This window comes from Shewanella sp. 10B, from assembly GCF_023475885.1.
In the GTDB taxonomy this organism is placed as follows: domain Bacteria; phylum Pseudomonadota; class Gammaproteobacteria; order Enterobacterales; family Shewanellaceae; genus Shewanella; species Shewanella mangrovisoli.
On sequence record NZ_JAMDJO010000006.1, the window covers coordinates 57,369 to 115,039 of the forward strand.

Annotated in this window: 51 protein-coding genes (2 of these 51 cut by a window edge); 22 read left to right on the plus strand and 29 right to left on the minus strand. The window is 49.2% G+C overall.

All coding sequences use genetic code 11. From position 1 onward, the window contains the following. The 3 genes from M0415_RS17330 to M0415_RS17340 form a co-directional block, all read left to right on the plus strand. On the plus strand, positions 1-851 hold the 3' portion of the coding sequence (locus tag M0415_RS17330) for a serine/threonine protein kinase (protein WP_249556389.1). It extends 187 nt beyond the left edge of the window; the window shows 851 of its 1,038 coding nt (coding positions 188-1,038); its start codon lies beyond the left edge, outside the window; it ends in the stop codon at positions 849-851. A 127-nt stretch (positions 852-978) separates the two neighbouring features. After that, the gene (locus M0415_RS17335; RefSeq protein WP_133179225.1) at positions 979-1,590 is read left to right on the plus strand and encodes a thiol:disulfide interchange protein DsbA/DsbL; all 612 of its coding nucleotides are present in this window, start codon (positions 979-981) and stop codon (positions 1,588-1,590) included. 462 nt (positions 1,591-2,052) lie between these two features. After that, complete coding sequence (locus M0415_RS17340) at positions 2,053-2,265, plus strand: DUF1107 domain-containing protein (RefSeq protein ID WP_011624366.1); 213 nt, start codon at positions 2,053-2,055, stop codon at positions 2,263-2,265. Here M0415_RS17340 and M0415_RS17345 read toward each other — a convergent pair. Beyond that, on the minus strand, positions 2,262-2,483 hold the full coding sequence (locus M0415_RS17345; protein WP_086903028.1) for a cell division protein ZapB: 222 nt from the start codon (positions 2,481-2,483) through the stop codon (positions 2,262-2,264). The genes M0415_RS17340 and M0415_RS17345 overlap by 4 nt on opposite strands. 179 nt (positions 2,484-2,662) lie before the next feature. On the opposite strand from M0415_RS17345, the gene M0415_RS17350 reads away from it, so the two are divergent. Then, on the plus strand, positions 2,663-4,168 hold the full coding sequence (locus M0415_RS17350) for a Na+/H+ antiporter NhaC family protein (RefSeq protein WP_249556388.1): 1,506 nt from the start codon (positions 2,663-2,665) through the stop codon (positions 4,166-4,168). Positions 4,169-4,224: 56 nt separating this feature from the next. After that, positions 4,225-4,581: a RidA family protein gene (locus tag M0415_RS17355; protein WP_037413739.1), complete on the plus strand. Its 357-nt coding sequence runs from the start codon at positions 4,225-4,227 to the stop codon at positions 4,579-4,581. Between the two features lie 159 nt (positions 4,582-4,740). Here M0415_RS17355 and M0415_RS17360 read toward each other — a convergent pair whose 3' ends face one another. Both M0415_RS17360 and M0415_RS17365 read right to left on the minus strand, forming a co-directional pair. After that, a complete protein-coding gene (locus M0415_RS17360; protein WP_249556387.1) occupies positions 4,741-5,076 on the minus strand; it encodes a hypothetical protein in 336 nt (111 codons plus the stop codon). Positions 5,077-5,093: 17 nt separating this feature from the next. Continuing rightward, positions 5,094-5,360, minus strand: a complete 267-nt coding sequence (locus M0415_RS17365) for a Rho-binding antiterminator (RefSeq protein ID WP_249556386.1) — start codon at positions 5,358-5,360, stop codon at positions 5,094-5,096. Between the two features lie 70 nt (positions 5,361-5,430). Here M0415_RS17365 and M0415_RS17370 point away from each other — a divergent pair, with 70 nt between their 5' ends. Then, entirely contained in the window at positions 5,431-6,246 is an 816-nt protein-coding gene (locus M0415_RS17370) for a DUF1223 domain-containing protein (protein ID WP_249556385.1), read from the plus strand. Between the two features lie 156 nt (positions 6,247-6,402). Then, positions 6,403-7,494, plus strand: coding sequence for a branched-chain amino acid aminotransferase (locus M0415_RS17375; protein ID WP_088212265.1), 1,092 nt, complete (start codon positions 6,403-6,405; stop codon positions 7,492-7,494). A gap of 58 nt (positions 7,495-7,552) precedes the next feature. Here M0415_RS17375 and M0415_RS17380 read toward each other — a convergent pair whose 3' ends face one another. The 6 genes from M0415_RS17380 to M0415_RS17405 all read right to left on the minus strand — a co-directional run bounded on the left by M0415_RS17380 (position 7,553) and on the right by M0415_RS17405 (position 19,453). Then, positions 7,553-12,070, minus strand: a complete 4,518-nt coding sequence (locus M0415_RS17380) for an EAL domain-containing protein (protein WP_249556384.1) — start codon at positions 12,068-12,070, stop codon at positions 7,553-7,555. Between the two features lie 278 nt (positions 12,071-12,348). Further along, positions 12,349-13,542, minus strand: a complete 1,194-nt coding sequence (prpF, locus tag M0415_RS17385; protein ID WP_249556383.1) for a 2-methylaconitate cis-trans isomerase PrpF — start codon at positions 13,540-13,542, stop codon at positions 12,349-12,351. Between the two features lie 86 nt (positions 13,543-13,628). Further along, positions 13,629-16,232, minus strand: a complete 2,604-nt coding sequence (gene acnD / locus M0415_RS17390) for a Fe/S-dependent 2-methylisocitrate dehydratase AcnD (protein ID WP_249556382.1) — start codon at positions 16,230-16,232, stop codon at positions 13,629-13,631. Between the two features lie 126 nt (positions 16,233-16,358). Beyond that, positions 16,359-17,486 carry a bifunctional 2-methylcitrate synthase/citrate synthase gene (prpC, locus tag M0415_RS17395; RefSeq protein WP_249556381.1) on the minus strand — a complete coding sequence of 376 codons (1,128 nt, stop codon included), beginning with the start codon at positions 17,484-17,486 and terminating at the stop codon, positions 16,359-16,361. Between the two features lie 233 nt (positions 17,487-17,719). Further along, complete coding sequence (gene prpB / locus M0415_RS17400) at positions 17,720-18,598, minus strand: methylisocitrate lyase (RefSeq protein WP_249556380.1); 879 nt, start codon at positions 18,596-18,598, stop codon at positions 17,720-17,722. A 66-nt stretch (positions 18,599-18,664) separates the two neighbouring features. Continuing rightward, positions 18,665-19,453, minus strand: coding sequence for a GntR family transcriptional regulator (locus tag M0415_RS17405; RefSeq protein WP_249556379.1), 789 nt, complete (start codon positions 19,451-19,453; stop codon positions 18,665-18,667). A 348-nt stretch (positions 19,454-19,801) separates the two neighbouring features. Here M0415_RS17405 and M0415_RS17410 point away from each other — a divergent pair, with 348 nt between their 5' ends. Then, positions 19,802-20,275 (plus strand): 2-thiouracil desulfurase family protein, encoded by a 474-nt coding sequence (locus M0415_RS17410; RefSeq protein WP_249556378.1) that lies wholly within the window; start codon positions 19,802-19,804, stop codon positions 20,273-20,275. A gap of 59 nt (positions 20,276-20,334) precedes the next feature. Here the strand turns inward: M0415_RS17410 and yihG (M0415_RS17415) are convergent, their stop codons facing one another. The 3 genes from yihG (M0415_RS17415) to M0415_RS17425 form a co-directional block, all read right to left on the minus strand. Further along, a complete protein-coding gene (gene yihG, locus M0415_RS17415; RefSeq protein WP_011718561.1) occupies positions 20,335-21,276 on the minus strand; it encodes a 1-acylglycerol-3-phosphate O-acyltransferase, YihG family in 942 nt (313 codons plus the stop codon). A gap of 7 nt (positions 21,277-21,283) precedes the next feature. Continuing rightward, complete coding sequence (yihG, locus tag M0415_RS17420) at positions 21,284-22,186, minus strand: 1-acylglycerol-3-phosphate O-acyltransferase, YihG family (protein ID WP_249556377.1); 903 nt, start codon at positions 22,184-22,186, stop codon at positions 21,284-21,286. Positions 22,187-22,286: 100 nt separating this feature from the next. Then, on the minus strand, positions 22,287-23,813 hold the full coding sequence (locus M0415_RS17425; RefSeq protein ID WP_249556376.1) for a YifB family Mg chelatase-like AAA ATPase: 1,527 nt from the start codon (positions 23,811-23,813) through the stop codon (positions 22,287-22,289). 216 nt (positions 23,814-24,029) lie between these two features. On the opposite strand from M0415_RS17425, the gene M0415_RS17430 reads away from it, so the two are divergent. Beyond that, positions 24,030-25,148, plus strand: coding sequence for a DUF1963 domain-containing protein (locus tag M0415_RS17430; protein WP_249556375.1), 1,119 nt, complete (start codon positions 24,030-24,032; stop codon positions 25,146-25,148). A gap of 5 nt (positions 25,149-25,153) precedes the next feature. Here the strand turns inward: M0415_RS17430 and M0415_RS17435 are convergent, their stop codons facing one another. The 9 genes from M0415_RS17435 to gmk all read right to left on the minus strand — a co-directional run bounded on the left by M0415_RS17435 (position 25,154) and on the right by gmk (position 34,324). Further along, the gene (locus tag M0415_RS17435; RefSeq protein WP_088212277.1) at positions 25,154-25,750 is read right to left on the minus strand and encodes a response regulator transcription factor; all 597 of its coding nucleotides are present in this window, start codon (positions 25,748-25,750) and stop codon (positions 25,154-25,156) included. Further along, the gene (locus M0415_RS17440; RefSeq protein ID WP_088212278.1) at positions 25,750-26,829 is read right to left on the minus strand and encodes a sensor histidine kinase; all 1,080 of its coding nucleotides are present in this window, start codon (positions 26,827-26,829) and stop codon (positions 25,750-25,752) included. The genes M0415_RS17435 and M0415_RS17440 overlap by 1 nt, the downstream gene beginning before the upstream one ends. An 83-nt stretch (positions 26,830-26,912) precedes the next feature. Next, entirely contained in the window at positions 26,913-27,617 is a 705-nt protein-coding gene (locus tag M0415_RS17445; RefSeq protein ID WP_249556374.1) for a tetratricopeptide repeat protein, read from the minus strand. Between the two features lie 176 nt (positions 27,618-27,793). Further along, entirely contained in the window at positions 27,794-28,744 is a 951-nt protein-coding gene (locus M0415_RS17450) for a calcium/sodium antiporter (RefSeq protein WP_249556373.1), read from the minus strand. Between the two features lie 170 nt (positions 28,745-28,914). Further along, positions 28,915-30,579, minus strand: a complete 1,665-nt coding sequence (locus M0415_RS17455) for an AMP-binding protein (RefSeq protein WP_249556372.1) — start codon at positions 30,577-30,579, stop codon at positions 28,915-28,917. Positions 30,580-30,812: 233 nt separating this feature from the next. Next, complete coding sequence (gene ridA, locus M0415_RS17460) at positions 30,813-31,196, minus strand: deaminase RidA (protein ID WP_011624341.1); 384 nt, start codon at positions 31,194-31,196, stop codon at positions 30,813-30,815. 21 nt (positions 31,197-31,217) lie between these two features. Further along, the gene (gene spoT, locus M0415_RS17465; RefSeq protein WP_011624879.1) at positions 31,218-33,320 is read right to left on the minus strand and encodes a bifunctional GTP diphosphokinase/guanosine-3',5'-bis pyrophosphate 3'-pyrophosphohydrolase; all 2,103 of its coding nucleotides are present in this window, start codon (positions 33,318-33,320) and stop codon (positions 31,218-31,220) included. 43 nt (positions 33,321-33,363) lie between these two features. After that, positions 33,364-33,642, minus strand: coding sequence for a DNA-directed RNA polymerase subunit omega (gene rpoZ, locus M0415_RS17470; protein ID WP_011624339.1), 279 nt, complete (start codon positions 33,640-33,642; stop codon positions 33,364-33,366). A 58-nt stretch (positions 33,643-33,700) separates the two neighbouring features. Then, positions 33,701-34,324, minus strand: coding sequence for a guanylate kinase (gene gmk / locus M0415_RS17475; RefSeq protein ID WP_220056718.1), 624 nt, complete (start codon positions 34,322-34,324; stop codon positions 33,701-33,703). Positions 34,325-34,698: 374 nt separating this feature from the next. Between gmk and M0415_RS17480 the strand changes: the two genes are divergently transcribed. From M0415_RS17480 to M0415_RS17495, 4 genes are all read left to right on the plus strand, one after another. Then, on the plus strand, positions 34,699-36,195 hold the full coding sequence (locus M0415_RS17480) for a hypothetical protein (protein WP_249556371.1): 1,497 nt from the start codon (positions 34,699-34,701) through the stop codon (positions 36,193-36,195). A gap of 145 nt (positions 36,196-36,340) precedes the next feature. Beyond that, positions 36,341-37,213 (plus strand): nucleotidyltransferase family protein, encoded by an 873-nt coding sequence (locus tag M0415_RS17485; RefSeq protein WP_249556370.1) that lies wholly within the window; start codon positions 36,341-36,343, stop codon positions 37,211-37,213. Further along, entirely contained in the window at positions 37,206-38,270 is a 1,065-nt protein-coding gene (locus M0415_RS17490) for a phosphotransferase enzyme family protein (protein ID WP_249556369.1), read from the plus strand. The genes M0415_RS17485 and M0415_RS17490 overlap by 8 nt, the downstream gene beginning before the upstream one ends. A 116-nt stretch (positions 38,271-38,386) precedes the next feature. After that, positions 38,387-39,811, plus strand: a complete 1,425-nt coding sequence (locus M0415_RS17495) for an MFS transporter (RefSeq protein ID WP_249556368.1) — start codon at positions 38,387-38,389, stop codon at positions 39,809-39,811. Positions 39,812-39,831: 20 nt separating this feature from the next. Here M0415_RS17495 and M0415_RS17500 read toward each other — a convergent pair whose 3' ends face one another. Continuing rightward, the gene (locus M0415_RS17500; protein WP_249556367.1) at positions 39,832-40,650 is read right to left on the minus strand and encodes a sulfotransferase family protein; all 819 of its coding nucleotides are present in this window, start codon (positions 40,648-40,650) and stop codon (positions 39,832-39,834) included. A gap of 303 nt (positions 40,651-40,953) precedes the next feature. Between M0415_RS17500 and M0415_RS17505 the strand changes: the two genes are divergently transcribed. Continuing rightward, a complete protein-coding gene (locus M0415_RS17505) occupies positions 40,954-42,069 on the plus strand; it encodes a Fic family protein (protein ID WP_249556366.1) in 1,116 nt (371 codons plus the stop codon). A gap of 218 nt (positions 42,070-42,287) precedes the next feature. Then, positions 42,288-45,455, plus strand: a complete 3,168-nt coding sequence (locus M0415_RS17510; protein ID WP_249556365.1) for a DUF3427 domain-containing protein — start codon at positions 42,288-42,290, stop codon at positions 45,453-45,455. Between the two features lie 10 nt (positions 45,456-45,465). On the opposite strand, the gene M0415_RS17515 is transcribed toward M0415_RS17510, so the two are convergent. After that, complete coding sequence (locus M0415_RS17515) at positions 45,466-46,353, minus strand: LysR family transcriptional regulator (RefSeq protein WP_249556364.1); 888 nt, start codon at positions 46,351-46,353, stop codon at positions 45,466-45,468. Between the two features lie 247 nt (positions 46,354-46,600). Between M0415_RS17515 and M0415_RS17520 the strand changes: the two genes are divergently transcribed. From M0415_RS17520 to yjjG, 3 genes are all read left to right on the plus strand, one after another. Beyond that, positions 46,601-47,092, plus strand: a complete 492-nt coding sequence (locus M0415_RS17520) for a DMT family transporter (protein ID WP_249556363.1) — start codon at positions 46,601-46,603, stop codon at positions 47,090-47,092. 22 nt (positions 47,093-47,114) lie between these two features. Beyond that, entirely contained in the window at positions 47,115-47,576 is a 462-nt protein-coding gene (locus tag M0415_RS17525) for a DMT family transporter (RefSeq protein ID WP_249556362.1), read from the plus strand. 176 nt (positions 47,577-47,752) lie between these two features. Then, the gene (gene yjjG / locus M0415_RS17530) at positions 47,753-48,469 is read left to right on the plus strand and encodes a pyrimidine 5'-nucleotidase (RefSeq protein WP_249556361.1); all 717 of its coding nucleotides are present in this window, start codon (positions 47,753-47,755) and stop codon (positions 48,467-48,469) included. A gap of 59 nt (positions 48,470-48,528) precedes the next feature. Here yjjG and M0415_RS17535 read toward each other — a convergent pair whose 3' ends face one another. Then, entirely contained in the window at positions 48,529-49,392 is an 864-nt protein-coding gene (locus M0415_RS17535; protein ID WP_011718520.1) for a YicC/YloC family endoribonuclease, read from the minus strand. Positions 49,393-49,606: 214 nt separating this feature from the next. Between M0415_RS17535 and rph the strand changes: the two genes are divergently transcribed. Together rph and pyrE are read left to right on the plus strand one after the other, a co-directional pair. After that, positions 49,607-50,320 (plus strand): ribonuclease PH, encoded by a 714-nt coding sequence (rph, locus tag M0415_RS17540; RefSeq protein WP_011624329.1) that lies wholly within the window; start codon positions 49,607-49,609, stop codon positions 50,318-50,320. A 96-nt stretch (positions 50,321-50,416) separates the two neighbouring features. After that, positions 50,417-51,064: an orotate phosphoribosyltransferase gene (gene pyrE / locus M0415_RS17545; protein WP_011624328.1), complete on the plus strand. Its 648-nt coding sequence runs from the start codon at positions 50,417-50,419 to the stop codon at positions 51,062-51,064. Between the two features lie 95 nt (positions 51,065-51,159). On the opposite strand, the gene folE is transcribed toward pyrE, so the two are convergent. The 5 genes from folE to coaBC form a co-directional block, all read right to left on the minus strand. Continuing rightward, the gene (gene folE / locus M0415_RS17550) at positions 51,160-51,810 is read right to left on the minus strand and encodes a GTP cyclohydrolase I FolE (protein ID WP_011624327.1); all 651 of its coding nucleotides are present in this window, start codon (positions 51,808-51,810) and stop codon (positions 51,160-51,162) included. A 267-nt stretch (positions 51,811-52,077) separates the two neighbouring features. Further along, positions 52,078-54,066, minus strand: coding sequence for an alpha/beta hydrolase family protein (locus M0415_RS17555; protein WP_249556360.1), 1,989 nt, complete (start codon positions 54,064-54,066; stop codon positions 52,078-52,080). Between the two features lie 135 nt (positions 54,067-54,201). Next, complete coding sequence (gene slmA / locus M0415_RS17560) at positions 54,202-54,795, minus strand: nucleoid occlusion factor SlmA (protein WP_011624325.1); 594 nt, start codon at positions 54,793-54,795, stop codon at positions 54,202-54,204. 30 nt (positions 54,796-54,825) lie between these two features. After that, positions 54,826-55,284: a dUTP diphosphatase gene (gene dut, locus M0415_RS17565; protein ID WP_011624324.1), complete on the minus strand. Its 459-nt coding sequence runs from the start codon at positions 55,282-55,284 to the stop codon at positions 54,826-54,828. Continuing rightward, complete coding sequence (coaBC, locus tag M0415_RS17570) at positions 55,285-56,514, minus strand: bifunctional phosphopantothenoylcysteine decarboxylase/phosphopantothenate--cysteine ligase CoaBC (protein WP_088212311.1); 1,230 nt, start codon at positions 56,512-56,514, stop codon at positions 55,285-55,287. A 121-nt stretch (positions 56,515-56,635) separates the two neighbouring features. Between coaBC and radC the strand changes: the two genes are divergently transcribed. Both radC and rpmB read left to right on the plus strand, forming a co-directional pair. Further along, entirely contained in the window at positions 56,636-57,313 is a 678-nt protein-coding gene (gene radC, locus M0415_RS17575; protein WP_011624904.1) for a RadC family protein, read from the plus strand. 122 nt (positions 57,314-57,435) lie between these two features. Continuing rightward, positions 57,436-57,671, plus strand: partial view of a 50S ribosomal protein L28 gene (gene rpmB / locus M0415_RS17580; protein WP_006079870.1) — the 5' portion only. 1 nt of this gene lie beyond the right edge of the window; 236 of the gene's 237 nt are visible here — the first part of the coding sequence; the start codon lies at positions 57,436-57,438; its stop codon straddles the right edge of the window (only 2 of its three bases are visible, at positions 57,670-57,671).

A 57,671-nucleotide genomic window follows, 5' to 3' on the forward strand; every position in this document is an offset into this window, starting at 1 on the left:
ATGAAGGGCAACGCTATGTGGTGAAGTTTTATCGCCCCGATCGTTGGACCGATGCGCAGATCCAAGAAGAACACGACTATGCCATCGCGCTTGCCGAGCAGGAAATCCCAATGGCGGTGCCCGCAGCTGTGCAAGGGCAGACCTTACATCATTTCCATGGCTTTCGGTTTGCACTGTTTCCCTCCATCGGCGGTCGTCCCTTTGAGGTGGATAATTTAGAGCAGTTGGAATTTGTTGGGCGTTTTATCGGTCGTATACACCAGTACGGCGCGCAGTCGACGTTTAAGGCCCGTGAGCCACTAAATCCCCAGATCTTAGGCGATGAACCTTTAGCCTGGTTAAAGCAGTCAGATTTAGTGCCAAACACACTGCGCCCCGCGTTTTTTACCGTGGTGGAGCAAGTGTTGGCGAAGGTGAATCGCATGTGGGCGCAACAATCTTTTACGCCCATTCGTCTGCATGGGGATTTACACCCGGGGAATATTCTTTGGACACCCGATGGGCCTGGGTTTGTGGATTTAGACGATGCCCGCATGGGACCGGCTATTCAAGATTTATGGATGATGCTGACGGGCGATAGAGCGCAGCAGCAACTGCAACTCGAGGTATTACTCGAGGCCTATGAAGAGTTTTGTGAGTTCGATACTCAGCAGTTGGCGTTGATTGAACCCCTACGCGCATTACGGATGGTGCACTATAACGCTTGGATTGGCAGGCGTTGGCAGGATCCTGCTTTCCCTATGCATTTCCCCTGGTTTGGGGATGAAAAGTATTGGGAACAGCAGATCTTGGCTTTTAAGGAGCAACTCGCGGCACTCGATGAACCGCCGCTGAGCCTGATCCCCTACTAAATGTGTGAACAGGGTGGAATTACGCACCTCTTAGCCCAAACCGATTGAACTCTCGGCTTGAGTTACACTCAAAAAATGAAATATGTTAGGCTCCAGCTAGTTTTGAAAATTGATTTAAGGAAAATTCATGAAAAAAGCATTACTTATGGTGGTAGCGCTGTTATTGGCTCCATTAACTGTATCGGCAGTTGAGTACAAAGAAGGCGTACACTACACAGTGATTAACGACGGCCCAGCGACAGCTAAGCCTGAAATCACCGAGTTTTTCTCTTTCTATTGCCCACATTGCTTCAACTTCTCTAAAACTGTGGTGCCTAAAATTTTGGCTGAGAAGCCAGAAGGTGTGGCATTTAACCAAGCCCACGTTGACTTTATCGGTAAGGAAATGGGCGTAGAAATGTCACGCGCCTTTGCCGTAGCACACCAATTGAATGTGGACGAGAAAATGGATGCGGCTTTATTTTCTGCCATCCATGAGAAGAAACAACACTTCACTAACCGTGATGACGTGCGCGCCTTGTTCGTGGCTAACGGCGTAGACGGCAAGGCCTTCGATGCGGCGGCTGACTCTTTTATGGTGAAAGCGCAAATGGCGAAGATGAAGCGTGATACTGAAAACGCGAAGATTTCAGGTGTGCCAGCCTTAGTGGTGAATGGCAAGTACCGTGTCGAAACTGGTGCCATCAAGTCTTACGATGAACTGTTAGATATCGCTTACTACTTAGCCAAGAAACAGTAATGATCACCGGATTGCCGTCGTTTTATCATCATTTTGTAATCTAACTGATTGATACTGCGAGCATAAAACTAAAGGAGCCTAGCGCTCCTTTTTTATTGGCTGAAGCTCGGTCCCTTGGCCGTGACAGTTAAACTCGCCGCTTGCGGACTTAGGTGTTTGGCAAAAAAAGAGTAAAAAAAACCGTACTTCCGATAATCGGAAAGTACGGACTTGAGCCAGAGGGCTCATTTTTACCCTGAGTAACCTGGCTAATTTAACGATGCGTCAAAATAATGTCAATAGTCAATTTTTTGACGTTTGTTTATTGTAAAATAAACTGAACTGATTATTTAATTAAATCATTTGGTTAAGCTGTTTGAATTGTAAATCTTGAAAAAAATCTATCAGAGATGAAACTCAATAGGTAATGCTTCTGTCAAACAACTGTAATCAATAACAACAAGAATGCATGTAGGGGGTTGTATGAGAGTTTTCCCTGTATACGCACCGAAGCTTATTGCAAAGCATGCGCGTATTTTTCTCACTGGCGTGATATGGGTTAAAGACTTAGGTCGATTAGAATTTGAAAAAGGGCGTTTTTTATTGCCAAGAAAAAGCCTGCCAAAAGTGAAGCAGGCTATCTTAGAGCTGAACGAACTGATTGAATCGCAGAATCATCAAACTAAAACAGCTTAGATTTCACTGTTGAGCAGGCCAACAAGTCCAGTGACTTTGTCGTTCCAAGAAGCGAGTTCTTGTTGCAGTTGTTGGTTCTGCTCAGATAATTGTTGATTTTGCTCATTCAAGGTCGACGTCTTTTGCTTCTCTTCCTCTAGCTCCATTTTTAGAAGCTCGATGGTTTCGAGTGTAGCCTGGATCTTGGTTTCCAGTTTGGACAGTAATTCAAGGCTCATCTGGAGAGTCCTATAGTTTCTGGATGGGACTGTGATTCTAGCAGTGCCAAGAGCATAAGGAATAGCAGTCTTTTTCGTTTGGTCAAAAAATGCCCGATAACCGCGTGCGAATTTAAGTTTTTTTGCATTTGTTACTAACTCGTTAGTATTCTTGGGTTTATTTATTATCGGAAAGGCCCATGTCGCCGAATCTGCTTGCGATACTTCCCCTGTTATTAACCCTAGTGTTAGCCCTTTGGCTGCGGCGCACCTTAGTGGCGCTAGGTGTCGGTATCCTCTCGGGCGCCTTAATCATTGCCCACTTCGATATAGTGCAAAGCTTGGGCTATCTACTGGATATTGCCGCTAAGCAGTTTTACAGCCAAGACGCTTGGCAGTGGTGGCATTTAAACGTACTGATGGCCATGTTACTGCTGGGCAGCATGACACAGCTTCTCGCCAGAAGCGGTGCGGTCGAGCAATTTGGTGATTGGCTATATCGACGTATTCGCACGGGGCGACAGGCGCGTATTGGTGTGGTGCTGCTGGGCTGGTTGGTCTTTATCGACGGTATTTTTAGTTGCCTCGCTGTGGGGCATGTGTGCCAACCTTTGAGCCAGCGTTATGGTATCCGGCAGACGCAGCTGGCCTATTTAGTCGATTCTAATGCGTCGCCGCTCTGCTCACTCTTGCCTTTTTCGAGCTGGGGGCCCTATGTGATGGCGCTGCTGGCGGGACTCAGCTTTTTACCCGTTTCCGCCCTTGAAGCCTTTATCGACGTCGCCTTATCCAATTTTTATGCGATAACCACCTTAGGCTTGTCGCTGATTGTGGCTTGGTTTGGGATGGGGTTTCGCCCCATCGAGAAGGCGCTATTGGCGGCAGAGCCCGTTGAGCCAAGTTTATCGCCTTCAAAGGGGAATCCTTGGCTGCTTGCTATCCCTATGCTGACCTTGCTGGGCGCCTCAGTCGGTTTAACGCTTTGGTCTGGCGCGCAGCAGGTGCCATCATGGGATATTTCGGTTTGGTTAGCCAAGGCCGATATTGGCGCTGCGATGCGCGATGCCTGTCTGTTATCGACCTTAGTGACGCTAGTGTTGTTGATGTTGTCGGGCCGAAGCATAGGGAAACTGCTGGGCGACTTGGCGCATGGGGTGCGGATGATTGCCTTTGCCATCGCGATTTTACTCTGTACTTGGATGATAGGCGCGGTGATCCAAGATCTGGGTGTGGCGAGCTTATTGGCGGCTTGGGCTAAATTGTATTTATCCCTGAGTTTGCTGGTGGCGGGGATGTTTCTGCTCTGCGCTATCATGGCCTTTGCTACTGGCTCAAGCTGGGGCACCTTCGCGATTATGATCCCCATCGGCGGGGAAATTGCCCATAACATGGATGCTAGCTTGCTGTTGCCTGTATTGAGTGCAGTGATGGCGGGTTCGGTGTTTGGCGATCATTGCTCACCGATTTCCGATACTAGCGTGTTGAGCGCAACGAGCTCAGGCTGCTTACCCCATGACCATGTGGTGACTCAACTACCCTTTGCGTTAATCGGGGCGGGTGCGGCATTAGTGGGATTTCAGTTAGTTAACTTATCCGTTGCAACCCTATTCGTGTGGTGTGGGGTCATAGGCACTGCGCTAGGGTTATTGGCCTTATTGACACGCTTTTATCCACCTTGGCTGAGCGCTCGTTCGCAGACAAACTGAGCCTTTCGGGTTAGAATGCCCGCAGAATTAACCATTTGATTTAAGAGATTATCCCTATGAGCATTACCCGTTTAGATGTTGGTACACGTATGAGCAGCATAGTGATCCACCAAGGCACTGTGTACTTATGTGGCCAAGTGGCAAAGGATAAGTATCAAAACATCACCGAACAAACGACGACTATGCTAGAGGAAGTCGACACTCTGTTAGCGCAGGCGGGCAGTTCTCGGGAGCACTTGTTGTCAGCCACTATCTATTTAAAAGATATGAATGACTACGATGCCATGAATGCGGTTTGGGATGCTTGGGTGCCACAGGGACATGCGCCAGCCCGTGCCTGTGTACAGGCGGCGATTGCCGAGCCTGAATATCTGGTTGAAGTCTCTGTTATTGCTGCGGTGGCCAAGGCATAACTCGCTATCTTATCTCAGTAAGTAGTAAAGCTAAGTTGAACTTGGCTTTACTCGCCCTCAACCATGTAGCCTCAAATGATGCTGCACATCTATCGTGACAAGGTTACGCAACGCGACCTTTCATTAGAGCGCGATCTTTAACTAGCACAAGATCTTCAGTTAGAAATAGTGGGCTAAGTTCGCCGGAATATGTGGGCTGTGTGATGCATACTGCGCCAGCAAGCCTTGGGAAAGGGCCTCAATATCCAGCGTTGGTAAACCTTGCTCTATGATGCTCACGGCCCAAGGTGCGTGAAGTTTGAGTTGATGATAATCCTCGGTTTCGACAAACCGTGCCAACGAATAACGGCTACCGCCTAATCCATGTCCCCAACCTTTGCTAACGTCAAAGGGGGAATCGAGACGCTCGCTATCAAACTCCACCAAGTAGGGGGATTGGCCGTGGTGACCGCCAGTCCAATCACCTAAGTCCAATAACAGAATCATCCTTGCCATTGATTTTTGCTCCTTTGCTACTGGCTGGCAATCATAACACGGCCAAAACTGGCATGGGGATCCGTGGGGGTGATGGCGATAATGCTATCTAGCCGCAGTGCTTGCTGGCCCGCTTGATGTTCGACGACCAGCCATTCGGTCTTATCGGCGTGGGTTTGGGTTGTGATTGCTCGTGCTTGGCACAGGCTACCGTCCTGTAGCTCAATGTCAAGGCGATAGCCGTGCATACAAGCCAGCTCAAGGTAGTCGTAGTGGGCACAGGGGATCATTTTGTAGTCAGACATCATCTTTCCTCTGGTGTGAATGATTTGGATGTGATTCAAGGTCTTCTTCTCTATTAAGGGAGGATAAATAATGAAACGCATCCTATTAGTGATTATTTTGTTCTGGCCGCTGTTGCAACCCGTGCTTGCTCAGTCGTTGGCGCCTTTTGAAGCGCAGAGTGCCGTGACCCGCCCTTATATTATCGAACTTTATACGTCACAGGGTTGCAGTAGTTGCCCGCCCGCCGAAGCTTGGTTAGCTGAACAGTTTAATAAGACCGACCTATGGCAGAAATATTTTCCATTAGCCTTTCATGTGACTTATTGGGATTACCTAGGATGGAAGGATATTTTTGGCCAAAGGGCTTTCAGTGAGCGCCAATATCAGCATTTAAACCAAAAGCATACGCGGCAAGTGTATACGCCGCAGTTTGTGATTAATGCTAAGGAGTCGCGTGGTTGGTTCTCGGGTGAGTTAAGCGGGCTCTTTACAGAGGCTCAGCCTGAGGTCGGTGTGCTTAAGGTGCGCATCGCCAATCAGCAACTTGAGGCGAGTTTTGTGCCTCAGCCCATTTGGGCGCAGGATAAAGACTTACATCGAGCGCGTTTGCACTTGGCCTTGGTCGGATCGGGTTTTACGACAGAGATCAAACGCGGCGAAAATCGCCATAAACAATTACCCCATGATTTTGTGGTGCTGAGTTTGCAATCTTTGCCCGCAAGTACTGTGCTTACGGGTGTCACAGACCCCGCGCTGCAGTTTACCCAATCCCTCGATGCCATTCCCGCATCAGCGCTTAACGCACCCCGCTTGGCGTGGGTGGCCTGGTTAACGCTAAATGAAGAACCCATACAAGCCGTGGGCGGCTGGCTTGAGGCGCCGCAGGGCGAAATCCAAAGTCAATAAGCGAGTATGAATGAGGCGATTTGCCCTAACGGCAAGTTGTTAAGACATCTTTTTAACAGCTTATTTTATCGGCTAAGACTTTTAGATGAATCTCACCTATTGACTTTATTCCTGCCGCTACCTAGTCTGCTTGTTCAGTAATCAAGGTGGTATGCGATGGAAATAAAATACGATTTAAAACCTGCGTCCGAACGCCGTACTGAGCAATTCAAGCCCGAAGGAAATGTGGGCTTCGGTAGCCTCAGAACCGATCATATGTTTTTAATGGATTATCGCGATGGTGAATGGCGCGATCCACGTATTGTGCCCTACGGTCCGTTTGAAATGGCGCCGGGTGCGATGGCCCTGCATTATGGTCAGTCAATCTTCGAAGGCGCCAAGGCCTTTATGCATGAAGATGGCGAAATTTACACTTTCCGTATCAACAAAAACGCCGAGCGTATGAATCGCTCTGCGGATATTGTCTGTATTCCTAATATCGATGAGCAGATGCAAATCGATGCGATCAACGCCTTGATCGACGTAGACCGTCTCTGGTTCCCGATGCAAGAAGGTGCCTGTTTATACATTCGCCCCTTTATTTTTGCGACTGAAGATCGTCTGTCTGTGAGTCCAAGTACGCGCTACACATTCTGCGTGGTGTTAAGCCCAAGTGGTGCTTACTACGCGGCGGGTGTGAATAAAGGCATTCGTCTGCTGATCAGCAAGACTTACCATCGCGCCGTGTCGGGTGGTACTGGCGCTTCTAAAGCGGCGGGTAACTATGCTGCCTCATTACGTGCCGGTAAAGCTGCCGCGCAGTTTGGTGCTTCGCAGGTGCTGTATTTAGATGCAAACAATCAACAGATTGAAGAAGCGGGCGCCATGAACCACTTCCACATTCTGAAAGACGGCACAGTGATTATCCCAACCTTCACCGATACCATCTTAAAATCCATTACCTCGCAATCCATTATGGAGCTGGGTGAGTTACTCGGCTGCGAAGTGCGCCAAGAGACTGTTATGCTGGATAAGTTTATCGCCGATATCGAGTCCGGTGAGATTATCGAAGCAGGTGGTTTTGGTACGGCCGCCGTAGTGTCTGCTGTCGGTTCCTATATTTTTGAAGATGGCCGAGTGGTGACCGTGGGCAACGGTGAAGTGGGTGAGCATATTCAGCGCATCTACAAGCTGTATACTGATATCCAGAAGGGCCATGTTCAAGGCCCGGATGGCTGGGTGAAACGTGTTGAGCGTGTCGCACCTTAATAGTCAGATTAATCAATAAAATAAGGCTCCTCTAGGGAGCCTTATTTTTTATCTGGTTTTATTTTATCCGTTGTTGCAACAGCGCTAAGCAATCCTGGGCACTGAGCGGCTTGCTGAGCAGGAAGCCCTGTACCTGATCGCAACCTTGCAGCGCTAAGAAGTTCAGCTGCTCTTGGGTTTCTACCCCTTCCGCCACCACATTTAACTCTAGGCTGTGGGCGAGGGCGATAATCGCACTGGTAATGGCTGCATCATCTGGGTCGTTGGTAATGTCGCGCACAAACTCACGGTCGATCTTTAAGGTATCGATGGGAAAACGTTTTAGATAACTCAAGCTTGAGTAACCGGTACCGAAATCATCCACGGCGATGGTCAAACCTAACGCCTTGAGTTTAGAGAGGATATTCACCGACTCCTGCGGATTACCCATGATCATCGACTCGGTTAATTCCAGCTCGAGCGCCTTGGCGGGCAGGCCCGATACCGCAAGGGCGACTTCGATGGTTGAGATAATATCGGCCTTCAATTGCCGCGCTGACAGGTTCACTGCCATGCTGATATCGCCAAAGCCTAACTCACTCCACTCGGCAAGCTGTTGGCAGGCGTGGTTGATCACCCAATGGCCAATCTGGTTAATAATGCCGGTTTCCTCCGCCAGCGGAATAAATTCGGCGGGTGAGATGGGGCCTAATTCGGAATGGTGCCAACGCAGTAACGCCTCGAGTCCGGTCAGAGAACCTTTGCGCAGACAGAATTTGGGCTGATACACCAAGCTTAACTCATTGCGAGAAATAGCCTGCTTAAGCCCCGCCTCGAGTTGCACATGGCGTGTTGCCATCTCATTGAGTTTATTAGTGTAAAACTGGAAGTTATTCCGCCCGAGTGCCTTAGCGTGGTACATGGCAGTGTCGGCAAACTTAATCAGCGAATCCACATCTTCTGCATCGTTGGGATAGAGGCTGATACCAATCGAGGTCGAAATGGTTAGGGACTTATCATCGAGTAAGAAGGGGGCCTGAAAGGCCTTGAGCACTTTTTCGGAGATCAGCGTCGCCGCTTTGGTTTTCGCCACGCCTTCTAAAATAATAGTAAATTCATCGCCACCTAAGCGGGCCACAGTGTCCCCTTCGCGAACGGCATTTTGCAGTCTGTGGGCCACGGCTTTGAGGAGTAGATCGCCAATATGGTGCCCCATGGAGTCATTGATATGCTTAAAGCGGTCGAGGTCTAAAAACAGCAGGGCGACGATATTATTCGACCTATGGGCTTGAGATATGGCGTGGTTGAGCCTGTCCTGGAATAAGGTGCGATTCGGCAGTCCAGTCAAGGTGTCGAAACTGGCAAGGAAGCGGAGATCCTCTTCGGCCTTTTTACGCTCTGTGATATCGGTAAACACCGCCACAAAGTGGCTAGTTTCGCCTTTTACATCGATCACTTGGTTGATCTCAAGCCACACCAGAATTGCCTTACGCGCCCTGTTGCGGATCCAAATTTCACCCGCCCAATGTTTATGGCGTAGCAGTTGCTGCTCAATACTGTTGAACAGATCTCGCTGCTGCCGGCTGTAGGCTAAGTGAATTAAATATTTATCACTGATTTGCCGCTCCGAATATCCGGTAATCGCGCTAAAGGCGGGGTTTACCGAGCGGATACGATAGTCTAAACCTGCTACTACAACGGCTTCGTTCATGCTGTTAAGCACTTGGGAGGAGAGCACCAGCTCATTCTCGATCAGCTTGCGGGAGGTGATATTACGGGTGGTGCCCGTCATCCGAATGGGCTGTTCCTGGGTGTTGGTCTCAACCACTTTACCGCGCTCGAGGATCCACAACCAGTTGCCCGGTGAATGCTCGATGCGATATTCCATTTCAAAAAACGGTGTGCGCCCCTGTAAATGGTCGGTCAAGACTTGTTTAAAGCGCTCTCTATCCTCTGGGTGGGCATTGTCGTGCAGCAGCGTGTGGCTGCTCCACTGGGAAACCGGAATATCCGTATGAGTACGATAGACCTGCTGTTCTTGGATATTCCAGTCCCACATGCCATCGCCTGAGGCCCACAGTGCCAGTTTGAGTCGTTCTTCAGAGGCGCGGATGCTGGTTTCAAACTCTTGTTGTTGTTCGCGCTTCTGTTTACGCCACAACACTATCCAGCCTAGTAGACCAAGTGCTAGCAGAACATAGAGTGCATAGGCAATTTGCGAGCGATAGAAGGGCGCTTTAACCGTTAAATCGACCAGCAGCGCATAGCTGCCCTCGCTGTTGTACTCCAAAGAATGGCGAACATGGAGCACATAGTGGCCGGGATTGATATTGGTAAAGGTGATTTCATTCCCCGAGGGCAGATCATGCCATTGGTTATCAAACCCTTCGAGATAATAACTAAAGCGATTTTTCCCCGTGTAACTGAAATCGAGTGAGGTGACCTCAAAGCTGACGAGCTGGTCGTCATAGTTCATCAGGATTTTAGGCGGATGGCTAAGATCGAGGATAGTGTGCCTCTTACCCGCAATTTTATAGGCCGTTAGGGCGACTTTGGCTTCGCTTCTTTGGTCGGGTATCGCCTTAGGATTAAAGCGGTTGATGCCGTTAATGCCACCAAACCAGAGGTCGCCATCGCTGTCTTTGAGTTTGACGCCACCGTTAAACTCTAACGCCTGCAAACCTTCTTGCTCGTTGAAGTTGATGATTTTGCCATTGCTCGGATTCAACTTGCCGATGCCCGCATTGCTGCTGAACCAAATATGGTGCTCATCGTCTTCGAGCAGGGCGTAAATCGTGTCGCTCGGCAGGCCTTGTTCACGGGTGTAATCCCTAAAAACCATATCCTCGGCTTGGGCCGATAGCCTGCTAATACCGCCGTGGGTCGCGAACCAGACGTCACCATTACTTGCGACTAAAATGTCTCGAATCCGATTGTTAATAATGGTGTTTTTATTTTCTGGGTCATGGTAAAAGGCTTGGCCTTGACCCGTTTGCATATCGAGTTTAACTAAACCATTGAGTGAACCAATCCACAGAGTATTGCCGTCGGCTCTGAGCATCAGCAGCAGGTTTTGTGTGGGATGAAAATTCTCAATATCTGTGAGTGGAACAGAGGTAAACTCATCCTTTTCAAGCGCTTTTCGATACAAGGCGTGGGAGGTCGCTACCCAGAGTTGGCCCTGAGCATCTAGCTCTAAGCTACGAATATAGTTCGCTTCTGAGGCCGGATCTTGGCTTTGAGTAAGCTTAAGCAGAGTAAATTCACCGCTCGGGGTTAAACGTCCTAAGCCATAATTGCTGGCAAACCAGAGCACACCTTGTCTGTCTTGGGTGATCGCACGCAGGACAAGATTTAAATGGCGCGTTTCTTTACCGAGCGCCTTAGCAAAAGCCGAAGTGTAATGCTCATATTGTTTAGCATTAAAGGCTAAGCGCTTGAGGCCTGCGCCTTCGGTACCTATCCACAGTGCTTTATCCTGACTACGAAACATGGTGCGGATATTATTGCTCTGCTGAGGTAATTCGGTTGTATATTCAAATAGATGTTGGAAGTACTGCCGACGGGTGTTGATCTTGTTCAAGCCAGAATAACTTCCCCCGAGCCAGAGATTGCCGAAGGTGTCTTGCAATAAACAGAGGATATTATTGTCGCTGATACTGTTGGGACGCTGCATATCGTATTTATGATAAGCCGCAACGAAACGCCCCGCCTCACGCTCCAGCTGAATAAGACCCGCTTCGGGGCCGACCACCCAAAACTGTCCTTGGGGTGTTTGAATAAAATCCTTGAGGTAAGGAATATCGTCCTCTGCCTGCCAGAGAATACTCCCTTGGTGTGAAACCAAATCGTAATGCCAAAGCTGATTACCCAACGCTAAGGTGATGGCGCGAGTCGAATTCGCTTTAATCTGGTAGGCGGTCAGATCCTGCGGCACATTCAGCCTAGTGATGGCATTTGAACTCAGCGCAAAGGTGCCACTGGTCCTTGTTCCCGCCAGTAGATAGGTATTTTCAACATTGGCGAGGCTAGTGATATGCGGCTCGACGCTGTTGCCGAGGGAGACTTGCGTGATCCGCTGAGTTTTAATCGACAGTGAAAACAATCCGCCTTGGGTACCAATCCACAGCGTATTGCCGACAATATTGAGTTTGGTCACTCTAGGATCGGTTAGACCCTGTTCAAGGCCAAAGCGCTCAAAGGTCCCCGTATTGAGATCGAGCCGATTAACCCCTTGGCTAAAGGTGCCAATCCACAGATAACCTTCAGCATCTTGAATAATGTCTGAGATAAAGCTTTCTGAAATGCTGCTGGGATTATTCGGCGAATGAATAAAGAGATTGAAATTATAGCCATTGTAACTATGTAGGCCGTCCTGAGTCCCAATCCAAAGCATACCCGCACTGTCCATAAACAGGCTGGTAATTGTATTCTGATTTAAGCCTTCTTCGCTGCGGATATGTTCAAATTTCAGCTGTGTGTTAGCCGCATTTAAAGGTAATGCTGAGCCTGTGAGCGGCGCCCCGCACCAGCTTAGTAAGCAGAGCGCGCCGAAGAAAAGTTTAAGGACTGGATGGCTCAAAGTTACCCCTATCAAGACCCATTAACCCATTACTGGGAGGTATTATGTATTTACCTTGGGGATGCCGCGTGTAGTGCAACGGAAGACGCAGCTCAGTTAAATTTCAAAATTAATAATCAGTATATTCACGGATTTATAGGACGCAAAATGCTTGTTGTTATTATTTGCTGTCGGGGGGATTTTAGCAGTTTTTACCGTATGTCGACACAAGCTGATAACACTGTGAGACAAATAAAAAAAGACCTTGCCGGAAGGGGGAGAAGCAAGGTCTTTGGTTGAACTCTTTTCTTGGCTTAAGCCGTTGGTACGCGCACAAAGCCTTCCATTAGCACGCGGGCGCTACGGCTCATAATGGCTTTGATGACTGTCCATTCGCCATTTTCCAATGTGGCCTGGGCACCCACTCGTAAGGTGCCCGATGGATGACCAAAGCGCACAGCTTCCTTCTCGCCACCGCCGGCGGCGAGGTTGACTAGAGTGCCGGGAATCGCGGCTGCCGTGCCAATCGCTACGGCGGCTGTGCCCATCATTGCATGGTGTAATTTACCCATGGAAAGGGCGCGAACCAGCAGGTCGATTTCCTCTGCTGCGACAGCCTTACCACTCGATGACACATAGCTGGTGGGTTTCGCCACAAAGGCCACTTTGGGCGTATGTTGGCGTGATGCGGCCTCATCAATATGCTTGATAAGTCCCATACGCACTGCGCCATGGGCGCGAATGGTTTCAAACTTGGCAAGGGCGGCGTTATCGCTGTTGATATCGTCTTGTAGCTCAGTACCCGTGTAACCTAAGTCTTCGGCATTGATAAAGATGGTCGGGATGCCCGCATTAATCATGGTTGCATTAAAGCTGCCAACGCCCGGTACTTCGAGCACATCCACTAAGTTACCCGTGGGGAACATGCTGCCCCCGTCTCCATCTTCATCGGCGGCGGGATTCATAAATTCGATTTGCACTTCAGCGGCGGGGAAGGTCACGCCATCGAGCTCAAAATCACCGGTTTCCTGCACTTCACCATTTGTAATCGGCACGTGGGCAATAATGGTTTTAGCGATATTGGCCTGCCAAATACGCACAGTGCAGATACCGTTTTGCGGGATGCGCGAAGCATCAATCAGGCCATTGCTAATGGCAAAGGCGCCGACGGCGGCGGTTAAGTTGCCACAATTTCCGCTCCAATCCACAAAGGGTTTGTCGATCGACACTTGGCCGAACAGATAGTCAACATCGTGGTCGGCTTGGGTACTCTTAGACAGGATCACGGTTTTGCTGGTGCTTGAGGTAGCGCCGCCCATACCGTCAATCTGCTTACCATAGGGGTCTGGGCTGCCAATTACGCGCAGCAGCAGGGTATCTCGAGCAGGACCTGGTACTTGGGCCGCCTCGGGTAAATCTTGCAGGCGGAAAAACACCCCTTTGCTGGTGCCGCCGCGCATATAAGTGGCGGCTACTTTAATCTGGGGCGGAAACGGATTCTTGCTCATGCTATTAACTCCAAGGGGAATCGCGAAAAGGTTAGCGTTGATATAGGCGGCAAGCTTGTCGGCATTGCCGCCTTTTAGCGCGAGTCTTACTTCAGATTTGACTCTAAAAAGTCCTGCGCAAAACGCTGCAGCACGCCGCCAGCCGAGTAGATAGATACTTCTTCTGCGGTATCTAAACGACAGGTCACAGGCACTTCGACACGCTCACCGTTTTTACGGGTGATGATAACCGTCAGATCTGCACGTGGTGCTATGTCACCATAAACGTCAAACACTTCAGTACCATCGATGCCGTAGGTCGCGCGATTCTCACCCGCTTTAAATTCCAGCGGTAATACACCCATACCCACTAGGTTAGTGCGGTGAATACGCTCGAAGCCTTCGGCAACAATGGCCTCCACGCCCGCTAAACGCACGCCCTTGGCGGCCCAGTCACGGGATGAACCCTGACCGTAGTCGGCGCCGGCGATAATGATCAGCGGCTGCTTGCGATCCATATAGGTTTCAATGGCTTCCCACATGCGAGTCACTTGGCCTTCTGGTTCGATACGCGCCAGAGAGCCCTGTTTAACCTTGCCATCGACAATCGCCATCTCGTTTTTGAGTTTAGGGTTGGCAAAGGTCGCGCGCTGCGCCGTTAAGTGGTCGCCCCTGTGGGTGGCGTAGGAGTTAAAGTCTTCCTCTGGCAGACCCATTTTGTGCAGGTATTCCCCCGCCGCGCTGTCCATCATGATCGCGTTCGATGGCGATAAATGGTCGGTGGTGATGTTGTCGCCTAATACCGCCAGTGGACGCATGCCCTTGAGGGTGCGCTCGCCCGCTAATGCGCCTTCCCAGTAAGGTGGTCGGCGGATATAGGTCGATTGTGGGCGCCAGTCGTACAGTGGTGTGACCTTATCGCCATAGTCGACGCTTAAATCAAACATTGGCTCGTAGACTTTACGGAACTGCTCAGGCTTAACACTTTTCGCAATCACGGCATCGATCTCGGCATCGCTTGGCCAAATGTCGATTAAACGCACTGGGTTACCGTCTTTATCGTGGCCTAACACATCCTTCTCAATATCGAAGCGGATGGTACCTGCGATCGCATAGGCCACCACTAATGGTGGTGATGCGAGGAAGGCTTGCTTAGCGTAAGGGTGAATACGACCGTCGAAGTTACGGTTACCAGATAATACGGCGGTGGCGTAAAGATCGCGATCAATCACTTCCTGTTGGATAACTGGGTCGAGCGCGCCGCTCATACCGTTACAGGTAGTACAGGCAAAACCAACGATTCCGAAGCCTAGGGATTCAAGCTCTGGCAATAGATTGGCTTCTTCTAAATACAGTTGCACCGCCTTAGAGCCGGGGGCTAAAGAGCTCTTAACCCAAGGTTTACGGCTTAAGCCCTTGGTATTAGCGTTACGTGCCAGCAGGCCCGCCGCAATCACGTTGCGTGGATTACTGGTGTTGGTGCAGCTGGTGATGGCGGCAATAATCACGGCGCCATCTGGCATTAAGCCGGGCTCGTTTTCAACTACGCCGCTAATGCCGCGCGCGGCAAGCTCAGAGGTTGGCACGCGGGCATGTGGGTTAGACGGACCCGCGATAGTGCGCACAACCGATGACAGATCAAAGCGCAGGGTACGTGGGTATTCTGCATGTTTAAGGTCATCGCTCCACAAACCTGTGGTCTTAGCATAGGTTTCAACCAGCTTAACTTGCTCGTCGCTACGGCCCGTGAGGGTTAAGTAGTCCAGTGTTTGTTGGTCGATATAGAACATGGCGGCGGTGGCGCCAAATTCTGGGGTCATGTTAGAGATGGTTGCGCGATCGCCAAGAGTTAAGGCCTCAGCGCCTTCGCCGAAGAACTCTAAGTAGGATGAAACCACTTTTTCCTTACGCAGGAATTCGGTCAGGGCTAAAACGATATCGGTTGCAGTAATGCCAGGCTGCGGTTTGCCCGTTAACTCAACGCCGATAATGTCTGGCAGACGCATATAAGATGCGCGGCCTAACATCACGCTTTCTGCTTCAAGTCCACCCACACCTATGGCGATAACGCCGAGTGCATCCACGTGTGGCGTGTGACTGTCGGTGCCCACTAAGGTATCAGGGAAGGCAACACCGTCGCGCGCATGCACCACAGGTGACATTCGCTCGAGGTTAATCTGGTGCATGATGCCGTTACCCTGAGGGATCACATCGATGTTTTTAAAGGCTTTTTGCGTCCAGTTGATAAAGTGGAATCTGTCTTCGTTGCGTCTGTCTTCGATGGCGCGGTTTTTCGCAAAGGCGTCTTTATCGAAGCCGCCGTATTCCACTGCCAATGAGTGGTCAACAATCAGCTGGGTTGGCACCACTGGGTTAACCTGCGCAGGATCGCCACCCTTAGCGGCAATTGCATCACGCAGACCCGCTAAGTCAACCAGCGCGGTTTGCCCTAAAATATCGTGGCACACGACGCGTGCTGGAAACCAAGGGAAATCCAGTTCTTGTTTTGATTCAATAATTTGTTTTAGTGAGGCGGTAAGCGCCTCTGGCTCGCAGCGACGGACTAAGTTTTCAGCCAGTACACGAGAGGTGTAGGGCAGTTTCGCGTAGGCGCCGGGGCTGATGGCTTCAACGGCTTCACGGGTGTCGAAATAGTCGAGCGCAGTGCCTGGTAAGGGCTTGCGATATAAGGTATTCATGGCTGTGGTCATAACCTAACCTATTCTTATTACATCAGTTCTCATTACATCAGTGCATAAACATTTGAGTTTGCACATTATTCACACTGGGTTCTGTTGGCGAAACTGACGCCTAAGCGCCAGTTTCTGTTGTGTCGATTAACGGTCCGAAATCGGCACGACTTTACGTAAAGCCACACCCACATAGTCGGCACTTGGGCGAATAATGCGGTTGTTTGAGCGTTGTTCCATCACGTGTGCCGTCCAACCTGTTACCCGTGAACAAACGAAGATTGGGGTAAATAGCTTGGTTGGAATGCCCATGAAGTGGTAGGCACTGGCGTGGAAGAAGTCGGCGTTACAGAAGAGTTTCTTCTGTTCCCACATCAGGGCTTCACAGGCGACCGATACGCGGTAGAGGCGATCGTCACCGTAATCGGCGGCCAGCTTTTCAGACCATTCTTTGATGATGGCGTTACGTGGGTCTGACTCACGGTAGATGGCGTGACCAAAGCCCATGATCTTCTCTTTACGCTCGAGTTTACCCATCAACACATCGCGGGCATCGGCTTCGTCTTTCATATCTTGGATCAGTTCCATCGCCGCTTCGTTAGCGCCGCCGTGTAGCGGACCACGCAGTGAGCCGATAGCACCGGTCACACATGAATGCATATCCGACAGGGTCGATGCACACACACGGGCGGTAAAGGTTGAAGCGTTAAACTCATGCTCTGCATACAGAATTAAGGATACGTCCATCACCTTAGCGTGCAGCGCCGATGGGGCTTTGCCGTGCAGCAGGTGTAGGAAGTGAGCACCGATTTGCTCATCATTAGTTTCGGTTTCGATGCGCACGCCATCGTGGCTAAAGCGATACCAGTAGCAGATGATCGATGGGAAGGCCGCCAGTAAACGGTCGGCAATTTGGCTTTGCTCGCTAAAGCTGTGCTCGGCTTCGAGGTTACCCAGCATAGAACAACCGGTACGCATCACATCCATTGGATGGGCGTCGGCAGGAATGCGCTCTAACACTTCTTTTAATGCCTGTGGCAGGCCGCGCATGCCTTTAAGTTTGGTCTTGTAGGCTTCGAGTTGTGCTGTGGTTGGCAGCTCACCGTAGAGGATGAGGTGGGCGACTTCTTCAAAAGTCGCGTTTTCGGCCAGATCTTTCACATCGTAACCGCGGTAGGTCAGGCCGCTGCCCGATACACCTACGGTACTTAATGCGGTTTCACCCGCGCTCTGGCCACGTAATCCTGCACCACTTAATTTTTTTGCGTCTGACATAATCCTTCCCTTCCGTTAACGCTATGGTTATTGCAGACAGGCTCAAAATTGGCCGTCTACCTTTTTGGTTAAAGCTGCATAATGTTGGCGAAATACTCGTTTCGACCTTATGTAGGGTTGCAGCGTGTCGGTGATGCATGAGCCGTTATTTGAGGTCGCGGCTCGTGCAGCTGGGTATCAGTAACAACGCGAAGCCAAAGCTTCTACTGACGTCCATGGTCTGTACTTATCTTTTACTTATCTTGGCTAAACAATTGATCTAACTTGTCTTCAAAGGCGTGGTAGCCCAAGTACTTATACAGATCCGCACGGGTCTGCATAGTGTCTAAGACATTGCGTTGATGACCATCATTCATCAGCGCTTGCATCACTTTCAGTGCGGCTTGGTTAGCGGCGCGGAAAGTACCGAGTGGGTAAAGCACCATGTCGGCGCCCGCTTCGGCGAGTTCTTCTTTGTTGAACAGTTGGGTTTGGCCAAATTCGGTCATGTTCGCCAGGATTGGTGCGTTAACCTGCGCTTTGAAGTGGCGATATTGGTTGAGCTCAGTTAAGGCTTCGGCGAAAATCATGTCGGCACCGGCGGCGATATAGGCTTTTGCACGTTCGATACCCGTTTCTAAACCTTCAACGGCAACCGCATCGGTACGCGCCATGATCACAAAGTTAGGATCGGTACGGGCATCAACGGCGGCCTTGATACGGTCAACCATTTCCTCTGTGCTCACTACCGCTTTGTTGGGTCTGTGGCCACAACGTTTTTGCGATACTTGGTCTTCCATGTGCACGGCGGCAACACCGGCTTTTTCAAATTCTTTGATGGTGCGGGCGATGTTAAAGGCGCCGCCCCAACCTGTGTCGATATCGACCAGCAGTGGCAGTTGGGTTGCAGAGGTGATACGACCGGCATCGATCAGCACGTCGTTCATCGAGGTCATGCCTAAATCCGGTAAACCGTAGGAGGCGTTCGCTACGCCTGCGCCCGACAGATACAGGGCTTGGAAACCCGTTTGCTCCGCCATCAGGGCGAAATAGGCATTAGTGGTGCCGACGATTTGCAGCGGTTTTGAGTTAGCAAGAGCTTGGCGAAAACGTAATCCTGCGCTTTGGGTCATGGTCTTGTCCTTATCCTATTTAGGGTACTGAGTGTTCAGCATTGGATGCTTATGGGCCGCAACGCCTTAGTTAATATTGGCTAAGGTTTCTTTCGCGGCGGCGTTAGCTTGTAATTCAATCAAGCGTAATTCGGTATTTTTACGGCCTTGCTCAATATGGCGACGCATCAACAGACTGGCGAGTTCGCCATCACGCTGGGCGATGGCCTCGACGATACGTCTATGTTCGGCAATGGCTTTTACTGGGCGATTCTTATTGGTGCACTGATAGCGGTACATCCGTAGCAGATGGTAGAGCCCGCCAATTAAGGTTTCTTGCAGATGCTTATTGCCGCTGGCTTGGATGATTTGGTAGTGGAAGTCGACATCGCCTTCCTCTTGGAAATAGGTATCGCCATTGGCCAGCGCGGTTTCTTGCACGGCGAGTAAGTCTTCTAACTTGGCTAGCTGCTCAGGGGTAATACGGCTGGCGGCAAGTTCGCAGGCCATGCCTTCGAGCACACTACGTAATTGATATAAATCGTTTAACTCGCTCACTGTGAGCTGGGCGACTCGGGCACCGACATGGGGGGCGCGGACAACGAGACGTTGTCTTTCTAAGGTTTGCAGCGCCTCACGGGTCGGGCCACGGCTGATGCCATATTTTTCGGCGAGGGCTTGTTCGTTGATCTTACTGCCCGCAGGCAGTTCACCCTTGATGATGCTGGTTTGTATTTGCACCAAAATTTGATCGGCTAAGGTGGTCGACGATTTTTCGCTGGCGAGGGATTTCACCTTATTCGTTGTGCTCGTCGCAGCATGAGCCACTGAGCTTTGGGTGTCATCTGTGGGGAATATGGTTTCTTGCTTCAACATACTTCGCATCACTCGTTGATTGCTGGATTGTCGACAATGGGTAAAAAATAGTCCCGTTAAAGGTTATTGTCAACAATGTGTTTACTTAGACGTAAGTCTATACATCTGAATTGTGAAATGTTAATTGTTGTATTTGTTGATTATTTTGTGGTTTTACTGATTTTGATTATTTTGTCTTCTCTATTTTGTAATTGATAATTGTCGACAATTTTGGTGTTGAGTGATGTCTGATGGTGCTATAAAACGCAGCTTTTACCCCATTGCGACTTATTGAGTACAATGCTGAGAAGGTATTGGTTGGCACTCACAGGGTTAAGGCTCTCGGGGTTAAGGCATTAGGGGGACTGGATGGAAAAAATCCTCATTAGCAGTTGTTTGCTCGGGCAGGCGGTACGTTATGACGGCGGTCATAATCTGCTGCAAGACGAGTGGATACAGCGATGGCAGCGAGAAGGCCGCATAGTGGCGTTTTGTCCTGAATGTGCGGGCGGATTACCCACACCAAGGCCTGCGGCCGAACGTGTCGGCGAGCTAGTGCTAACGGCGCAGGGTGAAGATGTAACAGCGGCCTTTAGGCTGGGGGCACAAAAGGCGCTTGTTCTGGCTCAGGAGCAAGGCATTAAGGTAGCAATTTTAAAGGCGCGTAGTCCTTCCTGTGGCAATCAACATATTTATGATGGCACCTTCAGTAAACGTTTAATCGCAGGACAGGGAATGACGGCGGAATTACTGCAGGCGGCGGGTGTGAGCGTGTTTAATGAAACGGAATTGGCGCAAGTGGCAACGAGGCTGGCACAGCTTGAGGCGGAATCAGCGGGCTAGGTAAGCCTAACCCGCAATCGACTCACTTACATTCGTGAAGCTTAATTCGTAAATCTGTATCAGTGGAGCTGTGTGTGGGTGCTGGTGGCGCTATCCGTGAGCTGTCGATGTTGCAGTAATAGCGCATCGATTTGCTCGTCCTTCTCGACCCAAATTTGGTTTAACCAACGCTGAAACTCGACGCGGTACTCGGATTCGGCAAAGTAACGAGTCGCATCGACTTGGGGCACAGGTAAGGCGCGAACTCGCACCACAATCTTACGCACTTTGCCGTTCATCACGCCGAATAACACATCATCTGGGGCATCGGGATACACTAAGGTTACATCCAACAAATTGGTAAATTGCTCACCCATGGCTGACAGGGTAAAGGCAATACCGCCCGCCTTAGGACGCAGTAAATGGCGGTAAGGCGAATCCTGACGCTGGCGCTTGTCTTGGGTAAAGCGGCTGCCCTCAACATAGTTGATGATCGAGGTGGGCATATTTTTAAACTTCTCACAGGCGCGGCGAGTGGTGGCTAAATCTTTACCCTTAAGCTTTGGATTTTTCTTGAGTTTTGCCGGGCTAGTTCTGTCCATAAAGGGCATGTCGAGCGCCCAGCAACCTAGGCCCATAATAGGAACATAGATCAGCTCTTTCTTGAGGAAGAACTTCAGCATAGGAATATGGTTACGCAGTAGGTAAGTCTGCGCGGCAATATCAAAGCCACTGAGGTGGTTACTGATCAACAAGTACCAACCGTTTTTATCCAGTCCTTCGAGCCCTTGGACATCCCACTCGATTTTGGCAATCAAATACAAAATGCCACCATTGCAGCTCGCCCATGCCCACATAAAACGGTTCATCAGTGCGGTCACTGCGTTGCGAGCACTTGGGACAGGCATCAGCATTTTCACTAAACCACCGAGGCAAACTAAGGTTCCCCAAAGGGCGGTGTTAATGATCAGCAGGCTCAGACTGAGAATAAACAGCACTGGGCCGGGAAGGAAATTCAACATAGAGGTTTTACCTTACTTCTTGGTCCGCTTGGCCAGCCAGTTGGCTGAGCACTTGGTCTTTAGCGAGCCAAATGTCGTTCAATTGTTCTTGGAAGCCAATTTTGAAATCACGGTCATTCATGTAGTCGCCACGCATGTCCGGCGCGATATCACTCACTTTGATGTGTACTTTAACCTTTGGCAGCTTGCCTGTCAGGTAGTCCCAAAAGCTAGGGACTGGGCCCGGGTAGTAAATCGCAACATCCACTAACTTGTGGATCTGTTCTCCCATCGCCGATAGCGCGAAGGCCATGCCACCCGCTTTGGGTTTTAACAGATGTTGGAACTGTGAGTTTTGCTTTTTATGTTTAGCCTTAGTAAAGCGCGTACCCTCGACAAAGTTCATCACACTGACGGGTTTTGTCTTAAATTTCGCGCAGGCTTTACGTGTAATTTCAATATCTTTGCCCTTAAGCTTTGGATTTTTCTTCAGCTGTGCCGTGCTATAGCGGCGCATAAAGGGAAAGTCTAATGCCCACCACGCCAGTCCAAGGACTGGTACATAAAGCAGTTCCTGTTTGAGGAAGAACTTCAGGAAAGGAATGCGGCGGTTAAACACCCGTTGCAGGATTAAAATATCGACCCAGGACTGATGGTTAGCAATCACCATATACCATTCTTTGGTCGAGAATAGGGTGTCACCCGTGAGTTCGACGTCGACTGGGTGCAGCACTCGTTCTATCACGCCATTGACGCTGATCCAGGCGCTCGCGCAAAAGTCGAGAAAGTAGCTTATGCCCGTTCTCAGTGGAGGCAGAGGGATAAGCTTTATCAGGCTGCCGAGCACTATAGGTATCACCCAAAACAAGGTATTCACGACATAGCCTAAGAAGGCAATGCAGCCTTTTAATTGTGAAAACAGCGTCCCCATTAGTGCCTCCTGATAAAAATTGGAGGCCTATGTTACTCGGTGTCGGCGTTTGGCTCAATCTTACGGCAGCTGGTCGGGGCATTTGTTAACATTTTAAGCCTCAATATTGCTGGGATAAGCGGGCTAATAGCTTGTCCATGGCGCGATAACCTAAGGCTTGGGCGAGGTGGCGCCGTTCGGTATTGGGTGCTTGCTCCAGATCGGCAATGGTGCGGGCAACGCGTTGAATGCGGTGGAAGCTGCGAACGGATAACCCAAGCTTGACGACACTCTGCTCTAAAAAGCCTAAGTCGGCGTCGCTGAGGCCGCCGAATTGTTTTAGCTGTTTTCCCGAGAGTTCACTGTTGAGCACGCCTGCTCGCGCCAGTTGGCTATCGCGGGCGCGTTTGACTCGTTTAGCTATTTCATCACTGGTTTCGCTGGTCGTTGTTGGTTGTGTGAGTGTGCCCGCGGGGAGTTTTGGGACTTCGATGGTTAGGTCGAACCTATCTAAGAAAGGCCCCGACAGTCTGGCGAGATAACGCTGAACCTGATCGGGTGTGGCGCGGTTCGCCCCTTCAATATCACCGCTGGGGCTGGGATTCATGGCGGCGATCAACTGAAAGCGGCTTAAAAAAGTTAACTTAGCGGCGGCGCGGGAGATCACTACTTCGCCCGTTTCCATGGGTTCACGCAGGCAATCGAGCACCTTACGGGGGAACTCGGCGACTTCATCCAAAAACAACACCCCGCGATGGGCTAGGGAGATTTCCCCAGGTTTAGGAATGCTACCACCGCCGACCAAGGAGATGGACGAACTGGTATGGTGCGGCGCGCGAAACGGCCTCTTCAAAAAATCCTGCGGTTTGATATTAATGCCCGCCACCGAATGAATGGCGGCGACCTCTAATGCCTCTTCGTAATTGAGTATGGGCAATAAGGCCATAATTCGGCTGGCTAACATGGTTTTGCCTGTGCCCGGCGGGCCGAGCATCAGTAAGTTATGGTTTCCGGCCGCAGCGATTTCGAGGGCTTGTTTGGCTTGATACTGGCCTATGACGTCGCTCAGGCAAGGCTGGGTGGTTGGCGCCTCGTCGCTAATCCATTCGAGCTGTTGCTCGAGCATAGGCAATGGCGCCTGTCCGTGGAGAAACGCGGCTAAGCTTTGCAGATGGGAAGCAAAATAGACGCTGTGATAGCCCACAAGCTCGGCATCGTGGCGATTCTCTAAGGGAAGAATTAGCTGATTGTTATGACGTTTAGCCGCAATGATGGCGGGTAGTAACCCTTGGCAATGGCGTATCTGCCCCGAGAGCGCGAGCTCGCCGACAAATTCGGTATTTTTAAGGCTGCTGGCGGGGATTTGCTCCGAAGCCGCCAGAATGCCTATGGCGATGGGCAAATCGTAACGGCCCCCTTGTTTGGGTAAGTCCGCCGGCGCGAGATTAACCGTTATCCTGCGCATGGGGAATTCAAATCCCGCATTAATCAAGGCGCTGCGTACGCGCTCGCGCGCTTCTTTGACCGAGGCTTCGGGTAAGCCCACCAGATTAAAGGCGGGGAGGCCATTACTGAGATGCACTTCAACGATGACTTCTGGAGCCTCAACACCGCAACTGGCTCGGGTATGCACGCAGGCTATCGCCATAAACAAATCCTTTTGTTGATCTTTTTGCGCAGAATTTGAGTGTAGCAGTAATTCGCCTAAGGGTTTTCAATTCACAGGATCGCTGTCCGCCAGAGCCGCAAGCGGCTGACTCAGGCGGTAGCGTTAGCGTGATAGCCTTGGCAGTTTGACCTGCTGAGCGATAGCAAATATTTGATAGAAATGATAAAAAGCCAACATTGGAGTAGTGAGGTAAATATGGATATGTTGTTAGCAGAAAATTCCCCCATTCGTCAGCAGTTGCTCGAGCAAAAGCTGGCACAGTTTAAAGACCCCAACCTTGCCAACGTTCTCTCGGCGTTTATTCGCAGTAGTGTCGATCTCTATCCCTGCGCAATCGAAGACTATGCCCTGTTAGGTAACAGCCGATTGGGTGGATTGCCGGATTTACCTGTTGGCATGGATTATCCGGTGACTTTGGTCGGAAGGGAGGAGATGTTGGATGCTTACGCTGAGGAATTCGACCACACTCGCGAGTATGTCGAGGAGCATTATTGTTGGTCGCAAGATTGGGACTGGGACGAGGCGGCGCAGGCCTTCCGTGTGCCCATGCAATTTATCGCACAGCTCAATTGTAGCGACCTGAAGGCGTTTCAATCTTATTTGCCCCGAGAAGGGCGATTGTTGTTCTTCTTGGAGCGCTGGCGATTCTCAGAAATGCTTCGCGGCCATGTCTATTATGTCGCTGAAGATCAGCAGCTTAACTCTGGGAAAGCGATTGCCGAACATAAGTTCGACGATGCTGTCTGTGCAAACTATGAGTATGAGGCGGCTTATCAACTTCAGGGGATTGCCAGCATTAAGATGATAGCCACTGACATGATTAATAGTGACAACCCGCATTTATTAACGTTAGCCAAGGCGCGTTTACAAGCGCTACCAGAACCGCAACAAGCCATGATGCTGGAGGCCCTTGAGGTTGTGGATGATGAATTGGCACCAGAGTGGCAAGATCAGCTCTATTCCTTTGATCTAATGAAAATGAATAAACACGGGTTAATCCCCGGTCAGATTCTTACTCAAGCACAATGGTCTGCGCTACCCGAATGGCAGTCATCCAACTTGCAGGCATTGCTCGTCCCCGAGCAGCCGCTGCCGTATTACAATGGTATCGCCAGCATTAATGGTCATGGTGATAGCGGCTATAAAGCCCCCGAGCTCAACGCCGCGGCTGAATTAGGCGGCAATGCTGAAGATTATCTGGTGCTGTTCAAAGCCGTCTATAGTGAGCACTCAATGCAGTTGAATTTTATTATCCATCGGGATGATTTAGCCTTAGGAAAATTCGACCGCATTTACTGCATTTATGACAACTAGCAGAGCTATAACCAACCTTTTTGCTTGGCGATGCGGGCGGCATCGATTCGGTTGCTCGCATTGAGTTTGGCAATGGCTTCGGATAAATAGTTACGTACCGTGCCTTCGGCAATAAACAGCATCTCGGCTATCTCGGCGGTGGACTTGCCTTCACTGGCAAAACGTAGGGCGCGGCGCTCTTTATCATTGAGGGGATCGATATCGCCAATCGCCATGATTGCCAGCTCAGGATCGATAACCCGCTTACCCGCGATCACCTGTTGGATGGCGTTGACTAAGGTTTCCGATGGCGCATCTTTCAGTAAAAAACCACCCACGCCCGCTTCAATGGCGCGTTTGATGTAACCTGCGCGGCCAAAGGTAGTGATAACTACGACCTTGGTATGGCTATGTTGTTCTTTCAACCAAGACGCTAATTCTAGGCCGGTGCGACCTGGCATTTCGATATCCGTCAGCAATAGGTCGAAATGTTGTTGTTTCAGCAGGCTTAAGGCTTCATCGCCATTGCTGGCTTGGGTGATGGTAAAACCACCCGCTAGGGTTAACAGTGCTGCGAGCGCACCGCGTACCATAGCCTGATCTTCCGCGAGAAGAATGTGCATTAATCTGTTGCTCCCTGCAAAGGTAAGCTGACGCTAAAGGCGTATCCCTGTTCAAGATCATAGCTTAAATGTCCCCCAAGGCTAGCGAGCCGCTCGCGGATCCCTGTTAGGCCGTTACCCTCGATAATAGGGCTTGTTGGGGCGTTATCTTGCACATCGACGATAAGGCTATCGGCCTGCTCGCGAAACTGAATGCGACATTGGCTGGCGCTGCTGTGGCGCAGAATATTATTCACCAGCTCGGTTAACACTAAACCGAGCTGACTCTCTGCTCTGGCGGATAATTTGGGTAACTCGCCTAGTAGCTCCACCGCGATGCCCTTGTCCCTCAGGGTGTTACATAATTGAGTGACGCAGCTAGCCAACCCTTTATGTTTATAATCTGAGACCGTATGCCTTATTTGGCTCAAGCTCTCCCGAGCGATTTGTCCTAGCTCTTGCAACTGAGTGGTCGCTAATTGATATTCGTGTTTGGCGAGCAGTTTTTCCGCCAGTTCAGCCTTTAGGGCAATCGATGACAGACTGTGCCCCATGATATCGTGCAAGTCTCTGGCGATGCGCTCCCGTTCAACCATGGTCGCTAAGGTGCTGATCTCCTGCGCGCTTTGTCGCTCCTTCAATCTATGCTGATAACGTTTTTGCTCGGCTATCCCCAGCATGCCAACGCCGAAAACTAACGCCGAGCCATACACTGGGAAATACAGATTATTGAACTGGCTAAAGTGGTTGAGTAGGAACAGTAAAACCAAAATCCCAAACCAACTTAACAGGCTGACTCTGAGCGGATAGAAGAAGCCAATAAAGAAACTGGCAAAGGTAAAGAGAGAAATAGATCCAGGATTGATGGGTGTGATGGCAATGGCCAGTAATAGCATGACGCTGATGGGTCGATAAGCCACTCGAGTATGGCAGCGATAGGCCCAAAAGTAGCTGTAAATAAAGGGAATAAGTACGGCTAAAATGAGTCCTATCTGCCAGCTCGGATAGGGCGTGACAAACAGCGGGATCAGATAAAACGCCAGGTTAATCAGGTAAACCCATGCGATTTTTTGTTCTATTTGCACTGAATGTTGAGTCATGACGCTTCGCCTAAGGCCAATAGCTGGCTACCGATGGCAGGATTGGCCGCAAACGTCAGCCAATCCTTTTGCCTGTTCAGGGGTTATTTTGCACTTATTTGCTGATTTTGTTGAAGTAAAAACTTAGCCCAACCATAATCTTTTTCCACTTGCAGTGCCTGTTGCCAATCTTCGATAGCCCCTTGGGCGTCACCTAACTCCTGTTTTGCGAGTCCGCGCCAAGTGTAAGCTTCGGCCTCACCCCAGCAAATGTCCTCGCAAGGTTGATTAAACCGCTCAATGGCGCTGCTGGCGAGGGTCTTTGCATGCTGCATGCTGCCACCAAACATGGCGGGCGTATTATAGGCGGCAATCGCTTTAACCAATGCCACCCGCGGGTTAAGCGGTGCCAGCTGTTCGGCTTGGGCGATGGCATTGGCGGATTTAATCCCAAGCTCGGCGCCTTTACTGTTGTCCAAGGCGATTTGCATGCCATACACGGATGATAATAGCGCGAGGGATTCGGCATCGGCTTGGGTATTATTGAGGGCTTCTAAGCTGGTTTGCGCCGAAGCTAAGGCCTGATCCGCTAAGGTTTTTTGTCCCATCACATTGGCGCTGATGGCTAAGCGGTAGTTAGCATAAGCCGCTTCGTAATCCTGCGTTGTTGTGCTGAGCTGTTGCAATTTTTCGATATTCAAGGTGCTTGCCGCTTTGTCTACTTCTGCGATATTGAGGCTCGAGTTGGAAGCCGCGAATACAGGGGCGCAGGCGAGGGCAAGACTTGATAATAGTAAGAGTGTTTTCATGGTATTTCCTTATTGAAGTGATAACCCATTGCTTGGGGACGGCTTCATTATCAGAAATACCTTGGCCTGAGTGCAGGCACAAAGGTCATCAATTGGGCATGACAAATGTCATGTCTTAGGCCTAAAAGCAAAACACCGGAGAGGCTCCGGTGTTTTGTAAGATGAGGCGCAGCGCGTTATACGACCGCTTGGGTGCTGGCTTGGTTGACTAGGTACACCATGTAACCTAAGTAAGCGACAAGCAGCGTGGCACCTTCACGGCGACCGATACGCAAACCTGAACAAGCGAAGGGTAAAATCACCACGGCTAAGGCGAGCATCACGATAAAGTCGAAGGATTGGAAACCTAGGGCCGATACTGGGTGCACAATCGCAGTTACACCTAAAATACCTAAAATGTTGAATAGGTTAGAGCCAACCACGTTACCGATAGCGATATCGCTTTCACCTTTGAGCGCCGCTAAAACAGAGGTCACTAACTCTGGCATACTGGTGCCGATAGCGACAATGGTTAAGCCGATAATAACTTCGCTCACGCCAAATACCTTGGCTAAATCGACAGCGCCATTCACAAATAAAATCCCGCCACCGACTAACATGCCGATGCCTACAACAATAAATGCCACTGAGAGTAATGGGTTTTTAGGGCCTTCTTCGATGATTTCGCCGTCGGCATCTGTGGTATTTTTCGAGCTGAAATAGCTGAATACTAGGTAGCCAACAAGCAGTGATAATAAAATCACGCCGTCAATCAGGCTGAGTTCGCCATCCAATAACAATCCCCAAAACAGCATAGAGGCGAGGATCATCAAGGGGATATCCCGTCTTACCATTTGTGACTGTACTTGAATCGGGCGAATAAGCGCCGTTATCGCCAAAATCAAACCAATGTTGGCAATGTTAGAGCCGATCACGTTACCCAGTGCAATGCCGCTATTGCCCGCCAGTGCTGACTTAACACTCACCGCAAGTTCGGGCGCGCTGGTACCAAAGGCCACAATGGTTAAGCCGATGATGAGGGGCGTGATGCCAAGACGTAGGGCGATCGAGCTCGCGCCACGGACTAAGGCTTCTGCGCCTAAGGTTAAAATGATAAAGCCGCCGATAATTGAAAGTGCAATGAGCATTTTAGACTCTGTTAAACCTGATTGAGTGAATTGATTTAAGGTGTATCAGCTTATGCTGACAGGCGCACATGATACGTGTTTTTCAACCGTTTTGACAGAATATGTCATAAAAAAGCACACCGAAAAGGTGTGCTTTAGAGGTGAGTGTCATTACTTCAAGATTCGATGGGTTATTTTGCAGATAACTCATCTTCCCAGCGCACTTGCGCGCCGCGAATACCGTCGACACGCTCACTAAATGCCTTCTCGAGCACATGACGTTTGATCTTCAGCGTCGGAGTTAACACATCGTTTTCGATGGTCCAAGGCTCGTTCACGACCACAATCGCATCCACATGTTCATGGGACTCTAAATGTGGGTTCACACTATCGAGTGTCGCTTTTAAGGATGCGCGAACTTCTTCGCGGGCTTGTAAGGTCGCGCCCTCGGAAAGTTGCACTAACGCGACGGGATGCGGTAGGCCTGAGCCAATGACGCAAATCAGCTCCACATGGGGATCCTGCGCGAGCTTACGTTCAATCGGCACTGGGGCGACGTATTTACCCTTGGCGGTTTTAAAGTTGTCCTTCACGCGGCCAGTGATAGTCACGCAACCATCGGCGTCGATAGCGCAGAGATCGCCAGTATGGAAGAAACCATCGGGATCGAAGGCCGCCGCTGTCGCTTCGGGTTGCAGATAATAGGCTGTCATCAGGCCGGGACTCTTCAGCAGCAGTTCGCCGTCTTCACCTTGGCGGATTTGGCAATCCTGCACGGGTTTACCCACAGTGCCGATTTTACGCGCATCGAAGGGATAGTTGATGATGGAGTAAGCACAGTTTTCCGTCATGCCCCACGCTTCACAAATATCCAAGCCAATGCTGTGATACCAATGAATGAGTGAAGGCGGAATAGGCGCCGAACCAGAGCCGAGTAAGCGGCAATGGTTGAGTCCTAACCCTTTGTGGATCTTGTGTTTTACTAGGCTGCTAATCAGCGGGATCTTTAGCAGTAGATTGAGTTTGCCAACACCAATCTTGTCGATAATGTTTTTCTGGAACAGGCTCCACAGACGCGGAACCGAGAAAAATACCGTTGGTTTAGCGCGCTGCACATCGGCAACGAAGGAGTCTAAGCTTTCGACGAAGGCGACTGTACTGCCGGAATAAAAAGATGAGCCTTCGATCGCCACGCGCTCGGTAATATGCGCTAACGGTAAGTAGGACAATAATCTGTCGTTGCCATTGGTACGCAGATCGCGCACCACGGCTTGGCAAGTCCAGCCATAGCTGGCAAACGTCTGAATCGCGCCCTTCGGTTGGCCCGTTGAGCCTGAGGTGTAAATCAGGGTCATGGTCTGATCGAGCTCAGGTAACGGCGCTTCAATCAGAGGGTTGCCCATCTTGAGCAGTTGTTCCCATTGATATTGAGCCGGCATGGTTTCATAGGGCATGGCAAGGCGGAGTAATTCGCCGCCGACGCCAGCTTCTTGATCGGCCCAGTGGTCGAGCTTGCCGAGGAAAATCGCTTTAGCACCACTATGTTGAAGTACATAGCGGATGGTATCTGTATTGGCGGTGGGGTAGATGGGAACGCTGATATAGCCGCCGTGCATCAGGGCGAGGTCGGTAATAAACCATTCGGCGCAGTTTTTAGAGAGCACGGCAATCTTATCGCCCGGCTCTAGGCCTAAATGGCGCAGTGCACCCGCGAGTTGCTGCACTTTTTCTTGCACTTCATTCCACGTGAAATCAAGGTATTGACCCTTGATGGGCTGGCGCAAATAGATTTCATCCCCACGTGTATTCGCCCAGTGCGCCAACATTTCAACTGGCGTCTTAATCGCATTATCCATAGGCAATTCCCTGTTCTTTATTGTTATTTTAACCCCAACATAGGTGCCCAGTATGGCGAGTTTTGTGAGGCCACGCAAATAGTTTGCAAGATTGTAAAATCTTAAAATTGGCGGACTAGCCTATCGTTTGAGTATGAAATGAAAATGAACTTAATCACAGGTCAGAGCAGGAGCCGCAGGGCGCATTAGGCAATAAAAAAGGCGCCTAAGCGCCTCTTAAAATCGGTGGAAGCTTACAGCTCCATCACGCCGTCCATTTCGACTTGCGCATCCTTAGGCAGTTGCTTCACACCGATAGCGGCGCGAGCTGGGTAAGGTTGGCTAAAGTAACGGCTCATGATTTCATTCACTTTGGCGAAGTGGCTTAAGTCCGTCAGGAAGATATTGAGCTTGACGATATCGTTGATTGTGCCGCCAGCAGCGGTACAAACGGCCGTTAAGTTTTCAAACACTTGCACTACCTGCGCCTCAAAATCATCGCTCACGATTTGCATTGTGCTTGGCACCAGTGGGATTTGGCCGGATAAATACACTGTATTGCCGACTTTAACCGCTTGAGAATAAGTGCCAATTGCCGCTGGGGCGTTTTCGGTCGCGATAATGATTTTTTCTGCCATGACGCTCTCTCTAATAAATGATCAACGATTACGGGATGTACGCAACACCTCGGGCAGTACCCGGATACGGCGCATCACGTTAGCTAAATGGATCCTGTCCTTCACCGAAATCCGCAGGTTAATCAAGTAAACGCGGCCATCGCGTTCTTCGGTGCTAAGGTTGTGAATGTTCGAGCCTTCGGCGGCGATAATCGAGGTGATCTTCGCCAACGCACCTTGGTGGTTAACAATTTCCACCCGCAGATTGGCTTGATACTCGACGCCTTCGACATTGTCCCACTGTACGGGAATGTATTTATCGGGTTCGCCTTGGTAACCGCGAATGTTAGCGCAGTTTTCCATGTGGACGACTAAGCCTTTACCTTGGCTCACGTGGGCAATTACCGCATCACCTGGAATAGGGCGGCAACAGTTAGCGAAGGTTACTAACATGCCTTCGGCGCCACGGATTGGCATCAGGTGAGAATCGCGGCTCTCTTGATTCTCTAAATTATCGCCAATCAAACGTTGGGCGATGACTATGCTCATGGCATTGCCAAGGCCGATGTCGGCGAGTAAGGAATTTAAATTGGCGTGCTTGGTATCGCGCACGACTTTATCAATCTGCTCGGCTGGAATGCTATCGAGTTTGGTTTTACCCAGCGCATGGTTAAGCAAACGGCGGCCAAGGGCGATAGCATCGTCCGCTTTTAGGCTCTTAAGCACTTGGCGGATTTTGGCGCGGGCTTTACCCGTCACCACAAAGTTAAGCCAAGCGGCATTCGGCCGCGCGCCTTTGGCGGTAATGATCTCAACGGTTTGACCGGAGATTAATGGCTGGCTTAACGGATAAGCTTGGCGGTTAACGCGGGCACCGACACAGGTATTACCTACATCGGTGTGGACTTCATAGGCAAAGTCGACAGCGGTGGCGTTAACTGGTAATTCTAAAATGCGACCTTCGGGGGTAAAGACGTAAATCTCTTCGGGGAAGAGTTCAGTTTTGACGTTCTCCACGAATTCGAAGGAGGTGCTGGCGCTCTGTTGCAGTTCCAGCAAGCTTTGCATCCACTTGCGGGCACGCACTTGCGTGGTGGTGCCTTGACCATCGGCGCCGCCTTTGTAGGCCCAATGGGCTGCAACCCCTTTGTCGGCCATTTGGTCCATATCTTCGGTACGAATCTGGATCTCGACGGGCACGCCGTGGGGGCCGAATAACGAGGTATGTAGCGACTGATAACCGTTGGCTTTGGGGATAGCGATATAATCTTTAAAGCGACCCGGACGCGGTTTATACAGGCCGTGCATGGCACCGAGCACGCGGTAGCAAGTATCGATGGAGTCGACGATGACGCGAAAAGCGTAGATATCCATCACCTCTTGGAACTGCAGTTCCTTGCTCTGCATCTTGTTATAGATAGAGTAGAGGTTTTTCTCGCGACCTTTAACTTTGCCTTTAATGCCCGCATCGTTTAGACGGGTGAGTACCGCAGCCTCAATGCCTTGAATGAGCTCTTTACGGTTACCACGGGCCGCTTTAACCACTTCCTTTAACACCCGATAGCGCATCGGATAATAGGCTTGGAAGCCTAAATCCTCTAATTCCGTCTTGATATTGTGAATACCGAGTCGGTTGGCAATCGGTGCGTAAATTTCTAAGGTTTCGCGGGCAATGCGGCGGCGTTTATCGGGGCGCAGTGCACCTAAGGTGCGCATGTTGTGGGTACGGTCGGCAAGCTTGATGAGAATAACGCGGATATCCTGCGTCATCGCCATCATCATTTTGCGAAAGTTTTCCGCTTGGGCTTCTTTTTTGTCGCGAAATTTCAGCTTGTCGAGCTTAGACACCCCTTCAACCAGCTCAGCCACGGCTTCACCAAATTGCTCGGCCAAGTCCTCTTTGGTGACATAGGTATCTTCGATGGTGTCGTGCAACAAGGCCGCCATCAGCGTCTCGTGATCGAGACGCATCTCGGCGAGGATGCGGGCAACCGCAACCGGATGGGTAATATAAGGTTCGCCGCTGGTGCGCATTTGCCCTTCATGGGCATCACGCGCAACTTGGTACGCCTGCTTGAGCAATTCTACCTGTTCGGGTTCTAAGTAACCGGAAGCAGACTCCTTTAGACCTTCAAACAGATACAAGTGGCAGCTCTCCTTTACCCGAACAGGTGTGACTCAATTAGACTTATAGTGAACGGCCTTCAGCGATAGCGGCAACAGCTGCGATTTCAGCTGCTTCACGCTCACGCACTGATTGACGCTCGTCAGCATCTAAAGTGTGAGCATTCACTAAACCTAGTTCGATTTCACGCAGGGCGATAACCGTTGGCTTGTCGTTCATCTCTTCAACCATAGGGTCTTTACCCTGCACGGCGATTTGGCGAGCACGACGCGCCGCAACCAGGATCATATCAAAACGGTTGCCGATTTGTTCTACGGCGTCTTCTACAGTTACGCGAGCCATGTGTTGAAACTCCAGTTTATCTAGGGAAAAAATGACGCAAAATTGTACACTAAGGCAGTTAGCCTGCCAACAGATCGTTAAGCATATCATTTTGCGCGTGGATCTGACTAGCACCCGTTAAGCGTTGGCTGCGAATGATCGCCCGCAGATCGGCCAGTGCTGTGTCAAAATCGTCATTGACGATAATAAAATCATATTCTTTATAGTGCGACATTTCAGAAACCGCCTGTGCCATCCGGCTAGCGATCACATCAGCACTGTCTTGGCCGCGGCCTGTGAGGCGTCGTTCTAGCTCATCCCTTGAGGGCGGTAGAATAAATACACCAATGGCCTCTGGCATCACGGCTTTGACTTGCTGGGCGCCTTGCCAGTCGATATCGAGGAAGACATCGATACCTTGAGTCAAAGTGTGCTCAATCACGTGGCGTGACGTGCCATAGTAGTTACCGAACACTTCGGCCCACTCGAAAAAGGCATTTTGCGCGATCAGCGCTTTAAATTCTTCAACATTAACAAAATGGTAGTGCTGACCATTTACTTCGCCGGGGCGAGGCGCACGGGTAGTGTGCGACACTGAAACCTGCATGTCGGCGGGTTTGTCTTTCAGCAGCGCCGAAATCAGCGAGGATTTACCAGCACCACTCGGGGCTGAAACAATAAATAAATTTCCGCGTGCGGTCATGAGCAAAATATCCAGTTGGTTAACGCAAGAAGGGCCCAGAAAGCCGAGCATTATACAGATTTTGACCTTAAAAACGCTAGGGCTAGTTAGTCGGCAATTGTAGTCTATGACGGTTTTTATTGAAGGCCTTTGTCCCGATTGGAAAATTTCACTCTTCACCGTTACTACGTGGACCAAGGTTTGAAATCACAGCGTTTAGACACATAGCCGTTGACCTGAGATTTAAGCCTGATTTAGTTTTAGATGGATATTATCGGCATTTTTATCCGTCTAACGCCTTATTGCACTGACAATTGCGGCTAAATTCGTTACGCTCGTGCCTATGCGACATAGAGTCGTGTGCGCTAGGATTATTTCACTATAAAGGAAGGGTCGTGCTGTTAAAATCTCTTTTCTGCCTTCATGGGCGTGATTCCCGTCCCCGCTTTGTGGCCATCAGTGTTGGTGTGTATTTGGGCATTTCACTGGCTGTCGCCGCGTTTGGGCCGAACTTTTTAATGTATCTTTTAGCGCTAGTGGGCTTACCTTTGCTCGCCCTTACGGCGCTGCGCCGTTTAAATGATGCGGCTAAGCCTAAGGCCTTGGTTGCGGTATTTATTCTGCCGCTACTGATTTTACTGGCGCTGTATATAGTGGCTGCGCCGCCCGTAGTCGCCATTCTAGGGCTGGTCTTGGGCGCTGGTGCGACCTTTTGGGGCACACGTTTAACCTCTCCCACGTTAGTGGAATACCGTTTGGGCTATTATGGCCCAGCATTAGATACCCCTACCTCGCAGGCTATTCCCCGTCGCCGAGTCGAGCCCGTATTAACACCAAAGGCTGCTGCGGCACAGAATGCCACAGTATCCCATGCTGCGCCGGATATTCCGGTATCGACAGAGGCCGAAACCTATTCTCATACTGAGCCTACGAGTGCTTCCCCCGTTGTGGACGCCGAGTTGGATGCCTTGCGCCAAGATGAATTACGCTTCGATGCGTTAACGAAAATGATGCAAAATCCAGCTGACTTTGTCGTGCAAGATGCGTTACTCGAGAGCCACGCCGATTTTCGTCCTGCTAATCAGAGCCGAGTCGAACAAACTCGTATCGACATCGCCGATGTGGATTTATCCCAAGTTGATTTACAGGGCGCGGAGTTTAAGCGGGCACCGCTCGACCCTGCCGAGCACAGTGATGAGCCAGTGTGGCGTTTTGAACCCGATGAAGATACCGCGGCCTTTAACGATACTGAGCATGCTGAAGAAGTGCGTCGTCGCCGCGCCGAGGCGAAAGAGTCGGGCTCGATGACTGAATTGTTTAGAGGGGTTGCCGAGTTTTTCGCGCCTTATCGACGTTATATTAAGTTGCCTAAATTACCTAAGCTTGAGCGCCGTTATTGGTTGCCCGTCGGCGGTGGACTTGGCGCCGTGCTGTTAGTCTTGCTCGTGTGGGGATTATGGCCCAATAGTGATGAGTCACAGGATGAGGAGGCTGCTCCTATCGTGCCTTCGGCGCCTATTGCTGCAAGCGATCGTGTGACCTTAGATATGCCCGATGGTTTTTCGGTGGCGTTAGAGCAAGATGTGTTAATTATTCGCTGGTTAGGTGAACGTGGTAAGCCGCAAAACCTGTGGTCTATTGCCACGGCCAAGGGCGATAAGAGTTGTAGTGCGCTGGTGTTTAATAATGGCACTGAGTATCGCACTATCAGCGTAGACTTGCTGGACGATTCGGCAACGGAGGCGCGTTTCACGCCGCTGGATACCGCCAGTATCATCACTGATCTGGCTCGTCGTGGCAGCATCGGTTTGTGTGGTTACAAGTTCAGCCTCAAGGGCAGCCAAGCGGTTTTAGAGCCTAATCGCAATTTTGGTAATTATTTAGCCCGTTAAATCGATAAAATTCTAGTCAGGACTAGAGGGGTAGATTACACTTTTGCTCCTCTTTTTCTCCAATCTTGTTTTAAATGTGCTCGCAAAGCCGATTGCGGCGAGGTTCGGGAAAATATCTTTAATACGAACTGAACACTAATCCCACATGAATACAGATTTGACCTTAGTCATTATGGCGGCAGGGCTAGGTAGTCGTTTTGGCGGCGATAAGCAATTGGCCTCCCTTGGTCCTGCGGGCGAACCCATGTTGGTGTTATCGATACAGTCGGCGATCCGCAGCGGGTTTAAGCGTGCCGTGCTGGTGATCCGCCCCGAATTGGAAGCGGAACTCCACGACTTGTTGACACGGTTTTTACCGGCGGACTTTGAGTATCACTTTTGTTATCAGTCGCTCACCGATTTGCCCGCCGAAGCGAAGCTTACGGATGTAAGCCATCGTTTAAAGCCCTGGGGAACGGCACATGCCCTGTGGTGCGCCCGTGATAGTGTCAATGGGCCAATGGCGGTGATCAATGCCGATGATTTTTACGGCGACAGCGCCTTTGCTTCTTTAGCGAAGGGATTAACCGCCAGACCCCATGATTGGATGATGGTGGCTTATCCGATTGAGTTGACCTTATCCGAGCACGGTGGCGTGAATCGTGGCTTATGCCAAGTGGAGCAGGGGCTGCTGCGTTCAGTCGCCGAATGGTTGAATATTCAAGCTCAAGATCATGGTTTTATCGGCGAAGGCCCTGAGGGATTGGCACCGCTTCCTTCGCAGTCGCTGGTCTCAATGACCTGTTGGGGCTTCTCGCCAAGCATATTTGATGTTATTAAACGTGAATTAACGGTATTTATCGAACAACAAGGCCAATTGCCTAAATCTGAATGCTATTTGCCCGCCGTGGTTCAGGCGGGAATTGAGCTAGGTGTGCCCGTGTTTGTCGATGTGGCCAGTGAACCTTGGCTCGGTGTGACCTATCCGCAGGATACTGTCTGGGTAAAGCAAAAATTAATGGAGTTATTGAGTGATTAAACTCATCAGGCAGTCAGTGTTGCCTCATTTTGGAATTGAAGCCGACGAAGCAAAAATCTCAGCGTTAGGGAATGGTCATATTAACGATACCTTGTTAGTGCGTTGGCCTACGGGTGAGTTAGTGCTGCAACGTATTAATACCCAAGTGTTTAAGACGCCGCAGGCATTGGTGAGTAATGCCGATAAAATTAGCCATCATTTGTGTGCTAAGGCATTACAACAGCAATATGGCTTGCAGGTTGTGAGCCCTTGTCTCACTCAAGACGGCGAGCTGGCGATCGACTTGGGTGAGCAGGGATTTTGGCGCGCTATCAGTTATTTGCCCCATAGTTTAAGTATCGAGGTGGTGAAGTCTGAAGCCGAAGCCGAAATGGCGGCTAAGGCCTTTGGTCATTTTGCCTGTGCCTTGAGTGATTTCGACGCCACTCAGCTTGAGGATGTTATCCCGCAGTTCCATCATTTGCCGGGACGGATGGAAATGCTGCGCCAAGCGGTGCAGCAGGATAAAGCTAAGCGGTTAGACTCATGCCGCAACTGGGTCGATTACGCCCTGTCACAGCAGAGTTTATTAGATGAGCTAGCCGAGATTTCGCCACAGCTCCCGCTGCGTATTTGCCACAACGACACTAAAATCAACAACATGCTGTTTGATAAGCGCGACATGTCGAGCATGGCAATTATCGACCTCGATACTTGCATGAAAGGGCATCTGATGTATGACTTTGGCGATATGGTGCGTACCTTCTGTTCGCCTGAAGCCGAAGATTCGACCGCCCTTGAGAATGTTAAAGTGCGCCAATCCATCTTTGCCGCCATTTGCCGTGGTTATTTAAGTGAGCTGGGTGAGGTGTTAACTGAGGTCGAAAAACGTAGCCTCTGGCTCGGAGCGCGAGTGATTTGCCTGATGATTGGCGTGCGTTTTTTAACGGATTATCTCAATGGTGACGTGTATTTCCATGTGCACCGTGAGGGCCACAATCTGGATAGGGCTGCGAATCAATTTACCTTGTATCAAAGCCTGTTAGATCAAGAAACCGAGTTAAAGGCTTACTTCTAACCCTGAAACGTCAACACGCCCTAATCAAACGCCCCATTTGGGGCGTTTTGTTTTTGGCTTATATACGACATAATTGCAACATCAAAACCCCTAGTCTCATATGGATTTGGCTTGGAATGGGCACCCTCGAAGCTCCCACTGCATTAACGTGTTCGCGCCGTAGCGCTAGAAATCTCTGGTTAAGATGTACTCTGCGTCGCTCGCAGCAGGAAGCCGTTGCATCGTCGATGATGACGGCGACGAGCGATAACTTTTTCAATGCTTACGCAATTTTTCTCGGTGCTAGTCTTGCGCAAATGGGTTTTGTTACTGGTTTGCCGCAGCTCTTAGGGGCGATGTCGCAGTTGGTTTCGGTATGGTTAGCGAGTCACTTTTCCCGCCGTAGTTTTATCGTCTACTGCGCAGCTTTGCAGGCGTTGGTGGTATTGGGCATGGGCGCGTTAGCGGCCTTTCGCCCCGATAACTCTGTGTGGATATTTATCGGGCTCGCCGTGGGATACCATGGGTTTATCAATCTTATTCAACCCCATTGGCGCGCCTGGATGGGGTCTATCGTACCCGAACGTCGTCGTGGTGCCTTTTTTGCGGCTCGCACCCGCTTAACCATGGGCGCATCCTTAAGTGTGATCTTTGTCGGCGGTGGCATTCTTACCCTTACTGATTCGCTGCAAATGGCCTGGCTAGGCTTTACCTTGTTGTTTTCGATAGCGGCTATGGGGCGTTTTGTCTCGGCTTGGTTGTTACTGCAAATGCACGACCCGGACCCGCGTGAAGCCAAGCAGCGGGGCGTATTTATCCAAACCATCCGCAATTTTCGCGGCGCATGGAAGGATAAAACTTTCCGCCAATACAGCCTATTTGTGGCCAGTATGCAGGCGATGGTGGCCATCTCGGCACCGTTTTTCGCCGTGTATATGTTGGAAGACTTGAAGTTTAGCTACATCGAATTTGTGCTAGCCAGCGTGGCATCGATAGCGACTCAGTTTGTGACGCTGAAGTTTTGGGGACGATTTAGCGATCAATTTGGTAATCGTTTGGTGATGATTATCACCAGTTGCATGATCCCAAGCCTGCCGCTGCTGTGGCTGTTTTCCGATAACTATCTCTATATTCTGGCGATTCAGGCATTTTCGGGCCTCGCTTGGAGCGGCTTTACCCTAAGCACCGCCAATTACCTTTATGATATTCGTCCCTTTCGCAGTGATTTTGCCACCTATGCGGCGCTGCAGGCATCACTGAGCGCGGGATTGGTGTTTGTGGGGGCCATGGTCGGTGGCACGATAGCCTCCCATGCGGCGGACTTTTTAGTCTGGTCAGGTTGGAATACTTGGCTCAGTAGCCCGATTTTTGTGGTGTTTCTCGTTTCGACCATACTGCGTGCATTTGTGACACTATGGTTTATTCCGCGCTCGGTCGAACCTAAAGTCAGGCCTCGGCCGCAGTTACTGCAACTTATCTTCCGTATCCGCGGCTTTAACGCGATCTCGGGCGTGAGTCTCGACTGGTTAATTGTGGTAAAACGCCGAAATACCCCTGATTAGCTTTACTATCCGTTAGGGTGTTAAAGCTTATAATCGAAGAACTTACGTTTTTCAGGCCCCGAGACATTAGCGCTGATCTTATTCGGGTGTTTATATTCATCCCAACTGGCGACGTTGCGGCCGACATTGAGTTTAGGAAAGTTCTGTTGGTTTTGGGCGCTGGCTAATCCCATAAATGCTAATAGCTGGCCGAGGGCGCCTTGGCGGCTGACATCGATACAGAGGAAGTTGTGTCTACCCGCAAAGTAGTCCAATACCTCTGTTTTATGGCGCTGATAACAATCGATAAGATGTTGTTCATCTTGCGGGTTTTCAATCAGACCGACACCAAAGCTATGGCGAAAACTGCGCTTCATGATTGGGTGGAATCGACCGGTTTGTGCGTCTAGATGTGGCAGCATTCGACTCAGCAACATCTGCATCGACGGTACCCAAGAGTCTAACTCGCGGTCAAGATAAACAAACTTGGCCTCGGGGAATAATCCATCCAACTGTTTGAAATCGCTAAAACAAGGCGCATCGGAAATCGCATCCGCCTGCATAAAGGCCTCTTTAGTAAAAGCCATATGCGCCACTTTTAAGCCTTGCTCCAATAACGCTACACTCACGCTCGTCGTCCCAGTCCGGGGCAAGCCGATAAAAATAACCTTCTGTTTTTGCTCGGCAACCACCGACTCATGCTTAACTACACTCAGCTCGATTGCGCTTGGCTTAATTGCATTTGGCCTGATGTCATTTGGTGTAGTCGAATCGCACTGTGGCTGATTGCTCTGCACATCTTCACTATGGTTATGCCCTTGAGAATCGGGAAGGGTGGCAATAGTTGGGTTTTCAGGCATGGATTGGGCTCAGCATTCTTGTCAGCGTGGTCGCGATGGGTGTGTAAATTGGGTTTAGCATTAGTGTTTTATCAACGTTGGCAGTATATCGCAGTGAGTCGGTTTTGGCAGCGCAAAGCTGGCGTTGCGTCGGTATTGCTTTGTAGAGGCAATCAACAGCATAAATCCCTTTATGCTAGAAGCAGTTGGGCAAGGTGAGGCGATTGTTGATATTATTTGACTCATTAAATGAGGTGAATAGATTTGTTAATTGACTCATTATGTGAGTAGAATAGGTTTGTTATTTGAGTCATGGGGTAAGATATGTGGATTTGGCAGCAAGCCGATTGGCCTAAATTTCATTGGAATGCCAGCAGCATTGATGTCTTACTGCGTCAGGTTTATTTCAATCAGGGCCAACTGCTCGGCAAGCAAATACTAAGTCACGACGACAACCAGTTAACCTCAGCGGCGGCACTCGATACCTTACTCGCTAATATTATCCACTCCAGTGCCATTGAAGGTGAAAAGCTCAATGCGGCTTCGGTGCGCTCATCCTTGGCTAAAAAACTCGGCGTGTCCGAAGACAAACCGTATCCGACCACTGCGCAAACCGATGGTTTGGCTGACATTATGCTCGATGCCTTAAAAAATTTAGATACAGAGTTAACCCTTGAGCGGATATTAGGTTGGCATAAACAGTTATTTCCCCAGGGTTATACGCTGTTTAACCCCGTTATTGGTGGAGCGCTACGTGGCGATACGCCTATGCAAGTTGTCTCAGGCCGGATTGATAAACCAACGGTACATTTTGAGGCCCCCTCTCGAGCGACTTTGGACGCTGAACTCTCGCAGTTTATTGAATGGTTTAATGCATCAAGGCAAGATCTGGGTTTAGATCCGCTTATCCGCGCGGCGATAACTCACCTTTGGTTTGTGACTCTACACCCCCTTGATGATGGAAATGGGCGCATCACGCGTTTATTGACCGATTTAGCTTTGGCGCAAGCGGAAAAACGCTCAATTCGCTTTTACGCTATGTCGGTCAGTATTCTGGCCCGTCGCCAAGCCTACTATGACATTTTAGAGTCCACCCAAAGGGGCGATGTCGATATTACTCCTTGGTTAGTATGGTTTTTTGAAACCCTCAATGATTGCTTACTCAATGCTATGGGAGAGGTGAACAAGACTCTGCGGAAAACGCAGTATTGGCAAAATCTCGATCAATCCTTATTGAGTCAAGAGCAAGCCAAAGTGCTCAATCGGATGTTAGATGGCGATTTTGAATTAGGGATGAATAGTAGCCAGTATCAAAAGGTCGCTAAGGTAAGCCGCGCCACAGCCACCCGTCACCTTGCGCAAATGGTCGAGCAAGGCTTTTTAGTAAAAGCCGACGCCGGCGGCCGAAGTACGAGGTACTTATTGCCGAATGGGCTGTAGAGGCTAGTTTGCCTTGTGGAGAATATGCTCACCTGCCGAACATATTTACCGCGTGGAATTACGGCCTTTATCGTAAGTAATCGATTAGTTTAAAGCCTAGGCTGTATTAACTCTCTATCGTAAAAGATAAAGCCATCCCACAAATCGCAATTTGAATCAAATTGTTATGTGATATATTCGCTACAACTTTGATTGTTAGTGTTGGGGCATATCTGGCTATGGAACAGGTCGGGATTTACGAAAAGCTTATTACTCAACTCGTTGAGCAGCGCTTAGATAAGGACATATTTTTTGTTGGAGAAAGGAAGCTAGAAGTTGCTGAGGCAAGTATTTGGCTCTCACGTTTTCTGACTAAAGTAATTGAATATGTGATTAATTCAGTTCCCGCCGATGAAAACCAAGTCTTCAATCAAATCGGTTTGGCTAACCGGTTAGTGATGTGGCTCAAAGAGCACATTAACGATGATGATTTTATTAATGAAAATCTTATCGATAGCCAAGGTCGAATACTCACGGCTCTTTTTAACAAACAAAACCCGATAGCGACTGACTTACCTAAATATACGGCCGCCATATTTCCATTAACGGGGCTAACTCAAAGCGAGCTTTTTTGCGGGAGTAATGCGGGATTATCACTTGAAAGTGAGCTTAAACGTGAGATCCGTTCATCGGATAAAATCTATTGGCTGGTGTCATTTATCAAGTGGGCGGGGATTCGCATCTTCAAGCATGAACTTGAGGAGTTTACACGTAGTGGTAAAGAGTTACGCATCATCACTACATCGTATATGGGCGCGACTGATGCGAAAGCCGTCGAGTTTCTAGCTGGTTTACCTAATACCCAAGTCAAATTAAGTTACAACACTAAACGCGAAAGGTTGCATGCAAAGTCCTATTTATTTCTACGAAATACGGGTTTTCATACCGGTTACATCGGTTCTTCAAATTTATCGCATTCTGCATTGACTAGTGGGCTTGAGTGGAACCTTAAGATCACCACCCAAGAAATTCCACACATCATTGATAAATCGCTCAGTACCTTTGAAACTTACTGGGAATCGAACGAATTTGAGCTTTTTAGCGGTGATGTGAGCAGCAAAGAAAAGTTAAACAATGCGCTCAAAGAAGCGAAAGGCAGTGGCACTGAACCGAGCTCATTTCATTTTGACATTAAGCCGTTTGCGCATCAGCGAGAAATCCTCGAACAGCTTGCAGTAGAACGAAGCGTTCATGGTCGTTTTAAAAACCTTATTGTTGCAGCAACCGGCACGGGTAAGACGATTATTTCCGCATTCGATTTCGCGCAGTTTTATAAACAACATCCAGAAGCAAATTTCCTATTTGTTGCCCATAGGCAAGAAATTTTACAGCAAGCCCTCGGCGCTTATCGCGGTGTGTTAAAGAACAATCAATTTGGCGAGCTATGGGTGGCAGAGCATAAACCAAATAGTTACAAACACTTATTCACATCTATCCAAAGCTTAAATCTGCAACTTGATAACTTGCCATTAGCAACTGATTTTTATGATTATATTGTTATTGATGAAGTCCATCACGTTGCTGCGAATAGTTACCGTGGGCTATTAGAACATTTTGAGCCGACGATTTTACTTGGGTTGACGGCTACACCAGAGCGTCATGATGGTGTTGATATTTTAGTGGACTTTTGCGGTGTGATTGCCGCAGAAATACGTTTACCCGAAGCCATCAATCAACGGCATTTGTGTCCTTTTCAATATTTTGCGATCGATGATGAGACAGATCTTCGTAAGTTAAGTTGGAGCCGTGGTCGTTATGACGTTGCTGAACTGAGCAATTTATATACTCACAATGAACAGCGTGTGACGCGTATTATTCGCAGCCTAGCTGAAACCGTAACTGATATAGACAATATTAAGGCGTTAGCCTTTTGTGTAACCAAGGAACACGCCGAGTTTATGGCGAAGAAGTTCAATTTGGCGGGGATCAGTGCCGATGTGCTGACCAGTGATAATAGCTCTGGACGGCAACAAAAACGGCAGAGCTTAGTTAGTGGCAAATTATCCATTTTGTGTGTGGTGGATATTTTCAACGAAGGTGTCGACATCCCAGAGGTGGATACTTTGTTATTTTTACGGCCAACGGAAAGTTTGACCATATTCCTGCAACAACTTGGCCGAGGTTTGCGTCTCACCGATGATAAGCAGTGTTGTACCGTATTAGATTTTGTTGGCAATTCACGCGATGAATACGATTTTTCTCAGAAATTTAGAGCGTTAGTCGGTAAAACCAATCAGTCGATTAAAGATGAAATTCTCAATGATTTTCCGCATCTACCGCTAGGGTGCCGAATTGAACTTGAAGAGAAAGCACAGTCGATGATTTTGCGTAATATTAGCCGCGCAACGCTCAATGCCAATCGATTAACCAGTCTAATGGCAAACTTTAAACATCAAACTGACTTGCCGCTCACGCTAGGCAATTTTTTACGCATGAACCCGCAAGTGAGCCTTGAAGATATTTATCGCATAAAGATTAATGGCCAAAGTGGATGGACCTTATTAGTCGAGGCGGTACAGGGGAATAAGATTGCAGAACCTGCAGTTCAGCAGGATTTAGCCAAGGCATATTATCGCGCGATTAACTTCCACTTACTCAGTTGCACGTCATTATCCTATTTAAAATTTATCAAGCAGTTATGCGAAAATGATTTTGTCTTTAATGGGTTGGATCCTATTCAAAATCAGTTTGCTTTGATGTGTCATTACAACTTTTGGGATAAATCAGGTACGGCTTTAAACGTTAACAGTTTAGCGGCTAGCTTGCTGATGTTACGTAATAAGCCGTTGCAAGAAGAGTTGTTGTCTGTCTTGGCGATACTGATTAACCGGATACACCATCAAGAAATGGATTTGGAATTACTCCAACCCACAGCGTTGAAAGTGCACTCTCGTTATACTCGTGAGCAAATTTTAGCGGCGATGGGTGCAAGCACATTTGCAGCTAAATCGCCTTCAAGGGAAGGTGTTCTTGCGATTAATGAGCAAAACCTTGAGTGTTTATTTGTTACGTTAAATAAATCAGAGAAGCAGTTTTCACCGACAACCATGTATCACGACTATGCGATTAGTGAACATCTATTCCACTGGCAATCGCAAAATAGTGCACGGCCAGAACGTGGTCGAGGTCTGAGTTATATTAAGCAACAAAAGCTGGGGAAAACCGTGCTGTTGTTTGTTCGAGAGCAATCAAAAGATGAAAATGGCCGCACTATGGGATTCGTGAATTTTGGCAAAGTGCATTATGTCAGCCATAACGGTTCACAACCCATGAATGTTACATGGAGATTAGAGCAGCCAATCCCTGATGTAATGTGGCATGACGCGGCCAAACTGGCAGTGGGTTAAATATTACTTCCTAGATTTTTCCCAACTGCTCCATCAAAAACTCAATCAATACCGTTACTTTGGTTGGGAGATATTTTCGCTGTGGATACACAGCATAAATACCATGTTCGGGGAGTGGAAAGTCAGTCAGTATCGTTTGTAAACGCCCAGCCTGTAGATCGGACTCTACGATGAAGCGCGGTAGGTTGGCGATGCCTAGGCCATCGAGACAGGCTTGGTGGATAGCATCACTATTATTCACCTGATAGTTGCCTTTGGGCTGAACACGTTGCACGCCATTGGGACTGTGGAAACTCCATTCCACACCATCTTGAAAGTAACTGTAAAACAAACAGTTGTGCTGAGTTAACTCGCTAGGAGTGAGGGGGGCACCGTGCTGAGCTAGATATGCGGGGGACGCGCAAATAACGCTTAAACAAGGGGCTATTTTGCGGGCGATAAGGCTGGAGTCGGGCAGTTCACCGATACGAATGGCTAAATCAAAACCGCCTGCGATTAAATCTGTGGTCTTGTCATCCATTTGCATTTGTAGCTGAATATCGGGGTAACGTTTTAAAAATTCAGCGATTAAAGGCGCAATATACAAGCGGCCAAACACCATAGGCACGGAAATTCGCAGATTGCCTTTAGGTGTTTGCTGCAATTCGGAGATGGCATCCAATCCTTCTTGGGTGAGCTGTACCGCTGGGCGAATATATTCGAAATAGCGCGCGCCAGCATCCGTTAGGCTCAAACTGCGGGTGGTGCGTTGTAACAGTTGAATCCCTAAGTGTTGCTCCAACTGCGTGACTCGTTTGCTGATGGCTGATTTACTCAGCCCGAGTTTTTGTCCCGCAGCGGAAAAGCTACCGCATTCCACCACAGTGACAAAAATGGGTAGGGCGGAAAAATGTTCCATGCAGGGCTTCCTTTATCAAACGATGGTGAAACAGCCGAGGCTCGGCTGTAGGTCTCTTATTTCTATCACTTTAAGCTGAGTATGAGGGGCTTTAGAACCTCACTTGCTTCTTGCATCTCGCTTAAAGCGGAAATCATCAATGTTAATTGTCAGCTAAAGCTCAACAATAAGTTTCTATTACGGTGGATTATAAGGTTTAAACTATCACTGTAGAATATTTTGCAACAAAAATAGATGGGCTGTTTTGATGCAAACGTCTAATAAACTGACCTTAGTTATGTCTTTTGTGGCGCTCTGCTCCGGCGTTTTACTGGCATTAATGATTAAACTCAATAGCCAGCTTGCTATGTATAGCTCACCGCTTTTGGCATCTTGGATGGCTCATGGTATTGGGGCAATAACAGTATTGTTGATGCTGTTTTTACTGAGAAAAAGGCTAATGGGTAAAGATGCCAGGTCGACTTTGAATACCGATGCGAGTCAATCATGGTTACCTTGGTGGGCGTATTTAGGTGGTGTTCCTGGTGCTGCGACGGTTGTGTTGGCCGCTGTCACAGTCAACAGTGAATTAGCCTTGGCTGGCACCTTAGCCTTGATGCTTGTGGGGCAGTTAATCTTGAGCTGTATATTCGACTGTTGTGGTTATTTCGGTGTCGTTAAGCGGCGCATTCGATTCACAGAAGTCATTGCTATGGTGATGATTTTGTTGGGAGCCATGTTAGTGATTTATGCACATTAGCTGGCGTCGCAGGGGAAATTGAATGGAATTGATGGTACTTATCGCACTGCTTAATGGCGGTTTAATTGCCTTAAGCCGAACCTTTAATGGTGCCTTGGCAAAACATAGCAATGCGTTAATCGCATCTTGCTTTAATCATATTGTGGGCTTTGTAGTCTTGAGTGCATGGATAATCTGCCTAGAGAGTGGCGCAAATCAGCTACAAGGGCAGCCGCCAGTGTATTTGTACCTCGGTGGAGTCATTGGCGCTTTATTTGTCGTGCTAAATAGTTGGGCATTGCCATCGTTAGGGGTGATGCGTTGTACTTTGCTGGTGATATGTGGGCAGATGCTGACAGGCGTTGTGCTGGATATAATATCTCGCGCCAGCGGTATTCATTGGGCGTCGCTCGTTGGAGTATGTTTGATGTTAGCGGGTGTCGTGTTCCTTAATCGGGTGAAACAACCTACGCCGCAGGTAAAGCATGCGAATTGCTCGTTGTGATATGGCGTTAATCGCCGTTCAAGCTCATCATGTCGTAGCGAACGGGTTGCTTTGTCATTCTCGGGTATGTGAAAACCGAGCCAAGTAGGGATTGGTTGTTGTGTTGATCATTTTTGGGGTTGTCGCATCGTTTTTTCATGTTTAGCATTTGATTTTTGTTTGTTATTAGGAGTGTTATGTCGTTCTCAAGCCAGACTAATTCTTCGGCCGTGCCTTACTCTTGGGTGCTTTTCGATGCCGATGAAACCCTCTTTTATTTCGATGCTTTTGAAGGGTTGAAGCTGATGTTTTCAGGCTTTGGCATCGATTTTACTCGGGCCGATTTCGATGAATATCAAAGTGTAAATAAGCCGCTGTGGGTTGAGTATCAGGATGGCAAGATCACCGCCGCCGAACTGCAAACCATACGCTTCGAGCCTTGGGCGGCAAAGCTTGCTGTGACCCCTCAAACCCTAAACAGTGCATTTTTAACGGCTATGGCTGAGATTTGTGCGCCCTTGCCCGGCGCCCGTGAATTGCTGGCCGCGCTGCAGGGCAAAGCCAAAATGGGGATTATCACCAATGGCTTTACCGAGTTGCAGACAGTGCGTTTAGAGCGTACAGGTTTGCAGCATCATTTTGATATTTTGGTGATTTCAGAAAAAGTCGGCATCGCAAAACCTGATGTCGGTATCTTTGAATACGCCCTTGAGTTGATGGGCCAGCCTGCGCGCGAACAAGTGTTGATGGTGGGCGATAACCCACATTCAGACATTCAAGGCGGTATCAATGCGGGATTCCACACCTGTTGGTATAACGTCCATGGGCACGCAGTCCCCGCAGGTATTCGCCCGCACTTTCAAGTCGCCTCCCACCATGAGCTACAGCAGAAGCTAATCTCATTACTCGGCTAGCCTCCAAAAAACCAAAAGCCCTTAAAAAGGGCTTGTGGTTTTAGATAACACAAATATCACTATTCGACGTTCTGGATCTGCTCGCGCATTTGTTCGATGAGCACTTTGAGCTCGACAGCGGCGGCGGTGATTTCGGTGCTGATAGATTTTGAGGCGAGGGTGTTAGATTCGCGGTTAAATTCCTGCATCATAAAATCTAAGCGACGGCCTTCGCTGCCGCCTTTTTTGAGGATGCGGCGCGCTTCGGTGACATGGGCTTCGAGTCTATCCATCTCTTCGGCCACATCTTGTTTTTGCGCTAACAGGATCATCTCCTGCTCGATGCGGGCAGGGTCGAGTTCACCTTTGATTTCCGCGAGGCGATTGGTGAGTTTATCGCGCTGATATTCCATCACTTTAGGCATGTGCTCGCGCACGATAGCGATTTGTTCTTCGACGCCTTCTAAACGGCTTAACAACATTTCTTTAATCGCTGCACCTTCGCGGCCACGGGCTTCGATAAACTGGTCTATTGCTAAATCGAAAGCCGTTAATAACTCGGCGCCAATGGCATCCATATCTTGCTCTGAGCTTGAGAGCACGCCTGGCCAGCGCAAAATGTCAGTCAGGCTCACTTCGCCTTGGCCGGCTTCTTGTTTTAACCAGCTGGCGGCGTCGAGCAACTGCTTGGCTAACCCTTGGTTTAATTTGAGTTCGTTATTGCTGTTGTCGGCTAACTCATAGCGTAAATTGACCTCGACTTTACCGCGGCTTAAACGTTTACGCAGACGGTCGCGCAGTACGGGTTCGAAGCTGCGGAACTGTTCTGGCAGACGTAGGTAAGTTTCGAGGTAACGCTGGTTGACTGAGCGAATTTCCCAAGAGGCGGTGCCCCATTGTGCTTTGTGCTCGATGCGAGCGTAGGCTGTCATGCTTTGGATCATGGGATTGTCCTAATGGTTGAATCGTCATATTGATAGGCGATTATAGAGTCAATGGCTTTAGGATTAAAGGCATACAATATACTGCTAGGGGTTAAGCTAGCATTTAAAGATGGGGAGTTTGTCAGAGAATGGCCCTAGGCATGGCATCCTCAGGCACAAATCCCTATAATATGCAGCCAAAATCGGTCAATGACTCAGAATACAGGAATCTCGCATGCGTCCAAGTAACAGAACGCCAGCACAAACACGTCCCATCACTATCACTCGCCAGTTTACGGCCCATGCCGAAGGTTCTGTGTTAGTGGAGTTTGGCGAAACCAAAGTACTTTGTACCGCCAGTTTTACTGAGGGTGTGCCACGTTTCCTTAAAGGTCAGGGACAAGGCTGGGTGACGGCGGAATACGGTATGTTGCCACGTTCAACCCACAGCCGTATGGACCGTGAAGCGGCTCGCGGCAAGCAATCTGGCCGTACTCAAGAGATCCAGCGTCTGATTGGCCGTGCACTGCGTGCTTGCGTCGATATGAAAGCCCTTGGCGAAAACACTATCGTTATCGATTGCGATGTGATCCAAGCCGATGGCGGTACTCGCACTGCGTCTATCACAGGTGCCTGTGTGGCTCTTGTGGATGCACTGAACTGGGCCCGTGGTAAGGGCATTATCAAGTCTAACCCGCTGAAGTTTTTGATTGCTGCGGTCAGCGTTGGTATCTACAACGGCGAAGCGATCAGCGATCTCGAATATGTGGAAGACAGCGCGGCCGAAACCGATATGAACGTAGTCATGACGGAAACCGGTAAGATTATTGAAATTCAAGGTACGGCCGAAGGTGAGCCGTTTAGCCATGAAGAATTGATTGAGCTACTCGGGTTGGCGAAGAATAGTATTCGTGAAATTGTCGATGTGCAGAAAGCCGCATTAAATTAATTGTTGTTGATAAGAAGCCCCGTTATGGGGCTTTTTATTAAATCAATATTGCTATAACCCAATAAAAATAGAACGTTAAAGTCGTAAGGAGAGATTGTGAAAGCCTATCAACGTGAGTTTATTGAATTTGCCCTAGAGCGTCAGGTACTGCGATTCGGTGAGTTTACCCTTAAATCGGGCCGTATCAGTCCTTATTTCTTTAATGCGGGTTTATTCAATACTGGGCGGGACCTTGCGCGTTTAGGACGTTTTTACGCGGCGGCGTTAGTGGATTCAGGCATAGAGTACGATCTGTTGTTTGGCCCTGCTTACAAAGGTATTCCGATTGCGACGACTACCGCAGTGGCACTCTGCGAACATCACGATATCGATATTCCTTACTGCTTTAACCGTAAAGAGAAAAAAGATCACGGTGAAGGTGGCAGCTTAGTCGGTAGCGAGCTTAAAGGTCGTGTAATGCTGGTGGATGATGTGATCACCGCGGGCACGGCAATTCGTGAGTCGATGGAAATCATCGAGGCTCATCAGGCGCAGCTGGCAGGCGTATTAATCGCGCTGGATAGACAAGAGAAGGGCAAGGGCGAACTGTCGGCCATCCAAGAGGTTGAGCGTGATTTTGGCTGCGGTATTGTGGCGATCATCAAGCTTGCGGATCTGATCAGCTACCTGTCAGAAAAACCGGGTATGGAAGCGCAACTGGCTGCGGTAAGCCAGTACCGTGAGCAATATGGCATTGAGGCCTAATAAGGCTTAAGCGGGTTATAAACTGCTAAAACAAAAACGCTGCGATTCGATAAGAATGACAGCGTTTTTTTTATGCCCTGATTAAATCCAACAGCTTATTTGGATTGATTTAAAAACTCGGCACGGGTGGCGGGGTTAGATTTAAAAATGCCCCCTAAGGCGGTGGTTGTGGTGGAGCTGGTGGAGTCCATCACGCCGCGGGATTTGACGCAGTAATGCACCGCATCCATTTTCACGGCCACGTCTTTGGTTTCGAGCAGGGTTTGCAAGGCTACTAACACTTGCTGAGTTAAGCGCTCTTGCACCTGTGGACGCTGGGAGAAGAAACGCACTATGCGGTTAATCTTTGATAAACCGATAATTTTCTTACGAGGAATATAAGCGATCGTCGCTGTGCCATCGATAGTGACTAAGTGATGCTCACAGGTACTGGTCAGGCTGATATCCTGCACGCGCACCATCTCATCGAAGCCCATTTTGTTATCAATGACAGTGATCTTCGGGAAGTTCTCATAGTCTAAGCCGGAGAAAATTTCGTCGACATACATTTTGGCGATGCGGCGTGGAGTATCGGCAAGACTGTCGTCGGAAAGATCCAGTGACATTAGCGTCAGGATTTCCTTCATATGGAATTCAATCTTGTCCTTACGCTCTTCAGGCGTAAACACATTGGGGAGCATGGGGGTTTCAAGTCCGCGTTCTTGTAGGGCGGCTTGTACTTTTACTGCTGCTTCACTTAATGCCATCTTATCCTCCACTACTGCAGTAGCGGCTATCACTGAAAACCTAGCACCCTAAACTGAGTTTGTACAATGGGTGAACTCAGGTACAAATCGACTCGTTCTTATCTGGGTAAGAACAAGGTGGGGGAGAATAGCGCGAATTGCGGATAATTCATACCAAAAAACGCTCACGCTGAAGATGAAAAAGCCGATAGTCCTTATCGATTATCGGCTCCTTGAGGCGCTAAAACATCATTATCTTGATGAAGATAGTGGTTATTTTAGTGAGTACTAAAGTTTTAAGTTGGTTTTTAAGAAGCTCAGCATCTGATCGTAATACTTGGCTCTGTGGTTATCGTCATAAAAACCGTGGCCTTCGTTATCCATCACCAGTTTTTGATAGGGATAATTATGGGCTTTGAGGGCTTTTTCGAGTGATTCGAGTTGTGTTATCGGGGTTCGTTCATCGTCACCGCCATGAACCAGTAACAAGTTTGCCTTAAGCTTGTTGACGTTATAGCTTGGAGACATCGCTTTAAGTGTTTCCAAGTTGTTGCCTAGTACATTGTTTTGATAGCTGCTTCCGGAAGATGAATCCGCAACGTCACTATCATCTGTCCAGAGAGGGAGATCGTAGACCCCTGCCATACCCACTGCGCATTTAAACATATCGGGGGCTAATACTGCGCTTTGTAGTGCGCTATAGCCGCCAAAACTGGCTCCTGCAATACACACCCGCTCCTTATCGGCAAAGCCTTGATCAATCACATATTGAGTTGCATCGATAATATCGTGCTGAATATCCGAGCCCCACTTTTGATAGCCTGCTTGCTCGAAACGCTCGCCATAACCACCTGAGCCACGGAAGTTAACCTGTAAAACCGCCATACCATTTTGAGCAAGTAGTTGGTTTTGTGGGTCAAAACCCCACCAGTCACGAATGCCATGGGGACCACCATGGGGATTCACGACCAAGGGTAAATTTTTGGCTTCTTTGCCGAAGGGTAAGGTTAAGTAGCCATGGATTTTCTGGCCATCACGGTTGGTGAAACTAATAGGTTTAACCTCTGCCATTTTTTCGGGGTCGAGCCATTTGCGGGCGGCGGTTAGATACTCTAGCTTGAGCTTTTTCGTATCAAACAAATAGTAATCACCGGGATTGCGATCGTTAAATGCAATCACCACTAATTGTTCGCCATTACGGGTTTCGCTGACGATTTGCACTTGATGCCCCGGCAGGGCGGCGAGTAAATCTTTAAGCAGTTTGGCATGGTTATCGTTGTTATCGACAAAGGCATAACTGGGATAGCCATTTTCAAACTCAACGGCATACAGCTGCTTATTGGTGCCATTGATCCAGAAGTTGCTCGGATCGACCGCTTCATCTTGAATAATCTCAGCCTTCTGGCCCGTTTCAAGATTGATGCGATAGACGCCTAAGGTTTCGTTACCCACTCGGCCTGCGGCGTAAATACTATTTTTATTATCGGCGAAGGAGATAGGCTTGAAATCGCTTAAGCCAAGGTTGAGTTTGTCGGTGTTTACCCATTCGCCATCTTTGCGGTAAAAGACTTTAGTGATGTTTTTGCCATCTTCCCCAGCCACAAAGCGGACTTCACCCTCATGGTCTGTCATAAAGCGAGCTTGGCCAATGGGAGAACCTGTAATGCGCTTACGCGTGCCGTTAAATAGGTCTACGCGGTAGACATCCTGCAGCAATTCAAAGTTTAAGTTCGATTCATTATTCCAAGGAATCGCATTGACCAGCATATAACGCTCGTCATCAGGCAGAGGATCGAGAATAAAGGCGGTGGCGCGCATTGGGGTGTTTTTCTTGATATTCGATCCGGTTTGTTGCTCGCCGCTGTTATAGCCGAATAGGTACGCCTTGCGAGAACCATCGGCGTTGACCGCCATTAATTCGCCGTAGTATTGGGGCACATCGGTCCAGCCCTTAAGGTATTCTTTTGCCAGTACAATGCGTTCGCTATTGGCCCACTCATAGGTGCCTACCTGCGCGTTGTTCGGGAAGCGAATTGCGTTAAGCATTTTTTTGGTTTTAGCATCGAGTACTAAAAGTACATTTTTGCCTTCGACACTGGTGATTGCACTTAAGTATTTGCCGGTAGGCGAGATCTTGACGTTAGAGTACTCGTTACCGCGACTGAATAATTGGGATTGTGACAGGGCATTTGCCGCCGAGGTTTCGGCCGCGAATGTGCTGAAAGGCATAATAGGCAAGCAAATTACGGCCAATGCAGCAAATGGCAAAGATTTCATCTGACATCCTTGTAATATTATTGTGGTTTTTGTTTTGAAAATGTTTATTTGAGATTAAAACAAAAGAAATACCGATACAAGGCGTGGGGGATAAAAGAAAGGACGGTGATTACCGTCCTTTGTATTGAAAAATCATTAGCTTTGTAACAGCTGATGCTGAATAAAGCGCCACTGTTCATCGAAGTGCTGTGTCGGTTTGAGTTTAAACTCACTGCGCACAAATTGGGCAATTCGCCCTTCGGCGAAGGCTAACAGCAAATTAGCTAAAATAGCCTCATCTAAATTAAAGCCTTTCCCTTCACGTAGGGTTTTTTCCCGCAGAATTTGCTTGAGTTGGGTTTCAATTTTGGCAAATAGGGTGCTGATACGACTGCGTAGACGCTCGTTTTCACCTAAGAGTGCATCGCCATTGAGTACCCGAGAGATCCCAGGGTTGCGCTCGGCGAAAATCAACAGCAGTTGTAGCACTAATTGGCAACGTCTCATGGTGTCTTTTTCATCGTCCATGATGATGTTGATGCGGGAGAGTAGTGACTCTTCAATAAACTCAATTAACCCTTCAAACATCCGCGCCTTACTCGGAAAGTGGCGATAGAGTGCCGCTTCCGATACACCGACCTCAGAGGCGAGTTTAGCGGTGGTAATACGTTGTCCTGGGCTGGTTTCTAGCATTTGCGCTAGGCATTGCAGTATGTGTTCACGACGATTAATTTTTGGGCTTACAGCCATTGCAGTATCCTTGCTCAATATCGATGCTGGTTATTTAGTGCCAGAATGGCCAAATCCACCTTCACCACGATCTGAGCTGTCGAACTCATCAACGAGTTTGAATTGTGCTTGTACCACTGGAACAAACACGAGTTGTGCGAGACGATCACCAATTTCTAAAGTGAATGGGGTATCGCTGCGGTTCCAGCAAGAAACCATCAAGGGACCTTGATAATCTGAATCGATAAGCCCAACCAGATTGCCGAGTACGATACCGTGCTTATGGCCAAGGCCTGAACGGGGCAGGATCACGGCGGCAAGGCCTGGGTCTGCCACGTGGATGGCGATGCCCGTAGGGATTAACTGAGTCTCACCTGGGGCTATCGTCATTGTGGTATCTATCATGGCGCGAAGATCCATTCCCGCGCTGCCAGGCGTGGCATAGGCGGGCAGGGGAAATTCAGAGCCAATACGGGAATCGAGGATCTTTAATTCAATCGGTGTTTTCATTTATTTTGTTTTTTCTTTCACTATCAACGAAAGTAATTGCCGAGCCAACGTGAGCTTATCGGTAGCAGGCAAATCTTGACTACCCTGCGGCCAGAATACACGCAGGGCATTGGCATCGGCATTAAAGCCAAGGCCAGCAACGGATACATCGTTTGCGGCGATCATATTCAAGTTTTTGCGTTTGAGTTTATCGCGGGCGTAGGTTTCTACATCATGGGTTTCGGCGGCAAATCCCACCACAAAAGGACGGTTTGCCAAGCTTGCGACCGTCGCTAAGATATCAGGATTCCTCACCAGCGCAAGTTGCATTTCTTCGGCGGACTTTTTGATCTTACAGTCCGCAATATCGCTGACGCGATAGTCGGCAACCGCCGCGCAGCCAATGAAAATATCTTTTTTATCAACATTATCCATCACAGCGTCGAGCATGTTTTGCGCGGATTCGACATTGATTCGCGTCACCCCCTCTGGGGTGGCTAAATTTACTGGACCTGAGACCAAGGTCACAGCGGCGCCCATGTCGGCGGCGGCTTTTGCTAAGGCGAATCCCATCTTGCCTGAGCTGTGATTAGAGATATAACGCACCGGATCGATGGCTTCGCGGGTTGGTCCTGCGGTAATGAGCACCGACTGGCCCGCTAGCGGCTGAGTTTCCTGTTCAGCATAGACATCTTTTGTTGCAAAAAAGCGACTAGCTAATTCTGCGATTTCTAACGGTTCGAGCATACGACCAGGGCCTACTTCGCCACAGGCTTGGCTGCCGCTGGCGGGGCCCCACAGGGTATAACCTCGGCCTTGTAAACTCGCTAAATTGGCTTGGGTGGCTGCATTGCGATACATCTGCTGATTCATCGCGGGACACAGGGCTATCGGCGCTTCGGTCGCAAGACAAGTGGTGGTGATCAGCTCATCCGCCATGCCCGCATTGATACGGGCCAGTAAATTCGCGGTGGCGGGGGCGATAATCACTAAATCCGCCCAGCGCGCGAGCTCGATATGACCCATTGCCGCTTCGGCAGCGGGATCGAGTAAACTTGATGCCACGGGATGGCCTGATAAGGCTTGCAGAGTGAGAGGGGTAATAAATTCCATGGCGCTCTGGCTCATCACCACTCGCACATCAAAGCCGCGTTCTTTTAAGCGGCGCACTAAATCCGCACTTTTGTAGGCCGCTATGCCGCCACCAATACCCAGTAGGACGTTTTTCGTTATCAGGCTCACAGACATCATCCGAGATTGAAATAATGTCGCCAACCATACCACAAAGCGACTAATTGGCGTGACTGTCCCAGTTCAAAAAAACTCGTCCATACTTGTCTAAAGTGAAAATTCGCGCTGACAAGGAGGTCGTATGGCGATTAAGGATTGGCCCGAGGGCGAAGGCCCGCGGGATAAATTATTAGTAAAAGGCGCCGCCCATCTCTCGGATGCAGAATTACTGGCTGTTTTACTGCGAAATGGGCTGAGCGGATTGAATGCGGTCGACCTTGCACGCTCACTCATTCATGAATTTGGTGGATTAAGAAGCTTACTTTGCGCACCAAAGCATCAGGTGTGTCGACTTCCGGGCGTGGGACCTGTAAAATACGCCCAGCTTCAAGCCGCGGCTGAATTAGCGAGGCGTGTGGCACAAGAAAACCTGCAGAGAGGTCAGGTTTTGACAAATCCCGATTTAACTCGGGATTATTTAATGAGACAATTAGCTGACCGCTCCTATGAAGTGTTCGCAATTTTGCTGCTGGATAGCCAGCATAGAGTGATTCAATTCGTCGAATTATTCCGCGGAACAATAGATTCAGCTTCGGTGTATCCACGTGAAGTGGTGAGCCTAGTGCTGGAGAAAAAGGCTGCTGCCGTCATAGTGTGTCACAATCATCCGTCTGGTATTGCCGAGCCCAGTCAGGCTGACAGACGAATAACTGAGCGATTAAAAAATGCGTTAGCAACCATAGACGTATCCTTACTGGACCATATGGTTGTTGGTGATCGAGAGATAGTTTCCTTCGCGGAACGAGGCTGGATTAATTAATCTAACGCTTGATCTTACCTCTATGATCGTGTATAAAATGCGCCCTCTTTGTGCCTCGGGCGACGGCCATACGAGGTACATTAATGCTCGAGCGTTAAAATTGTTTTTTGGAGAAGACTGACATGTCAAGAGTATGCCAAGTTACTGGCAAGAAGCCGATGGTTGGTAACAACCGTTCGCACGCAAAAAACGCGACCCGTCGTCGTTTTTTACCTAACCTGCAAAACCACCGTTTCTGGTTAGAAGAAGAAAAACGTTTCGTACAGTTACGTGTATCTACTAAAGGTATCCGTCTGATCGATAAGAAAGGTATTGAAGTTGTTGTTGCTGAACTTCGTGCCCGTGGCGAGAAGGTGTA

Bases quoted from the DNA above. Each gene is read 5' to 3' on its own strand.
- M0415_RS17335 (WP_133179225.1), top strand. From the start codon at position 979: ATGAAAAAAGCATTACTTATGGTGGTAGCGCTGTTATTGGCTCCATTA.
- M0415_RS17340 (WP_011624366.1), top strand. From the start codon at position 2,053: ATGAGAGTTTTCCCTGTATACGCACCGAAGCTTATTGCAAAGCATGCG.
- M0415_RS17345 (WP_086903028.1), bottom strand. From the start codon at position 2,483: ATGAGCCTTGAATTACTGTCCAAACTGGAAACCAAGATCCAGGCTACA.
- M0415_RS17350 (WP_249556388.1), top strand. From the start codon at position 2,663: ATGTCGCCGAATCTGCTTGCGATACTTCCCCTGTTATTAACCCTAGTG.
- M0415_RS17355 (WP_037413739.1), top strand. From the start codon at position 4,225: ATGAGCATTACCCGTTTAGATGTTGGTACACGTATGAGCAGCATAGTG.
- M0415_RS17360 (WP_249556387.1), bottom strand. From the start codon at position 5,076: ATGGCAAGGATGATTCTGTTATTGGACTTAGGTGATTGGACTGGCGGT.
- M0415_RS17365 (WP_249556386.1), bottom strand. From the start codon at position 5,360: ATGTCTGACTACAAAATGATCCCCTGTGCCCACTACGACTACCTTGAG.
- M0415_RS17370 (WP_249556385.1), top strand. From the start codon at position 5,431: ATGAAACGCATCCTATTAGTGATTATTTTGTTCTGGCCGCTGTTGCAA.
- M0415_RS17375 (WP_088212265.1), top strand. From the start codon at position 6,403: ATGGAAATAAAATACGATTTAAAACCTGCGTCCGAACGCCGTACTGAG.
- prpF (WP_249556383.1), bottom strand. From the start codon at position 13,542: ATGAGCAAGAATCCGTTTCCGCCCCAGATTAAAGTAGCCGCCACTTAT.
- acnD (WP_249556382.1), bottom strand. From the start codon at position 16,232: ATGACCACAGCCATGAATACCTTATATCGCAAGCCCTTACCAGGCACT.
- prpC (WP_249556381.1), bottom strand. From the start codon at position 17,486: ATGTCAGACGCAAAAAAATTAAGTGGTGCAGGATTACGTGGCCAGAGC.
- prpB (WP_249556380.1), bottom strand. From the start codon at position 18,598: ATGACCCAAAGCGCAGGATTACGTTTTCGCCAAGCTCTTGCTAACTCA.
- M0415_RS17405 (WP_249556379.1), bottom strand. From the start codon at position 19,453: ATGTTGAAGCAAGAAACCATATTCCCCACAGATGACACCCAAAGCTCA.
- M0415_RS17410 (WP_249556378.1), top strand. From the start codon at position 19,802: ATGGAAAAAATCCTCATTAGCAGTTGTTTGCTCGGGCAGGCGGTACGT.
- yihG (WP_011718561.1), bottom strand. From the start codon at position 21,276: ATGTTGAATTTCCTTCCCGGCCCAGTGCTGTTTATTCTCAGTCTGAGC.
- yihG (WP_249556377.1), bottom strand. From the start codon at position 22,186: ATGGGGACGCTGTTTTCACAATTAAAAGGCTGCATTGCCTTCTTAGGC.
- M0415_RS17425 (WP_249556376.1), bottom strand. From the start codon at position 23,813: ATGGCGATAGCCTGCGTGCATACCCGAGCCAGTTGCGGTGTTGAGGCT.
- M0415_RS17430 (WP_249556375.1), top strand. From the start codon at position 24,030: ATGGATATGTTGTTAGCAGAAAATTCCCCCATTCGTCAGCAGTTGCTC.
- M0415_RS17435 (WP_088212277.1), bottom strand. From the start codon at position 25,750: ATGCACATTCTTCTCGCGGAAGATCAGGCTATGGTACGCGGTGCGCTC.
- M0415_RS17440 (WP_088212278.1), bottom strand. From the start codon at position 26,829: ATGACTCAACATTCAGTGCAAATAGAACAAAAAATCGCATGGGTTTAC.
- M0415_RS17445 (WP_249556374.1), bottom strand. From the start codon at position 27,617: ATGAAAACACTCTTACTATTATCAAGTCTTGCCCTCGCCTGCGCCCCT.
- M0415_RS17450 (WP_249556373.1), bottom strand. From the start codon at position 28,744: ATGCTCATTGCACTTTCAATTATCGGCGGCTTTATCATTTTAACCTTA.
- M0415_RS17455 (WP_249556372.1), bottom strand. From the start codon at position 30,579: ATGGATAATGCGATTAAGACGCCAGTTGAAATGTTGGCGCACTGGGCG.
- ridA (WP_011624341.1), bottom strand. From the start codon at position 31,196: ATGGCAGAAAAAATCATTATCGCGACCGAAAACGCCCCAGCGGCAATT.
- rpoZ (WP_011624339.1), bottom strand. From the start codon at position 33,642: ATGGCTCGCGTAACTGTAGAAGACGCCGTAGAACAAATCGGCAACCGT.
- gmk (WP_220056718.1), bottom strand. From the start codon at position 34,324: ATGACCGCACGCGGAAATTTATTTATTGTTTCAGCCCCGAGTGGTGCT.
- M0415_RS17485 (WP_249556370.1), top strand. From the start codon at position 36,341: ATGAATACAGATTTGACCTTAGTCATTATGGCGGCAGGGCTAGGTAGT.
- M0415_RS17495 (WP_249556368.1), top strand. From the start codon at position 38,387: ATGGGCACCCTCGAAGCTCCCACTGCATTAACGTGTTCGCGCCGTAGC.
- M0415_RS17500 (WP_249556367.1), bottom strand. From the start codon at position 40,650: ATGCCTGAAAACCCAACTATTGCCACCCTTCCCGATTCTCAAGGGCAT.
- M0415_RS17505 (WP_249556366.1), top strand. From the start codon at position 40,954: ATGTGGATTTGGCAGCAAGCCGATTGGCCTAAATTTCATTGGAATGCC.
- M0415_RS17510 (WP_249556365.1), top strand. From the start codon at position 42,288: ATGGAACAGGTCGGGATTTACGAAAAGCTTATTACTCAACTCGTTGAG.
- M0415_RS17515 (WP_249556364.1), bottom strand. From the start codon at position 46,353: ATGGAACATTTTTCCGCCCTACCCATTTTTGTCACTGTGGTGGAATGC.
- M0415_RS17520 (WP_249556363.1), top strand. From the start codon at position 46,601: ATGCAAACGTCTAATAAACTGACCTTAGTTATGTCTTTTGTGGCGCTC.
- M0415_RS17525 (WP_249556362.1), top strand. From the start codon at position 47,115: ATGGAATTGATGGTACTTATCGCACTGCTTAATGGCGGTTTAATTGCC.
- yjjG (WP_249556361.1), top strand. From the start codon at position 47,753: ATGTCGTTCTCAAGCCAGACTAATTCTTCGGCCGTGCCTTACTCTTGG.
- M0415_RS17535 (WP_011718520.1), bottom strand. From the start codon at position 49,392: ATGATCCAAAGCATGACAGCCTACGCTCGCATCGAGCACAAAGCACAA.
- rph (WP_011624329.1), top strand. From the start codon at position 49,607: ATGCGTCCAAGTAACAGAACGCCAGCACAAACACGTCCCATCACTATC.
- folE (WP_011624327.1), bottom strand. From the start codon at position 51,810: ATGGCATTAAGTGAAGCAGCAGTAAAAGTACAAGCCGCCCTACAAGAA.
- M0415_RS17555 (WP_249556360.1), bottom strand. From the start codon at position 54,066: ATGAAATCTTTGCCATTTGCTGCATTGGCCGTAATTTGCTTGCCTATT.
- slmA (WP_011624325.1), bottom strand. From the start codon at position 54,795: ATGGCTGTAAGCCCAAAAATTAATCGTCGTGAACACATACTGCAATGC.
- dut (WP_011624324.1), bottom strand. From the start codon at position 55,284: ATGAAAACACCGATTGAATTAAAGATCCTCGATTCCCGTATTGGCTCT.
- coaBC (WP_088212311.1), bottom strand. From the start codon at position 56,514: ATGATGTCTGTGAGCCTGATAACGAAAAACGTCCTACTGGGTATTGGT.
- radC (WP_011624904.1), top strand. From the start codon at position 56,636: ATGGCGATTAAGGATTGGCCCGAGGGCGAAGGCCCGCGGGATAAATTA.